At 45.7% G+C, this 55,403-nt stretch carries 68 protein-coding genes and 1 pseudogene (2 of these 69 running past the window's edge); 13 read left to right on the forward strand and 56 right to left on the reverse strand.

Translation table 11 applies throughout. The features are described from left to right. From M3221_RS07110 to M3221_RS07155, 10 genes are all read right to left on the reverse strand, one after another. Nucleotides 1-347, reverse strand: partial view of an NADH-dependent flavin oxidoreductase gene (locus M3221_RS07110; protein WP_251270813.1) — the start only. It extends 757 nt beyond the left edge of the window; the window shows 347 of its 1,104 coding nt (coding positions 1-347); its start codon is at nt 345-347; its stop codon lies beyond the left edge, outside the window. A 55-nt stretch (nt 348-402) separates the two neighbouring features. After that, a complete protein-coding gene (locus tag M3221_RS07115) occupies nt 403-720 on the reverse strand; it encodes a hypothetical protein (RefSeq protein ID WP_251270814.1) in 318 nt (105 codons plus the stop codon). 28 nt (nt 721-748) lie between these two features. Beyond that, the gene (locus tag M3221_RS07120; protein WP_251270815.1) at nt 749-1,165 is read right to left on the reverse strand and encodes an Rrf2 family transcriptional regulator; all 417 of its coding nucleotides are present in this window, start codon (nt 1,163-1,165) and stop codon (nt 749-751) included. 143 nt (nt 1,166-1,308) lie between these two features. After that, a complete protein-coding gene (locus M3221_RS07125; protein ID WP_251270816.1) occupies nt 1,309-2,502 on the reverse strand; it encodes an MFS transporter in 1,194 nt (397 codons plus the stop codon). Between the two features lie 146 nt (nt 2,503-2,648). Beyond that, nucleotides 2,649-4,133: an alanine/glycine:cation symporter family protein gene (locus tag M3221_RS07130; RefSeq protein ID WP_251270817.1), complete on the reverse strand. Its 1,485-nt coding sequence runs from the start codon at nt 4,131-4,133 to the stop codon at nt 2,649-2,651. Nucleotides 4,134-4,260: 127 nt separating this feature from the next. After that, nucleotides 4,261-5,136: an SDR family oxidoreductase gene (locus tag M3221_RS07135; protein ID WP_251270818.1), complete on the reverse strand. Its 876-nt coding sequence runs from the start codon at nt 5,134-5,136 to the stop codon at nt 4,261-4,263. Nucleotides 5,137-5,272: 136 nt separating this feature from the next. Beyond that, nucleotides 5,273-5,836: a TVP38/TMEM64 family protein gene (locus M3221_RS07140; RefSeq protein ID WP_251270819.1), complete on the reverse strand. Its 564-nt coding sequence runs from the start codon at nt 5,834-5,836 to the stop codon at nt 5,273-5,275. Between the two features lie 77 nt (nt 5,837-5,913). Continuing rightward, nucleotides 5,914-6,642: a ZIP family metal transporter gene (locus M3221_RS07145; protein WP_251270820.1), complete on the reverse strand. Its 729-nt coding sequence runs from the start codon at nt 6,640-6,642 to the stop codon at nt 5,914-5,916. A gap of 127 nt (nt 6,643-6,769) precedes the next feature. Beyond that, nucleotides 6,770-8,191, reverse strand: a complete 1,422-nt coding sequence (locus M3221_RS07150; RefSeq protein ID WP_251271119.1) for an S-layer homology domain-containing protein — start codon at nt 8,189-8,191, stop codon at nt 6,770-6,772. Between the two features lie 159 nt (nt 8,192-8,350). Continuing rightward, entirely contained in the window at nt 8,351-8,746 is a 396-nt protein-coding gene (locus M3221_RS07155; protein ID WP_251270821.1) for a hypothetical protein, read from the reverse strand. A 228-nt stretch (nt 8,747-8,974) separates the two neighbouring features. Between M3221_RS07155 and M3221_RS07160 the strand changes: the two genes are divergently transcribed. Both M3221_RS07160 and M3221_RS07165 read left to right on the forward strand, forming a co-directional pair. Beyond that, nucleotides 8,975-11,128, forward strand: a complete 2,154-nt coding sequence (locus M3221_RS07160; RefSeq protein ID WP_251270822.1) for an EAL domain-containing protein — start codon at nt 8,975-8,977, stop codon at nt 11,126-11,128. A gap of 247 nt (nt 11,129-11,375) precedes the next feature. Further along, nucleotides 11,376-11,855, forward strand: a complete 480-nt coding sequence (locus M3221_RS07165) for a hypothetical protein (protein WP_251270823.1) — start codon at nt 11,376-11,378, stop codon at nt 11,853-11,855. A gap of 146 nt (nt 11,856-12,001) precedes the next feature. Here M3221_RS07165 and M3221_RS07170 read toward each other — a convergent pair whose 3' ends face one another. The 9 genes from M3221_RS07170 to M3221_RS07210 all read right to left on the reverse strand — a co-directional run bounded on the left by M3221_RS07170 (nt 12,002) and on the right by M3221_RS07210 (nt 21,729). Beyond that, entirely contained in the window at nt 12,002-13,876 is a 1,875-nt protein-coding gene (locus M3221_RS07170) for a putative bifunctional diguanylate cyclase/phosphodiesterase (protein ID WP_251270824.1), read from the reverse strand. Between the two features lie 403 nt (nt 13,877-14,279). After that, on the reverse strand, nt 14,280-14,582 hold the full coding sequence (locus M3221_RS07175; protein ID WP_251270825.1) for a hypothetical protein: 303 nt from the start codon (nt 14,580-14,582) through the stop codon (nt 14,280-14,282). After that, entirely contained in the window at nt 14,554-15,807 is a 1,254-nt protein-coding gene (locus M3221_RS07180; RefSeq protein ID WP_251270826.1) for a replicative DNA helicase, read from the reverse strand. Before M3221_RS07180 ends, M3221_RS07175 begins: the two co-directional genes overlap by 29 nt. Beyond that, on the reverse strand, nt 15,804-16,577 hold the full coding sequence (locus M3221_RS07185) for a DnaD domain protein (RefSeq protein ID WP_251270827.1): 774 nt from the start codon (nt 16,575-16,577) through the stop codon (nt 15,804-15,806). The genes M3221_RS07180 and M3221_RS07185 overlap by 4 nt, the downstream gene beginning before the upstream one ends. Next, entirely contained in the window at nt 16,578-16,748 is a 171-nt protein-coding gene (locus M3221_RS07190) for a helix-turn-helix domain-containing protein (protein WP_251270828.1), read from the reverse strand. Between the two features lie 158 nt (nt 16,749-16,906). Beyond that, the gene (locus tag M3221_RS07195) at nt 16,907-17,875 is read right to left on the reverse strand and encodes an NAD(P)-dependent alcohol dehydrogenase (RefSeq protein WP_251271121.1); all 969 of its coding nucleotides are present in this window, start codon (nt 17,873-17,875) and stop codon (nt 16,907-16,909) included. Between the two features lie 187 nt (nt 17,876-18,062). Continuing rightward, nucleotides 18,063-18,545, reverse strand: coding sequence for a sigma-70 family RNA polymerase sigma factor (locus M3221_RS07200; protein WP_251270829.1), 483 nt, complete (start codon nt 18,543-18,545; stop codon nt 18,063-18,065). Nucleotides 18,546-19,010: 465 nt separating this feature from the next. Beyond that, nucleotides 19,011-21,410 (reverse strand): DEAD/DEAH box helicase family protein, encoded by a 2,400-nt coding sequence (locus M3221_RS07205; RefSeq protein WP_251270830.1) that lies wholly within the window; start codon nt 21,408-21,410, stop codon nt 19,011-19,013. Beyond that, nucleotides 21,403-21,729, reverse strand: coding sequence for a nucleoside triphosphate pyrophosphohydrolase (locus M3221_RS07210; RefSeq protein WP_251270831.1), 327 nt, complete (start codon nt 21,727-21,729; stop codon nt 21,403-21,405). Before M3221_RS07210 ends, M3221_RS07205 begins: the two co-directional genes overlap by 8 nt. Nucleotides 21,730-21,923: 194 nt before the next feature. On the opposite strand from M3221_RS07210, the gene M3221_RS07215 reads away from it, so the two are divergent. After that, complete coding sequence (locus tag M3221_RS07215; protein WP_251270832.1) at nt 21,924-22,232, forward strand: hypothetical protein; 309 nt, start codon at nt 21,924-21,926, stop codon at nt 22,230-22,232. Between the two features lie 55 nt (nt 22,233-22,287). Here the strand turns inward: M3221_RS07215 and M3221_RS26260 are convergent, their stop codons facing one another. The 3 genes from M3221_RS26260 to M3221_RS07225 all read right to left on the reverse strand — a co-directional run bounded on the left by M3221_RS26260 (nt 22,288) and on the right by M3221_RS07225 (nt 23,708). Next, complete coding sequence (locus tag M3221_RS26260) at nt 22,288-22,413, reverse strand: hypothetical protein (RefSeq protein WP_285879475.1); 126 nt, start codon at nt 22,411-22,413, stop codon at nt 22,288-22,290. A 101-nt stretch (nt 22,414-22,514) separates the two neighbouring features. Further along, on the reverse strand, nt 22,515-23,147 hold the full coding sequence (locus M3221_RS07220; RefSeq protein WP_251270833.1) for a class D sortase: 633 nt from the start codon (nt 23,145-23,147) through the stop codon (nt 22,515-22,517). Between the two features lie 84 nt (nt 23,148-23,231). Next, complete coding sequence (locus tag M3221_RS07225) at nt 23,232-23,708, reverse strand: excalibur calcium-binding domain-containing protein (RefSeq protein WP_251270834.1); 477 nt, start codon at nt 23,706-23,708, stop codon at nt 23,232-23,234. Between the two features lie 384 nt (nt 23,709-24,092). Here M3221_RS07225 and M3221_RS26785 point away from each other — a divergent pair, with 384 nt between their 5' ends. Then, nucleotides 24,093-24,173, forward strand: a complete 81-nt coding sequence (locus M3221_RS26785) for an excalibur calcium-binding domain-containing protein (RefSeq protein WP_396120263.1) — start codon at nt 24,093-24,095, stop codon at nt 24,171-24,173. A 137-nt stretch (nt 24,174-24,310) separates the two neighbouring features. Beyond that, nucleotides 24,311-25,084: a thermonuclease family protein gene (locus tag M3221_RS07230; RefSeq protein WP_251270835.1), complete on the forward strand. Its 774-nt coding sequence runs from the start codon at nt 24,311-24,313 to the stop codon at nt 25,082-25,084. An 86-nt stretch (nt 25,085-25,170) separates the two neighbouring features. Here M3221_RS07230 and M3221_RS07235 read toward each other — a convergent pair whose 3' ends face one another. Next, on the reverse strand, nt 25,171-25,356 hold the full coding sequence (locus tag M3221_RS07235; RefSeq protein WP_251270836.1) for a hypothetical protein: 186 nt from the start codon (nt 25,354-25,356) through the stop codon (nt 25,171-25,173). 457 nt (nt 25,357-25,813) lie between these two features. On the opposite strand from M3221_RS07235, the gene M3221_RS07240 reads away from it, so the two are divergent. The 4 genes from M3221_RS07240 (at nt 25,814) to M3221_RS07255 (ending at nt 28,444) form a co-directional block, all read left to right on the forward strand. Further along, entirely contained in the window at nt 25,814-26,500 is a 687-nt protein-coding gene (locus tag M3221_RS07240; RefSeq protein ID WP_251270837.1) for a toxin regulator, read from the forward strand. A 144-nt stretch (nt 26,501-26,644) separates the two neighbouring features. After that, a complete protein-coding gene (locus M3221_RS07245) occupies nt 26,645-27,121 on the forward strand; it encodes a PH domain-containing protein (protein WP_251270838.1) in 477 nt (158 codons plus the stop codon). A gap of 242 nt (nt 27,122-27,363) precedes the next feature. Then, nucleotides 27,364-27,882 carry a tellurite resistance TerB family protein gene (locus M3221_RS07250; RefSeq protein ID WP_251270839.1) on the forward strand — a complete coding sequence of 173 codons (519 nt, stop codon included), beginning with the start codon at nt 27,364-27,366 and terminating at the stop codon, nt 27,880-27,882. Between the two features lie 82 nt (nt 27,883-27,964). Beyond that, on the forward strand, nt 27,965-28,444 hold the full coding sequence (locus M3221_RS07255; RefSeq protein WP_251270840.1) for an excalibur calcium-binding domain-containing protein: 480 nt from the start codon (nt 27,965-27,967) through the stop codon (nt 28,442-28,444). A gap of 92 nt (nt 28,445-28,536) precedes the next feature. On the opposite strand, the gene M3221_RS07260 is transcribed toward M3221_RS07255, so the two are convergent. The 3 genes from M3221_RS07260 to M3221_RS07270 form a co-directional block, all read right to left on the reverse strand. Next, the gene (locus M3221_RS07260) at nt 28,537-28,776 is read right to left on the reverse strand and encodes a hypothetical protein (RefSeq protein WP_251270841.1); all 240 of its coding nucleotides are present in this window, start codon (nt 28,774-28,776) and stop codon (nt 28,537-28,539) included. Nucleotides 28,777-28,906: 130 nt separating this feature from the next. Then, nucleotides 28,907-29,179, reverse strand: a complete 273-nt coding sequence (locus M3221_RS07265; protein ID WP_251270842.1) for a lamin tail domain-containing protein — start codon at nt 29,177-29,179, stop codon at nt 28,907-28,909. A 60-nt stretch (nt 29,180-29,239) separates the two neighbouring features. Beyond that, nucleotides 29,240-29,470: a ComEC/Rec2 family competence protein gene (locus M3221_RS07270; protein WP_251270843.1), complete on the reverse strand. Its 231-nt coding sequence runs from the start codon at nt 29,468-29,470 to the stop codon at nt 29,240-29,242. A 196-nt stretch (nt 29,471-29,666) separates the two neighbouring features. Here M3221_RS07270 and M3221_RS07275 point away from each other — a divergent pair, with 196 nt between their 5' ends. Next, nucleotides 29,667-31,025, forward strand: coding sequence for an MATE family efflux transporter (locus tag M3221_RS07275; RefSeq protein WP_251270844.1), 1,359 nt, complete (start codon nt 29,667-29,669; stop codon nt 31,023-31,025). Between the two features lie 59 nt (nt 31,026-31,084). Here M3221_RS07275 and M3221_RS07280 read toward each other — a convergent pair whose 3' ends face one another. The 12 genes from M3221_RS07280 to M3221_RS07335 form a co-directional block, all read right to left on the reverse strand. Next, a complete protein-coding gene (locus M3221_RS07280) occupies nt 31,085-31,849 on the reverse strand; it encodes an SDR family oxidoreductase (RefSeq protein WP_251270845.1) in 765 nt (254 codons plus the stop codon). An 86-nt stretch (nt 31,850-31,935) separates the two neighbouring features. After that, on the reverse strand, nt 31,936-32,277 hold the full coding sequence (locus tag M3221_RS07285) for a hypothetical protein (RefSeq protein WP_251270846.1): 342 nt from the start codon (nt 32,275-32,277) through the stop codon (nt 31,936-31,938). Between the two features lie 55 nt (nt 32,278-32,332). Continuing rightward, nucleotides 32,333-32,575 carry a hypothetical protein gene (locus M3221_RS07290; RefSeq protein WP_251270847.1) on the reverse strand — a complete coding sequence of 81 codons (243 nt, stop codon included), beginning with the start codon at nt 32,573-32,575 and terminating at the stop codon, nt 32,333-32,335. 126 nt (nt 32,576-32,701) lie between these two features. Then, nucleotides 32,702-34,144, reverse strand: coding sequence for a lmo1851 family serine protease (locus M3221_RS07295; protein WP_251270848.1), 1,443 nt, complete (start codon nt 34,142-34,144; stop codon nt 32,702-32,704). Nucleotides 34,145-34,302: 158 nt separating this feature from the next. Next, the gene (locus M3221_RS07300; RefSeq protein WP_251270849.1) at nt 34,303-35,079 is read right to left on the reverse strand and encodes a M15 family metallopeptidase; all 777 of its coding nucleotides are present in this window, start codon (nt 35,077-35,079) and stop codon (nt 34,303-34,305) included. Next, the gene (gene deoD / locus M3221_RS07305; protein WP_242233691.1) at nt 35,076-35,783 is read right to left on the reverse strand and encodes a purine-nucleoside phosphorylase; all 708 of its coding nucleotides are present in this window, start codon (nt 35,781-35,783) and stop codon (nt 35,076-35,078) included. The genes M3221_RS07300 and deoD overlap by 4 nt, the downstream gene beginning before the upstream one ends. Nucleotides 35,784-35,997: 214 nt before the next feature. Continuing rightward, complete coding sequence (locus M3221_RS07310; RefSeq protein WP_251270850.1) at nt 35,998-36,759, reverse strand: sporulation protein; 762 nt, start codon at nt 36,757-36,759, stop codon at nt 35,998-36,000. 58 nt (nt 36,760-36,817) lie between these two features. Continuing rightward, nucleotides 36,818-37,045 carry a YozE family protein gene (locus tag M3221_RS07315; RefSeq protein ID WP_251270851.1) on the reverse strand — a complete coding sequence of 76 codons (228 nt, stop codon included), beginning with the start codon at nt 37,043-37,045 and terminating at the stop codon, nt 36,818-36,820. A 197-nt stretch (nt 37,046-37,242) separates the two neighbouring features. Continuing rightward, a complete protein-coding gene (gene msrB / locus M3221_RS07320; protein ID WP_251270852.1) occupies nt 37,243-37,668 on the reverse strand; it encodes a peptide-methionine (R)-S-oxide reductase MsrB in 426 nt (141 codons plus the stop codon). Continuing rightward, nucleotides 37,665-38,189, reverse strand: coding sequence for a peptide-methionine (S)-S-oxide reductase MsrA (gene msrA, locus M3221_RS07325; RefSeq protein WP_251270853.1), 525 nt, complete (start codon nt 38,187-38,189; stop codon nt 37,665-37,667). Before msrA ends, msrB begins: the two co-directional genes overlap by 4 nt. An 11-nt stretch (nt 38,190-38,200) precedes the next feature. Next, nucleotides 38,201-38,779 carry a YpmS family protein gene (locus tag M3221_RS07330; RefSeq protein WP_251270854.1) on the reverse strand — a complete coding sequence of 193 codons (579 nt, stop codon included), beginning with the start codon at nt 38,777-38,779 and terminating at the stop codon, nt 38,201-38,203. Beyond that, entirely contained in the window at nt 38,776-39,555 is a 780-nt protein-coding gene (locus M3221_RS07335; RefSeq protein ID WP_251270855.1) for a GDSL-type esterase/lipase family protein, read from the reverse strand. The genes M3221_RS07330 and M3221_RS07335 overlap by 4 nt, the downstream gene beginning before the upstream one ends. 127 nt (nt 39,556-39,682) lie before the next feature. On the opposite strand from M3221_RS07335, the gene M3221_RS07340 reads away from it, so the two are divergent. Then, complete coding sequence (locus M3221_RS07340; protein ID WP_251270856.1) at nt 39,683-40,171, forward strand: PCYCGC domain-containing protein; 489 nt, start codon at nt 39,683-39,685, stop codon at nt 40,169-40,171. A gap of 540 nt (nt 40,172-40,711) precedes the next feature. Then, a complete protein-coding gene (locus M3221_RS07345) occupies nt 40,712-41,080 on the forward strand; it encodes a cyclic-phosphate processing receiver domain-containing protein (RefSeq protein WP_251270857.1) in 369 nt (122 codons plus the stop codon). 18 nt (nt 41,081-41,098) lie between these two features. On the opposite strand, the gene M3221_RS07350 is transcribed toward M3221_RS07345, so the two are convergent. The 16 genes and pseudogenes from M3221_RS07350 to M3221_RS07425 form a co-directional block, all read right to left on the reverse strand. After that, nucleotides 41,099-41,956, reverse strand: coding sequence for a DegV family protein (locus M3221_RS07350; protein WP_251270858.1), 858 nt, complete (start codon nt 41,954-41,956; stop codon nt 41,099-41,101). A 126-nt stretch (nt 41,957-42,082) separates the two neighbouring features. Then, the gene (locus M3221_RS07355) at nt 42,083-42,877 is read right to left on the reverse strand and encodes an ABC transporter ATP-binding protein (RefSeq protein WP_251270859.1); all 795 of its coding nucleotides are present in this window, start codon (nt 42,875-42,877) and stop codon (nt 42,083-42,085) included. After that, nucleotides 42,870-43,787 (reverse strand): ABC transporter permease, encoded by a 918-nt coding sequence (locus tag M3221_RS07360; protein WP_251270860.1) that lies wholly within the window; start codon nt 43,785-43,787, stop codon nt 42,870-42,872. The genes M3221_RS07355 and M3221_RS07360 overlap by 8 nt, the downstream gene beginning before the upstream one ends. A 55-nt stretch (nt 43,788-43,842) precedes the next feature. After that, entirely contained in the window at nt 43,843-44,835 is a 993-nt protein-coding gene (locus M3221_RS07365) for an ABC transporter substrate-binding protein (protein ID WP_251270861.1), read from the reverse strand. 145 nt (nt 44,836-44,980) lie between these two features. After that, nucleotides 44,981-45,469 carry a dihydrofolate reductase gene (locus tag M3221_RS07370; RefSeq protein WP_251270862.1) on the reverse strand — a complete coding sequence of 163 codons (489 nt, stop codon included), beginning with the start codon at nt 45,467-45,469 and terminating at the stop codon, nt 44,981-44,983. A gap of 94 nt (nt 45,470-45,563) precedes the next feature. Further along, on the reverse strand, nt 45,564-45,773 hold the full coding sequence (locus M3221_RS07375; protein WP_251270863.1) for a hypothetical protein: 210 nt from the start codon (nt 45,771-45,773) through the stop codon (nt 45,564-45,566). Between the two features lie 257 nt (nt 45,774-46,030). After that, the gene (locus tag M3221_RS07380; protein ID WP_251270864.1) at nt 46,031-46,984 is read right to left on the reverse strand and encodes a thymidylate synthase; all 954 of its coding nucleotides are present in this window, start codon (nt 46,982-46,984) and stop codon (nt 46,031-46,033) included. 468 nt (nt 46,985-47,452) lie between these two features. Continuing rightward, nucleotides 47,453-48,163, reverse strand: coding sequence for a phosphoadenylyl-sulfate reductase (locus M3221_RS07385; protein ID WP_251270865.1), 711 nt, complete (start codon nt 48,161-48,163; stop codon nt 47,453-47,455). 189 nt (nt 48,164-48,352) lie between these two features. Further along, a complete protein-coding gene (locus tag M3221_RS07390) occupies nt 48,353-48,988 on the reverse strand; it encodes a nitroreductase family protein (protein WP_251270866.1) in 636 nt (211 codons plus the stop codon). A 297-nt stretch (nt 48,989-49,285) separates the two neighbouring features. Then, nucleotides 49,286-49,583: pseudogene (locus tag M3221_RS07395) on the reverse strand (MarR family winged helix-turn-helix transcriptional regulator); the annotation flags it as partial. A 599-nt stretch (nt 49,584-50,182) separates the two neighbouring features. Beyond that, the gene (locus M3221_RS07400) at nt 50,183-50,950 is read right to left on the reverse strand and encodes a class I SAM-dependent methyltransferase (RefSeq protein ID WP_251270868.1); all 768 of its coding nucleotides are present in this window, start codon (nt 50,948-50,950) and stop codon (nt 50,183-50,185) included. After that, a complete protein-coding gene (locus M3221_RS07405) occupies nt 50,947-51,378 on the reverse strand; it encodes a BrxA/BrxB family bacilliredoxin (RefSeq protein ID WP_251270869.1) in 432 nt (143 codons plus the stop codon). Before M3221_RS07405 ends, M3221_RS07400 begins: the two co-directional genes overlap by 4 nt. A 12-nt stretch (nt 51,379-51,390) precedes the next feature. Further along, entirely contained in the window at nt 51,391-52,515 is a 1,125-nt protein-coding gene (locus M3221_RS07410) for a conserved virulence factor C family protein (protein ID WP_251270870.1), read from the reverse strand. 57 nt (nt 52,516-52,572) lie between these two features. After that, nucleotides 52,573-52,992 carry a transcriptional regulator MntR gene (mntR, locus tag M3221_RS07415; RefSeq protein ID WP_242233668.1) on the reverse strand — a complete coding sequence of 140 codons (420 nt, stop codon included), beginning with the start codon at nt 52,990-52,992 and terminating at the stop codon, nt 52,573-52,575. 86 nt (nt 52,993-53,078) lie between these two features. Then, the gene (locus M3221_RS07420; RefSeq protein WP_242233667.1) at nt 53,079-53,255 is read right to left on the reverse strand and encodes a zinc-finger domain-containing protein; all 177 of its coding nucleotides are present in this window, start codon (nt 53,253-53,255) and stop codon (nt 53,079-53,081) included. Between the two features lie 22 nt (nt 53,256-53,277). Next, on the reverse strand, nt 53,278-53,934 hold the full coding sequence (locus tag M3221_RS07425; RefSeq protein ID WP_251270871.1) for a reverse transcriptase-like protein: 657 nt from the start codon (nt 53,932-53,934) through the stop codon (nt 53,278-53,280). A 52-nt stretch (nt 53,935-53,986) separates the two neighbouring features. Between M3221_RS07425 and M3221_RS07430 the strand changes: the two genes are divergently transcribed. Continuing rightward, the gene (locus M3221_RS07430; protein ID WP_251270872.1) at nt 53,987-54,373 is read left to right on the forward strand and encodes a ribonuclease HI family protein; all 387 of its coding nucleotides are present in this window, start codon (nt 53,987-53,989) and stop codon (nt 54,371-54,373) included. A 69-nt stretch (nt 54,374-54,442) separates the two neighbouring features. Here M3221_RS07430 and M3221_RS07435 read toward each other — a convergent pair whose 3' ends face one another. Together M3221_RS07435 and M3221_RS07440 are read right to left on the reverse strand one after the other, a co-directional pair. Next, complete coding sequence (locus M3221_RS07435; RefSeq protein WP_251270873.1) at nt 54,443-55,345, reverse strand: 5'-3' exonuclease; 903 nt, start codon at nt 55,343-55,345, stop codon at nt 54,443-54,445. A 1-nt stretch (nt 55,346) separates the two neighbouring features. Beyond that, nucleotides 55,347-55,403 carry the 3' end of a sulfurtransferase gene (locus M3221_RS07440; protein ID WP_251270874.1) on the reverse strand. The gene runs 771 nt beyond the window's last position, so only the last 57 of its 828 coding nucleotides appear in the window; its start codon lies off the right edge, out of view; it ends in the stop codon at nt 55,347-55,349.

Below are 55,403 nucleotides of genomic sequence, written 5' to 3' on the forward strand. Positions count from 1 at the left end.
AAATGAGGCGGCGCCTGGCGGCCTCCGTGGAAAATTTGTAAAATGGCTTTAGCGCCTTCGGCTTTGATCGCAGAGGCAAGACGCGCAAGGCTTGGAATCATTTCATCCCGGTCAGCAGCAAACTCTCCCTCGAAGCCTTTTCCGTTTGGTGTTACATATGTACAAGCTGTAATAACTGCTGACACTCCTTTTGAGCGGCGTGCGTAATACGCAATTTCCGCATCTGTAACGGTGCCGTCTTCGTTCGACGAGAAGTTCGTCATTGGAGCCATGACAATTTTATTTTTTAACTGGAGACCGCTGCGCAATGTCACTGTTTCGAATAAAGATGCATATTTTGATTTCATTTTAAAAGCTCCTTTGATAAAATTAGCTCTCTGCTAAAGCAGAGAGCTGATTCTGTTATGAATATTGTGTTCGCAGTTCCTTCAGCTGTTTCAGCAGCTGCCCAAACCATTCTTCATCTTTTGTTAAAAGCGCTATATCAATCAGCTGTTCAAGTGCTGCTTCCGCTGGTTCCTGTTCTGGCACGAGCTGAAGCGACTTGGACAGAACACGAATCATTCGTCCTTCTAATTCTTTGTTAACGGATTCCACAATATACACTTTTGTAATGTCTTCCGGGTTTTCTATTTTTATGACATATCCGTAGATTCTCTGTTTGTCCCACGTTTCGCCTTGTACCCAGTCACCGACATGAAATTGTACTTTGTTCCCCATTTTTCCACTTCCCTGTTTCAACCGGTCATTAATCTGCTTTGATTTGAAGCAAAACAGACGCAACCGTAAATTGGTGCAGAAAGGATGCGTATGAATCTTCCGCTTCTTTGAAAATAAGGTCCATTACACTTTGCGTATTAGAGGAAACCGGACATTCACATTTTGGATCACCTGTTTGCCACTCTGGCTGCAGAGCTCCGCGCGAGATCGCCTCATAAACGTGCCCCAATGTAATATTCCCTGGATCTTCTCCGAGCATGTATCCTCCCCGGACACCTTCTTTTGTTTTCACGAGCCCTTCATGGCGCAGCGCACTCATCACTTTACGAATGCGCACGGGATTCGTCGCTACGTTATGAGCGATTGCCTCGCTTGAAGCCATATGCCCTGGCAAATAAGCCAGATACACGAGACTGTGAACCGCGATGGTGAAATTACTATTCAACCGTGCGTTCCCCTTTCTGAAAACATACTGTAATTTTATTTGTTACAGTTCTGAAAGTCAATGGAAGTGATTTTACAACAGGAATGATGGATTGTCAATCCATGTTTCATCGCCTTTTTTCGACAAAAAATGCTGCCTTCTCATTAAGAAGACAGCACCTTTTGTTTCACAGACCGCTTTTGCCAGATGATTGTAATGATGAGCGTCAGTCCAAGTAGCACCAAACCGAGCATAAACGGGAAGAAGATATTCACATCATATAAAAGTCCAGCGCAGGTTGGGCCGAGCACATTTCCAATCGACATATACATGTTATTCATGCCCATCGCAAATCCCTGCTCCGAGCCTGCCATTTTGGAAATAAGCGTATTGAGCACCGGGCGCAAAATCGATGTGGCACAAAATATAAGAAGCGAAATGCCGAAAAACAGCCAGTAATTTCCCGCAAACAAGGAAATGAAGAAGCCAAGAGCGGCAATGGCCAAAAACAGATTCAACACTTTACCTTCCCCATACTTGGTTACAATACGGTCGACCACAAACAGCTGGACAAGTACGCTGACAATGCCGGTAGACGTCACCATGAGGGCAATATCCTGCGGTGTAGCGCCAAATTCATCGTCGACAAACAAGCCAAGCACCGACTCATATGCCATTAAGCCAAAGCTCATCACAAGGGTAATGACAAGCGGAATAAAATATGGCAGGGTCACCGAGCGGGCCAGCTTTTTCATCATCGGCTCCTCAGCCGGATGGTCTGCTGAGGCCGGATGTTCTGGCCGCTCCGGTTCTTTTAGGAGCGCAATAGAGAACAAAACCGCGAACAAAGCAACAATTGCAGAAATCAAAAACGGGGCTTTTAAGCCGAAATCCGCGAGAAAGCCGCCAATACCAGGGCCGACTACGATCCCGAATGACATGGCGGCTGAAATCAAGCTGTTGCCTTTCGCCCGCTGGTCAAACGACGTAATATCCGCCACATAAGCGAAAATAGCCGGCACCAATAGGGCGGCTCCGATTCCGCCGATCACACGCGAAGCGTACAGCATCCAAATCGAATCAAAGAAATAAAACACAAACATGGAAAGCGCGAGTCCGAACAAACCATATATGATCATTTTCCGCCGGCCGTAATCATCTGCCCATTTACCGGCAATCGGTGAAAAAACAAGCTGCGCACCTGCAAAAATCGCAATCATCAGCCCGGCAGCCATTCCTCCTTCGTTAATGGAGTCCAAATACGCAGGCAAAATAGGAATAATGATACCGAAGCTGCCAATGGCTATAAACATATTAATCATCAAAATGACTAACTTTTTCCTCTGGTCACCAGTCATGTAAAAAACCTCCTTTTGTTCATCCTTGCTCATTTTAGCAAATTGCTCCCCAAACGGAAATACATTTAAACAAAAGGAATCAAACTTTCATTGCATCGCTTCCAAACGCATCATTTCTTCCATCTATACACAAAAAAGCAGCCCTTTTAGGGGCCGCTTGTTTTTTGAACAGGTGGTATATTCAAGTCTCCGTCATTCTGGTTATATTCATTTTCCCAGAAGTCTGCGTTTTTAATCCCAAGTGGTCTCGGATCAAATACCGGGTCTTTGCCCTGCTTTTTCTGGGCTTCGTAATCTTTCAATGCAAGAAGCGCCGGTTTAGCCAGGATCACGATGGCGATCACATTCAGCCATACCATGATACCAAGTCCCGCATCGCCAAATGCCCAGGCAAGCGTTGATTCATTTGTGGCGCCGTAGAATGTTGTAAGAAGTAAAACGATACGTAAAATGTTGATCGCCGTCATGCTTGTCCGGCCGCGCATCAAGTAAAAAATATTGGTTTCGGCAATATAATAATACGCCATAATCGTCGTAAAAGCGAAAAAGAATAAAGCCACTGCTACAAATCCAGATCCAAATCCAGGAAACACGGTGTCAATGGCTGCCTGTGTAAATCCAGGTCCGATTTCCTGGGCCGGCAGGTTTTGAGCTAAAAACGAACCATCTTCTGCCTGCGTGTTATACATGCCTGTCATGAGAATCATAAACGCTGTTGCAGAACAAACTAAAAGCGTATCAACATAAACAGAAAATGCCTGCACAAGCCCCTGTTTGGCTGGATGAGATACTTCTGCTGCTGCTGCCGGATGAGCCCCGGTACCCTGCCCTGCTTCATTTGAATAAACGCCGCGTTTTACTCCCCATGAAATTGCCATTCCGAGCAATCCGCCGAACACTTGATCCGCGCCGAATGCACTCCGGAAAATAAGGGAAAGAACCGCGGGCAGTTCCGTAATGTTGATAACCACAATGATAAGAGCTAATAAAATGTAGCCAAGTGCCATAAACGGTACGATGATTTGTGCAGCATTCGCAATACGCTTCACGCCGCCGAAAATAATAAAAGCAAGAAGAAGAACAATAATAAGACCTGTAACCGCTGGACTCATATTAAAAGCATTTGTCATACCGCCAGCAATCGCGTTGGATTGAACACCCGGCATTAAAATCGCCATGGCGATCAAGGCCGCAATGGCAAATAACACAGCGAACCATTTTACACCCATGCCTTTTTCAATATAATAAGCAGGACCCCCGCGATACTGCCCATCTTGTTTTGTTTTGTAAATTTGAGCCAGCGTAGACTCTACGAATGCGCTTGCCGCGCCGATAAAGGCAATAGCCCACATCCAAAAAACAGCACCCGGACCGCCGTAGAAAATCGCGGATGCCACTCCGGCAATGTTTCCCGTTCCGACACGGCCGCTCAGCGCGATAGACATGGCTTGAAAAGACGAAACCCCCGCATCAGAGCTTTTTCCGCTAAACATTAAAGTAATCATTTCCTTGAAATGACGAACTTGCAAGAATCTTGTTAAAATTGAAAAAATTAGACCGACAGCTAAAAGTCCGTAGATCACCGGATTGCTCCACAAAATGCCATTTAATGAGGTCACGAATGCTTCCAAATATCATCTCTCCATTTCTATATTTAAAATAGATTACTTTTTTAGAATAAAGGCTTTCACCCAAAATCACAATATAAATGTGAACTTTTCTCACACAAAACCCCTGCTAAAAGCAGGGGCTTTATCATTAAGAAGTAATATAGTCGCCACCATTGACGTGGATCGTTTGTCCTGTGACGTATGAGGAATCATTTGAAGCGAGATATACATAAGCCGGCGCATTCTCAGACGGCTGTCCCATGCGCTTCATCGGCGTGCTGTCTCCGTGCTTTCCTACTTTCTTTGCATCAAATGTAGCCGGGATGAGCGGCGTCCAAATCGGACCTGGCGCAACGGAGTTTACACGGATTCCTTTTTCCACCAAATTCGCTGACAGCGACCGGGTAAACGTTGTGATCGCTCCTTTAGTTGATGAATAGTCGATCAACTCTGGTGAGCCTCGGTACGCCGTTACGGATGATGTATTAATGATGGCATCTCCTTCTGTTAAATGCGGAAGGGCTGCCTGTGACATGTAAAACATCGAGAAAATGTTCGTCTGGAACGTTTCCTGCAGCTGCTCTGGTGAAATCTCTAAAAAGTTCTTTGTCGGAAATTGCTTGGCCGCGTTGTTTACGAGAATGTTTAAGCCGCCAAACTCTGCCACAACATCTTCCACAAGCTGTCTGCAGTTTTCCACCTTGCTGACGTCAGTTGCTTTATGCATCGCTTTTACGCCATACGATTCAACGATGTCGACTGTTTTTTTCGCATCACTTTCTTCATTTAAGTAGGCAATCGCGACATTGGCTCCTTCTTTTGCAAAAGCAACCGCTACCGCACGGCCGATTCCAGAGTCACCGCCTGTGATCAAAGCGACTTTTCCGGCGAGTTTTCCAGATCCTTTATAATTCGGGTCATCATACAGCGGCTCAGGCGTCATTTCTGATTCGATACCTGGCTGTTCACTTTGTGTTTGCGGAGGTGTTTGTTCATCCATTTTTTCAAATTTATCTTGCGTCATGGTATCCACTCCATCCGTTTTATTTTACAGAAAAAGTATTCCCCCGCTCACAAAGAATAAACATTGCCTGGATACGGCTCGTTTTTGTTTTTTATTGAATTTTGCACATAATGAATTCAAAAATTAGTTAAATGTGTTAAGACTTCTTATCCCGATCCTGCTGCCTGCGTTTTTTCCTTTTTTCAAGCAGGGCATAAAGCAAAAGCAGCACCGTTAAAAACGTAAGCGATTCATACCAGGGCATTCTTTCAATCACATCGCCAAAACCGGTATATAAAAGAGCCGGTGTAATCACGCCGAGCATAGAATAGTGCATGTATTCGCGGTACGATTTGGTCATATCCATTAAATAAACGGACAGCAGGTGAAAATGAACAAACGGCATCACCCGCAGCAACATAACCTGCCCGATCGTCATTTTCCGCTCCCCGGCTACTTTCCGTTTTACTTTTAACATTCGTTCGCGCACACGCGGAAAGTGGTCAATCAGTTTATAAAAAACGGCACTCATCAGTGACAGGCCAATAATAGAATATAAAGATCCCCAGACAAACCCGAATGCATATCCTCCTGCCATACAAACAATCACGACCGGCAGAAATAAAAATGGGCGGATAAGATGTAAAAACACAAATAAAATTGGTCCAAGCCATCCCGCCTGCTCGATCGTATTTTCGATCCACTGTTCTGCCTCTATCATAAAGCGTCCACCTCTTATTAACAGTGTAGCAGCTTTCCATAAATTGAAGACAAGAAAAAAAGAGGGAGACCCCTCTTTTACAGCTCATTTAGCAGCAGCGATACAAAAAGCCCAAGTGCTGCCATAAAGCCGACGACTGGGCCGCCCTCTTCGAATGCTTCAGGCATCATAGTCGACCCGACCATCGCAATAATCCCGCCGCCCGCAAAAGCCGCGATGGCCGCCATAATGGCCGGGCTTGCATCTTCCAGGAAGAAATAGCCGCCCCATGCGCAAAGAGCAGAAATGATCAGAACAGTCAGCCATAAAAGGAATATTTTTTTCTTTGAATAGCCGCCTTTTAAAAGACCCGTCGTACTTGAAAGCCCCTCCGGCACGTTACTGATAAAAATAGCAATGACAAGTAAAAAGCTGACCCCTTTTCCCGCTAAAAGGCTCGCACCGATCATAATGGATTCCGGAATGGCGTCCATAACCGTTCCAATGAAAATCGCAAGTCCCGATCCGCCGCTCGAATCCTGCTCGTGCGAGCGTTTCCGTTTAGCGGCCCCTTTTCGTGAAATGTAAATATCTAAAAGCGTAAAAACAAGCGCTCCAGCCATAAAGCCGGCTCCGGTCGCTAAAAAGCCGCCTTCTTCAACGGATTCACCGAGCAGCTCATAAGTGGCTGCTCCGATCAGCACCCCTGTTCCAAAAGCCATAATGCAGCCGATCAGCCGCTTTTGAATAGGTACAAACAACGCCGCTAACGCACCAAGCAATACGGCTGAGCCGGATACACCGCCCCACATTAATGCCTGCCACATACGCAGTCCCCCTTTTTTCTATTCTCTTTACCGTTCCCTTGCTTGTCCTTTTAAAAACACTTTCTTAGTTTGAATTTTGCACATTTGGCAATAAAAAATAGACCTGCTGATGGGCAGGTCTATTGGATTATCGCTGCAATGCGCGATTTAAAAACGCTGAAAGTTCGCCGCGTGTAACAGGCGTATCTGGTTTAAACTGATTGTTCTCCGTTCCGTAGGCAATTTCTGCCGCAACAACACGGCGGATTGAATCATACGAGCGCATCGCTGAACTCACATCAGTAAACGAAATGGATGTGGTTTCTTTTAGCTTGAAAGCATTCGTCAGCACAATGGCCGTTTCCGCTCGTGTAATAGGGTTCTTTTCTCCAAAGCTACCATCCGGATACCCGCCCATAATACCGTTTTTAAGGACAACGTTAATATAGTTTGAACCGGTGACCGGCAAATCAAGCGCCCGTACGACCATAATAGCCGTTTCACCGCGCGTCACTTGATTACCGGGCTTAAAGGTCCCATCATCATATCCATTAATAATTCCCTGGCTGCTAAGCGCGGCAATATCGTTATAAAAACGATGATTAGCTGACACATCTTTAAACAACGGCGCAGCAGGCTTGTCCGATTTTTCAAGGTAAGCAGACGAAACAAAACCTGTTGTGCCAGCTGTGGTTCTCACTGGGTACCAGACAAACTGCCGGCTAGTGTTATTTGGATTTTCGTCAAATTGAAACGGGCCAGTAATCGTTAAAGCGGTATCTGCAGGCAGGATCTCCTTATAATCATTTGTTCCGCCGCCTGGAATGCTTCTTAACTTCGAATCTGCTATTATTACGGCCTGATCACCTTTTTGCAGGTTATAAGCAGTCTGATTCGTTTTGCCCGTCGGCGTATAGCTCATTTTCTTGAATACAATATTGTCCGTCCGATCCGGATCATATTGAAAATCCTCCGGCTTAAAGCCAAAGTCCGCAAATGACCGTTCTTCATCTAAAAAGCTGTCATTTTTTATCATCGCAAATACCTGCTCTTGATAAGCAGCCGTATTTCTTTCACCGGTTGCTTGTTTAACCGGGCTGTTAACAGGCTTGATGCCATTGTAGGCCATCACAGGAAAATACCAGTTTTCGATCACATCACGGCCTGCACCGGAAATTTTAGGAACATCGCTCTCAAACATCTGGTCAAGCACGGTTACACCCGCTTTAATGTTATAAACCAGGTCTGTTTTTAAAAGTTCCGTTTCGAATTGGGACTGATTGGTCAGCTGCATAAGACCAATGCCGCCGTCTGCCGAAACAATCGGATTTCCGTTTTCATCAAACTGTTTCCATGCATTTTCCTTCATTGCGACCGCTTTAACAACCTCAGGCGGAACCTCCTGCTTCAGCGCTTCCTCTGTCAGCAGGCAGTTAATGTGCTGAAAGGACGGATTCACGCCCGGCTGTACGCTTCCATATGCAGCGCATGCAGAAGTATCGGCGGAGGCTTGTCCACTAAAAGACAGGCCGGCTGCCAGCACGGACAGCACTCCGGCTGCTTTAACCATTTTTCTCACTTTTCCACTCTCCCTTTTTTCTTTCATTCTATCACAACTGAAGACCAGATAAAGGAAGAATTGTGTCGTTTTAGCTTTTTTACAGACGAAAACGGCCTGTCCTAATCGACAGACCGCTCTTGTATGATTTATTCAGCCCAAAATAAGCTTTTAGAAAAGCCGGGCAAACGCTGATTTCAAATAGGAATCAAACGCTTTTTCTTCGCCCTGCTGCCAGTATAAGCTGTCCGCATATGATGCCTGGTCCGCATAAATATTGTCGAGAATATCCGGCTCTTCTTCCGTTGTTTTACCCGCACTTACTTGAATAAACGGCTCTGTTTCATCAAATACAACGTCAAAGCGGAGAAAACGATCTTCGATTCGGAGCGCTGCTGCGTTTTCTGCTGCTTCAAATGCTGCGTCCAAGCCGACCGCTGCATATTTTTCCAAAGAATCGTCAAAGGCTTCTAACTTTCCATATAAATCGAGAAACAAATCTGCTAAAAATAATTCATCTTTATAACGAGCGTCTAAAAACGTCCGCATTTGATCTTGAAACGCCATGACATCTGCTCCTTTGCTATTTAACTATTCATAATTTACAGTATAAACAATTTATTCCTTCATGAAAACTATTGTTTGCCTGCTCTTTAAGCAAAAAACAGGGTAAAGAGAAAAAGAACGGGCTTTCATTTTCTTTTTAAACTACCGTTTTCCCCCGTTTTTACATAGCTCATTCGACAAATTTCTAGTAAGATTAAAAAAATGCTTGCGGAAAAAGGAGCAGAGGTTATGGAAAATTTGTTTTGGTCTTCATCACTGCTCGATGTATACCAATCTTTATTTGAACAAGGCGACGAAATTTCGTTTGCCATGGATGCGAAAGGAAATGTTCAGCTGATGAACGAAGCAGCAGTTCGCATACTGGGCTATACGTCAGCTGAATTTAACCAGATCGATTATAAACAAGTAATCCCAACAGAACATGTGGCAGAGGTAGAAGCTCATTTCTGCCGTGTCCTTCAAGGAAATAAAGCATCTTTTCGTATGATGTTTCAGCATAAAGATGGATATATCGTTCACTTATCTGTCAATGCCGTTCCTATTTACGAGAATGGCGTTGTTCAAGGCGCTTTTGGCATCGGCCGCGTGCGGACGGATGAACAATATACAAGCGAGCTTTTAAACGGGCAAAACCGTGTTTTGCAGATGATTGCCAAAGGCGCTCCCTTTGATGAAGTTCTTCATCATATTGCAGCCATGGCAGAGGGCATTTCACCGGGCCATCCGTGTGCGATTATGCTGCTTGACCATGAAAAGAGGGCTCTTTTTCACGCTGCAGCGCCTCATCTGCCTGATGAATATATTGAATATATTGATGGGGTTCCCATCGCTGAAAACCAGGGATCGTGCGGCACAGCTGCTTTTTTAGGGGCGCCTGTTATTGCAGCGGACGTTTCAAAAGACCGCCGCTGGCCTGGATATCGGGATGTCGCGCTTAAACACCAGTTAAACGCCTGCTGGTCTACCCCTGTTTTCAATGACGATCGGCAGGTGATTGCCACGTTTGCGATGTATGCCCGCCAGCCGTCTGTACCGACCGAAGCGGATAAACGGCTGATCCGTGAAGCGACCCGGTTAACGAGCCTGGCCATTCAGCATTACCGGGCGAAAGAACAAATTCACCAATTAGCTTATCATGACCACTTGACCGGCCTGCCGAACCGCCGGCAGTTCCGACGGGCGCTCGAGGATACGATTGCTCGTTATCCGCATGATACACACGCACTTTTTTTCCTGGACTTGGATCGTTTTAAATTTATTAATGATTCATTCGGCCATAAAACCGGCGATGATCTGCTTAAGATGGTTGTTGACCGCATTCAAACGCGTCTCGGTCATTCTATTCTTTTTTCCCGTGAAGGCGGCGATGAATTTACCGCTTGGATTGAGCGGACAAGCCCCCAGGATACGGCTGATATGGCGGCAGCGATGTTAGAGACGTTTCGCGACCCTTTTTCTCTCGAAGGAAATGAGCTGTTTATAACAGCAAGCATTGGGATCAGCTTGTATCCGCACGACGGTCTGCAAGAGCAAGACCTGTTCCGCAAAGCCGACATGGCGATGTATGAAGCCAAAAAGAAAAAACGAAATTCCTTTCAATTTTACACCAGTATGCTGGACCGGCAGTCACTCAAAAAATTAAAAATGGAAAGCGAGCTTCGCTCAGCGCTTGAACGGGATGAACTAAGCCTTGTTTATCAGCCGATTCAAAACTTGTGCACCGGTGACATTTACGGGGCAGAAGCCCTGATTCGCTGGAACAGCCGGCATTTCGGCTTGGTTTCACCAGGCGAGTTTATCCCGATTGCGGAAGAAACGGGCTTGATTATTCCTATCGGCGAGTGGGTCATCCGCACCGCCTGCTGTCAGCTGAAGGCGTGGCAGGAAGAAGGCCGTGCTCTTACCTGTATGTCTGTCAATTTGTCTATTTCACAGTTTTACCAGTCCAATCTGGCGGAAACGATTCAAGCGATCATCAAAGAAACCGGCATTGAACCGTCTCAGTTAACGTGCGAAATTACCGAAAGCATGACGATGGACACGGATAATGCCGCTGCTGTTTTGCAGCAGCTGCAGCGCATCGGTGTTTTTATCTCTATTGATGATTTTGGGACAGGCTACAGCTCGCTCAGTTATTTGCAGAAGCTGCCGCTTGACACATTAAAAATTGATCAGTCTTTTGTCCGTGACATTGCCGTCAACGAAAGCGCCGAAAAAATCGCGACAACCATTATTTTAATGGCCCATCATCTCGGTCTTCACGTTGTGGCCGAAGGAGTCGAAACGGAAGAACAGCTTTCCATTTTAAAAGAATATCAATGCGACGCCGCCCAGGGCTACCTGCTCGGACGGCCGGCGCCGCCCGACGAATTTTTTGCTTAACCAAACAGCAGCCGGCTTCGGGAGCCGGCTGCTGTTTGGTTTCTTCTCTTTTATAAGCTCTTTTCGAAAAAAAACGGATTTTTCTACCGGTTAACAGCAAGCGGCACATTTTATGGCGTGCAAATGTTTAAACTACTGTCAAGAAAGGTTAAAGATGTAGATAAGTTCATTAATTTACATACACGTTCCTGCACAAAACGGCAGATGTCCCATGCATGCAATGGAACGAGTCGAAAGGAGACTTCTTATGCCCGTTAGAAAAAGCCCAGGGTATTATGAACGCAAACTTATTGCCGGTGCCCTGGCCGGTACACTTTTTTTCCTGCTGCTGGTTTTTATTCAGCCGCTGCCGATTGATACGCCGGCATCCAGCTGGTCCAATTCCCTTCAGCGATTTACAAACGCCATTCCGGTTTACATGATGTACATTACGCCGATGGCCATTATTTATTTTGTGCTGACATCATTGATCAGTGACAGAGCGGCACGTTATTTGACCCGCCGGAAAAACGGCCACAATGAATGGCTGTTTTCCCTGATCTTTCATTTGATCTTCGGTCTTATTTTATTTTGGTACACAGTGGCCGCTGCGCTGTTTTTCTTTGTGATCGACCGAATGTTAAAAAAATGGCGCGACCGGTATTCCTATAAACATGTGCTTCTGGCGATGGTGGTTCCGTTTTTCACCTGGTTCATTTTTATGATGATCGCATTCTTAAAGGGATAAGAAAAACCCGCCGGATTCCGGCAGGTTTTTTTGTTTTGTGGAGCCGCTCAGCGCTTCTTTCAGGCAAACAGCCGCATGCCAATTTTAAAATGGCGGCTTACGCCCGCTTTACTTCAGTATAAAGCCCACACGTCATATAAACAGTTTTACGCATCCATTTTCATTTTTTTCTGCTCCCGCATAAGCAGCTCTTCTGCTTCCTGGTGAAGAAGCGGCTTACTGAACAAATAGCCCTGCGCGGTCTGGCAGCCCAGCTTCTTTAACATGCACAGCTGGCCTTCTGTTTCAACACCTTCTGCCACCACGTTCAACTCAAGATTGTGCGCCAGGTCGATAATATTTTTGACAATCGCTGCTTCTTTTTTGGATGTCGTCACATCCCTTATAAAAGACTGGTCAATTTTCAAGCAGTCGAGCGGCAGTTCCTTTAACACGCTGAGGGAGGAATAGCCGGTACCGAAATCATCAATCGAGACTTTCACCCCGATTTCTTTTAATTGGTCTAAAATATGCTTTGTTTCCTGCGTATTCTGCATGATGCTTTCGGTAATTTCAATTTGCAAAAGACTTGGGTCCATATCGGTTTCCCGAATCAGCGCTTTAAAGGTATCTGCGAAATGCCGGTTTTGAAATTGCTGAACGGAAATATTGACACTCATGCTAAACCGCCCGTATCCCTGCTGCTCCCACCGCTTGTTTTGCAGGCACGCTTCTTTCAGCACCCACTCGCCAATTGAGGTGATCAAGCCGGACTCTTCGGCGATCGGAATAAATTCGGACGGAGACACAGAGCCAAATCTTTCATTTTCCCACCTAATGAGCGCTTCAAACCCTGTAATTTGGCTTGTGGCCAGATCGACCTGAGGCTGATAGTGCAGAAAAAGTTCCCCTTTCCATATGGCTCGTCTCAGCTCTTTTTCAAGCGCCGCTTTGCGCTGCAGCTTATTGTATAAACTCGAATCGAAAAACTGATAATTGTTTCGTCCTTTTTCTTTGGCTATACGCATAGCGGAATCTGCGTACACAAGCAATGTATCCATGCTGTTCGCATCGGAAGGAAACGTGCTGATCCCAATCGACGGTGTAATGACAATCTCATGATCCTGTATCATAAAGGGTGAAGTTAAGGTTTGCAGCATCTTTTCCGCTAAAAGAGTGAGCTGCACTTTGTTCGTCTCATGGCAGACAAACCAGAACTCATCGCCGCCAAACCGGTAAATGGAACCGCTTTCTTTCGGCAAAGCACTTTTAAACCGCGCGGCTGCCTCTTTAAGCAGTGTATCTCCTGCCAGGTGGCCAAAAGAATCATTTACTGTTTTAAAACGATCAAGATCAATGATGAACAGCGCTGTTTCTTTTCCTTCCTGCAGCCGCTTATTCAAATCAATAAATAATGACGTCCGGTTTGGCAGCCCCGTAAGCAAATCCGTATACGCTAACTGCTTAATCTGCTCTTCCGATTTTTTTCTTTCAGTGATGTCTAGAACGACACCGTTTGTTTTTACAAGCTCGCCTTTTTCATTCCGAATCGGGGATAGTTTTACCTCGACCCACTTGATTTGCCCATTACTCACGATCCGAAATTCAGCCGTTTTAACGGCCCCTTCTTCTTTGTCGTTTTTATAAGACCGAAGAAAATGTAACGCCTTATGGTAATCTTCATGATAAAGATATTTGCGCCAAAGTGTGCTCTCTGTGTAAGCATCTTGAAGCGAAACATCGAGAATTTTTTCAAATCCTTTCGACAGTGACATACGGTTCGTTCTATGATCGATGGACCAAATGGCCGCATCCACGTTATCTAACAGGCTTTGCAGCTCATTCTTTTTTTCCTTTAATTTTTCGTTTAAATTGCGGTTATAATCATAGTGCCTGCCCATCCACCAGGCAATGATAGAAAAAAAGAACAGCGATAAAAGATGGTATCCATTGTAAAGCTGCGCAAAATCAAGCTTCATTGCCCAAAAGAAATAAGCAAAATCGGCAAACAACGGCGTTCCTATCCTACCGATGCATCTCATACTTTATTCCCCTTTATTGTCGAAATAGGCATTTTATAATTCCTTAGACCTATAAATTGATCATAGCAGAAGAAACTAGCAATTACACGTTAAATTTGTCGTTTTCTCGTAAGAAAAGTAGAAAATATTCGTTTTTGGATCTTTTTTCCATAGTTTTAAGAAGCGGAACCGTTCTGCTCTTTTACATATTTATAACGAAAACAGCCTGTACGAAGTGTACAGGCTGTTTGACAAATTTTATTTCTTACAGTTTGGTTTAGAGAATGTGGATGATTGCTGCTTGTTCACATCTACTACACCGACAAGCGCGGGAAACGACTCACATTCAGCAATCATGTCTCCCATCGTCACCGCCCGCCCGTTTCGCTCAACAACATAATCAGAGCGGCAGCACGCAACGGCACTAGGGAGGCTCGCCAAGGTCGCATGCTTTTTGTATGGCTTTTTCTCTGGACTCCGCCGCTATGAGCAGCCACAGCGTCCGATTGGCTGTGGCTGCGTACACGCGAACCGGGATAAAGCCGAGTTCATTTCGTTTTTTCATCTCCCGAATGGTCTCGTTATCCATCGCTTCAAACGGAATTTTGTTTTCGCTCGTTTCTGCATCGACCACCCCGCGCCGCAATAAATCAAGCAGCCCATAAACAAGCGTATCTTCCTGACGCTTAAACGCTTCCTTAAACAGAGATCGAATCGTCACGGTCAACCAGAATGCCCGTTTCTTTTATGTAGGTAACAGTCACAAACCCCGTCTGACCGTTTCGGTTTTTCGCCACAATGATCTCCATTCGTTTATCACCTGCTTGTTTGGAATAATAAGCGTCCCGGTATAAAAACAGCACCACATCCGCATCCTGCTCCACCGACCCGGAGTCCCGCACATCCGAAAGCATCGGCCGCTTGTCCGCACGTGCTTCCACGGCCCGTGAAAGCTGCGTGAGACAAATCACCGGGCAGTCAAAATCTTTTGCCATCGCTTTTAAACCTCTCGAAACCGCCGCTATTTGCGCGGTCACATTCCCATCAAAAAAATGCGGGGGCGTAATCAGCCCTAAATAATCGATAAATACAACCGGGCGCGCTTCAGGGTGGTCGATTAACAGTCTTCTGACCGCCGAGCGCATATCGGACACCGTGACGGCAGGCTGATCGACGACATACATGCCGAGCCCGGCTACTTTTTGAACCATCTCCGGCCACTTTTCTTTTTGTGCTGCGGTGAACAGCTCATACGGATTACGCATTTTCGTTCGATTAAACCGGCCTTCCATCGCTAAAAGCCGCTTTACAAGCGACAATGCTGACATTTCAATAGAAAACACAACCGGCATGTATCCCCCCTTTGCGGCCATCCGTGCCAGATGAAGCATTACATCGGTTTTTCCCATCGAAGGACGGGCGCCAATGACCGTCAGCTCGCCTGCCTGAAAGCCGCCCAGCGTCTCATCCAGCCTTCGGATTCCTGTCATGGCGCGCGGCTCCTGTTTCTCTTTTTCAAATGGCGCTTTTCGGAGCGGCTCTACCAAACGGGACGTCGACTGTGCCCTTTGTATACGGACGCTTTCTATGCGTGCCGCCGCTTCCATAATCCGGTCTGCCGGCCACTCCTCCGACGATGCCTGAATGCACATCGAACGGACCGCCCTCTTCTGCCATTCCTCAATCAAAAGCGTTTCATAATGGGAAAACCGGTCAATATTCGCATGGGCGATCAAATCATTCATATACGGCGCACCGCCAAACGACTCAATCAGCCCGCTGACCGACAGCGTAACAACATCGACTATTCTGCCGGCTTGCACCTCGGTTTGAATGTGGGAAAACAGCTCCCGGTGCAGGGCAGATTCGAAATAAGCCGGGACAATGTGTGTATCAAGCGCCACCCGGCTGTCATGCAGGCAGGTGCCTAAAACCGCCATTTCCGCTTTCATCCGATTTCCTCCCCTGCTTCTATGTCGGGTACAAGTGGCTCATATAATGGATCAGCTGCCGCTCTTTCCGTTTTATTCCAGACATCCTGCAGCGATGTCCGGCCTTCCGCCTGCCAGCTCGTTAAAATTTTCTGTGCATATGCATATGGCTTGTCCGCCTCCTGTGACCGCTTCAGTGCTTCGATGACCAGCTCTTCACTGAGTGCCGAGCACCATTCCAGCAGACCCTGCTCAATGGCCAGGGACGCCCGGCCAAATGATGATTCCCAAAACTGCAAGGCCGCCGGACGGCTTTCCGTTCGGTTTCGTTCCGTTTTCTTTTCCTTTTGTTCAGTTCCGTTTTGTTTTTGCCGGCGTATCGTCCACGTATCGTACAAAGCCCGAATGCGGCCAGGCGGAATATGCGCTGCGATAAAAGCAGCGAGCGATGTATCTTTCACGAGCGACAATTCCTTTTCCACGCAATCCTCGACCGGCTTGCCGCCCCGGGTGAAATTGTAGCGGCCCCAATGCCGAATCGCCATTTCGCCTGTTTCTTCACTCAAGCGGATGATTCCTTTTTCCTGAAGCACCCGAAAACATTCCTCTACCTTGGGCGTTGCCATTCCCATTTTAAACGCCGCCTTGCGCACATTCAGCGGGTAAATGCCAATCTGCGTCGTCTGGCTGTTTGTCAGCACATATAAAAAACAAAGCTTCTCCGCCGCCGACATGTCCATTACTTTATTGTCACTCCAGAAATTCGCATACACAAACCGGTACTTCGCCATTTACATCCCCTCCTGACGCTCGATCCACTCAGACAGTGTTTCCTGCGAGAAAAAAATCCGCCGCCCCACCCGGTAATGAGGCACCGAGCCGTCCTGCACATACCGGTACAGCGTTCCCGGGTATACACCTAAAAACAGCGCGGCTTCCTTGATTGTCATCTTCGTTTTCATCCTTTTTCCTCCCCTTTCGTTTTTTATGTACAGAGAGGAAGGAAAAATCGATACCCGGAGAGGAAAAAAAAGAAAAAGAAGACAGCTTTTGGCTGCCTTCCTCTCGTACTCTATTCTTATCCTCTTTCCGGTGCTTCTTCGATTCTATTCAATGTGTGTTAAACGGTGATGACCACTTTCCCCTGCGCATGTCCTTCTGCAAAATACCGGAAAGCTTCGGGCACTTCACTCAATGTGTAGCTTCTATCAATAACCGGCTTTACGTTGCCCGCTTCGAGCAGCTCCTTTATAAAAACTAAATCGCTTTGGTTTTGCCGCTGCAGCATGCTGCTCATTTTCCGATTTCCGATTAAAGAAATCCAGGGCCCGCGAACCATCGTTTCGGTTAACTGGGCACCCGACCCTCCGACGTGAACGAAAATGCCGCCGGGACGCAGGGCGCGCTTATAAGCAGAAAGCGGCTGGTGCCCGTTCACCGCCAGAATCAAATCGTACTGCTGCGTTTTTTCCTTAAAATCCTCTTTTTTATAGTCGATGACATAGTCTGCACCCAGCGATCGCAGCGTATCAACATTTCTCGTGCTGCACACACCCGTTACCTCTGCCCCGAATGCTTTCGCAATTTGGACGGCGAATGTGCCAACCCCGCCAGAAGCACCGTGAATGAGCACCTTTTGCCCCGGCCGGATGTTCCCTTTATTCCGCAGGCCCTGCAGCGCTGTCACACCCGCCATCGGGACCGCCGCTGCTTCCTCAAACGAAAGCTGGGCTGGTTTTAGCGCCAGTGCCCTTTCGGGGACCGCCGCATATTCAGCGAAGCCGCCCCAGCCGCAGCCGGACAAGTCGCCAAACACCTCATCACCTGGCCCAAACTGCTTCACCTCCCTGCCCACTGCCTCTACCCGGCCTGCAATATCTCCTCCAGGTATCGGGTGCTTTGGCTTCAAAAGGCCAAACGCAAAGCGGGCGAGGAACGGTTCTCCTTTCAACAAAACAAGATTTCCATAATTGACCGATGCGGCACGAATGTTTACGAGCACTTCATCGTCCTTCGGAACAGGCTTCTCCACCTCGGTGAATTGCAGAACATCCGGCGTCCCGTATTTGGAACAGACAATCGCTTTTATATGGATTCCTCCTTGTTTCCTGCCATTTTTCGACCTTGCTCCTGACAAACGGTTAAAAGGCCACCGTATGAAATATATTCCGGTCATCCAAGATTCAAGACTCAAATCTGTAAAAAAAGAAATGTGTAAAATCTGTCCCGCCTTTCACCTATCGTTCCGGGCAGCCCCACTGCATAAACGGGTCTATTTACTCACTGTCGCTGAACTCGTCCTGCAATTGCTTGATTGCGGCTTGCTGCCATTTCCGGACAGCAGCCGGCGTCACACCGCATTTTCTGGCAATGTCCGGATTCGATAAGCCTTTGATCACAGACAGGTGAAACCATTCCCCCGCCCGGCCATCGAGCCCTTCCCCACATAACTGAACAAGCGCCGCGGACTCCGGTGTTGGCTCCGGATCCACGCCTTCAAACAAATCCGATTGGCCGGTCAAGACCGTTCCGTCACTGAATGTGGCATCTTTTGTTAGAGCATTTTTCAGGCGTCCCTGAATGTACGAATACGCATACGGCGCAAAATCGCCTTTTGACGCATCGAATCGTGTATGTGCTTCCCACAGGGCGATCAGCCCCACCTGATGAAAATCCTCTTTGTTTTTGTAAATATGCAGCTTGTTCATGATGCGGTGAATCATCGGGTTGTATTGCTGCGCAAGTTGTTCAAATAACATGGAAACATCCAATCCAAGCTAGCGCCAGCCCTGGGTACTCCTTAAGGGCATGACTATCGTAGCGTGTGGATGAATGAGTGTAAATACCTACAAAAAGTGCCAATTGTAAAGGCAAAGACGACAAATTTCAGCTTAAATTTGCCCGTTCCGGCACCCTTTGTTATACTCCTCGCTGACGAAAGGGAAAAGATGGGTTTTCTCTGTTTTTATCCATCAAATTACCTGTTTTGTAAAAGAAGTGTAAAGCAAGTATTATTTTTTGCAGGGGTCAAAAGAACTGATTTACTTTATGGATATAATATTCCATTTCTGTAAATTATATTCCTTATTTTAACAATTTATAAATCATCTAGTCTAAACGAATTTAGCTGTATCATGCCTTGAAACAATCCTCATACAATAAAAAAGAGCCTGCTTAAAAAAGCTGGCTCAGAATCTGTTTTGTAAATCGCTTTATTTCTTATTTCACGACTGTTTCATTTCTTTCCGCTCAAAATACCCATGCAGCCTAAACTCACAGATCTCCTTTGTCCACTCATAAACGAGTGGATTGCCTGCCGCTTCGATGTGAATATGAAAAACATTGTTTTCAAAGGTAATAAGCCCTTTGCTGCTTCCACTCCATTTAGACATGGGCATGCTGGCAATCAAATCAGCCACTGCTTTTTCATTATACTGCTCCAGCTTTTTCCCCTGCCGGTCGGAGAAATCGATTCTTTTCCGGTACTCTTTGGAGGTGAGGTAGCGGTGGAAATAAGGCGCTGCTTCTGCCGGCGTAACCGAGTCCAGCCAGTGTTCCAAACCTTTTGACAGCATGTAGCGGAGCACGACCATTTTGTAGCTTTTGTTCATACCGGTTTTTTCGACTTCTGCAAACCAGTGTCCAAACTGCTCGAACACGGCTCTTTCCGCTTGATTTAATTCGCCCGCCGCATATAAAAAGCCTGGGTAGGATTGGTGAAATTCCTTGACCATTTTGCTGTCGAAAGCCCCATGCAAATGAAGCTCTAAATAAGATGGACGCCGGCCCAGCTCTTTCTTTAACTCTTCATAAGCCATATGCAGCTGTTCTTTTCGCGGGTTACGCTTTCGATTCATTTCTTGGAGCAGTTCAACCGCTTTTAATTCAAAGTCTATTATGCAGGATGCCGGTACAGCCGGAATTACATCCCTTGTTTTGCGATCTGGCTCAGTATCAAACACGCGCATTTTCACATCGGCATTGCGGTAATTGCCAATCAGGTCAATCAGTACGCAGTGTGTTTTTCCTGGTGCTGTCCGCAGGCCGCGGCCGATCTGCTGGGTGAACACTGTTAACGATTCAGTTGGGCGCACAAATAAAATCGTATCAACAGAAGGGATATCCGTCCCTTCATTGAATAAATCAACGGTAAAAATCACATCCAGCTCCCCTTTATCCAGCATCGATATCGCGGCTGGGCGAGAGATCGTTTTCGTACCGGAATGAAGAGCAATCGTACGAAAGCCATTTTCATTGAAATACCGGCTTAAAAATTCCGCCTGCCGAATAGAGGAGCAGAATGCAATGGTTCTTGTCTGCTTGTATGTGCGCCAGGCGTTGATTATTTTTTCTGCCATATCGGTGCGCAGCTGCACCGCTAATAATTCTTCTTCGTCGTAGCGGGTGCCAAGCCATGTCAGCGCCGAATAGTCGGTGTCATCATACACACCGTAATAATGGAACGGCGCGAGCCATTGCTTTTGGATCGCTTCCATAAAATGAATCCGGTAGGCGACGTTTCCGTCACACATGCCGTATACATCCTTGTTGTCCATCCGGTCGGGTGTGGCTGTGATCCCAAGAAAAAACGATGGTGTAAAGTAATCACGCACTTTTTGATACGACTGACTTGCAGCATGGTGAAATTCATCAATGACAACTAAATCAAAAGCATCCCGTTCAAACGTATGCAGATGATGCTTGGAGCCAATCGTAAAGACGGAGGCAAAAATCATATCCGCTTCTTTTTCTTTCGTGGTACCATTTAAAATTCCCGCTGTTCGGTCCGGATGTACATGCAGGAAGGATTTTTTTGCTTGCTCTAATATTTCAATGCGGTGAGCGACAAACAGCACCCGTTTAAAGTGCCTGGCAAAAAAAGCGGCAAGATACGTTTTGCCAAGCCCGGTCGCCATCACAACCAGCGCTCGTTCATATTCTTCTTCCATCGTCTGCTCTAGTGCCGCAAGGGCCGCTTTCTGGGCAGGCCGGGGCGATAAAACCGTATAGGTTTCTCCTTGTTCTGCCACTATCGATTCCTGTCCGGCCGGCTCAGAAAACATTGCATCGACTTCTTCTGCTTCCGTCCACTCTGCACGAAGCACGTTTTTTTCATGAAACTTCGTGTAGCGGCTGCGGTAGTCACGAACTGTTTCCTGGTTCACCGGGACAGTCTGTTCGTGATAAAAGACTGCTTCGAACGCACCAAGCGCCTCGTCAAACAAATGGTCATTTTCAGCCGCCACATTCCACTCGACGCCGCCGGTTAAAGCAGATGCCGACATATTAGAGGACCCGATAATCACATGCCCCTTCTCGCCGAGGCGGAACAAATATGCTTTCGGATGAAACGAACGGCCGCCGCTTTTATATAAGCGAATCTCCGCTTCTGGCACTTCTTCAACCAGCATTTGCAGCGCATCCGGCTGGGTAATATGCAAATAGTCACCCGTTCCAATGCGAATTTCCGCTCCCCGCGCAGCTGCCCTTTGCAAAGCGGGAACCAATTTCTTCACGCCAGACTTCATGACAAAGGAGGTTAAAATATCAATTTCCGTTGCTTCATCAGCAAGACGGTTGATAACGTCAAGTAACTGCGAGGTGATCAGCTGCAGCTTAGTCATCCTCTACCTCTATTAAATAAATGCGGTCCTGAAACCCGCCCCGTTTTTCTGCTTTTTCACGGCGTACTTCCTCTAGTTCTTCAGCTGTCACTCCGTGGATCGCTGCCGCTGCATGGATAAGCTCCAATAAATCAGCCAGCTCCTCTACCGCATCCTGATCGTTCTCAGTACCTTCATATTCGGCTAATTCCTCGTGCATTTTTCTTTTCACTTCTTGTATGTATTCTTTTTCATCCAAAATACGCGATGTATACGTTTTTCCCGCTTTTTCAATCACTTCTAAAATGCGGTCACGGACTAGCTTGTTATGGACAGGCATTTTTTAGACACTTCCTTTATTTATTTCCTATGATTTTACCAAATGCCTGTGAAAATTTGTTGATTTCCGGCTAAAAACCTCAAATGATAGAATCGAGTAAAGTGAAGCTTTTTCCTTGAAACGGGTGTGGTGCTTGAGTGCGGAAGATGATCCCGATACAATGAAGCAAAGCAATCTGTGTGAGGAGAGATGAAATGTCAAAGGAAATGGAAGAGTTTATTGTACAGAGCTACCAGAAAGAAGAGAATATGATGATTCTGGTGTTTGCCCAGTGGTGTATCAATCACGACCTGGACCCGAAAGCCGTGTACATGAAAGCCTATCCGGATCAAGCTGAGAATCAAGCCTTAAAAGACGCGCTGGCTTTAACAGTGCCAAAAGAAGAAGCCGGCGAGGTGCCGGATGGAACGTTACTCGGTGTGCTGTCCCTGTTTGGCAATGACGATCTCGCTTTTATCGTTACAGAGGAGATTGCTCGGCGGGATGGAAAGAAAAAGCTATAGTCACTAAAAAGGGCTGCCAGCGGATTATCCGGTGTGCAGCCCTTTTCTTATTCTTTTAGGAAGTGTGCGCTGAAATCGCGTGAATGATCGTCTGCCAGTCATCTGCATGCATTTCGTGGCCTATTCTCTCTAAGTTGGGGAGCTTAACGTTCGGGATTTCATCAAACCAGGTCAACTCCATGCTCGCACTCCCAGGGATGTACTTGTGTGCGGAAGATAAACCCGCTTTTCAACCCAAAAACGAGCCACACCGGTTTCAAAGTGATGTGACTTTTTGATTTATCATTCTGGATTTGATAGAGCTGCTTGAATGATATACCGGTCAGGAGCATTTCCTACATAGGAAAAAGGATAACACGTTGTGAGCGTTAAAGTAGAGGTTGCTTTATCCACTATTACGGAGCGATCATCTTTATCTGTAATCCATATCTTTTGAATAATATAATGGTAGGTTTGGTTGCTATATTCCACCATCAAAGAATCACCTATTTCCAATTCACCTAACCGAACAAAAACTGTATCGCGGTGACCGCTTAACACTGTATGTTTTTCCCCGGGAGGTGTCGTTCTTTTGCTGTCAAACATCCCTACTCCTTTTTTCAATACCTTTTCATCGGTTCCCCAAAATATCTGATATTTTTGTTGGATTTTTGGGATTACAAGCATACCTACTTTTTCACCTAGTTCATGCTGATTGTTTATCATAACCTTTTCTTTACTCGGTGATTGTGGAGAAGGTGTAACTTTTTGATTATCCGTTGTCTTCTCAGGAGTTGTTTTAATCTGTTCATAGTGGGCTACTTCTTCTGTTGTCATATTTTCGGCGGATGAACGGCCTTCCTGCCAGCTTACAAAATTGGAGACCCCAAGAACCAGACCGGCTATCAACAAGAAAATGCCTATTATTTTTCTCAAAATAACACCTCCATTAACCGTATGTAATTATCTTTTTTACCTCCTACTATAAAAAAACGACAGGTTGCCCTGTCGCTCTTGTCGTTACTCTTTCACTTTTTTGCGACGAATAAGAAGGGCACCGCCAGCTGCGGCCATAACAGCGGCCATTCCTATCATCCCGACATCATTGGTAGCCGTATCAGGCATTTTTTCACCTGATGCGTTTGATTGTTGAGTGTTAGCAGTGCTTTGTTCCTCAGAAGTACTATCAGATGATGAATTAGTATTTTCTGATGTAGAATCATTGCTGTCAGATGTAGAGTCATTGCTTTCCTGAGAAGCAACAAAGTCGTTGTACTCCGATGAGCTCACTTCACAAGGGGCTCCGTCGTTGTCACGGTCTAAATCATGCGGATCATTAGAAGCGCTATATCCATTATCATACCAAAATTGCATAACTTCCTGATTGCTCGCGAAATTTCCACAATCTCTGTCATCCGAAGGTGCTGCTAAGGAACCGCTGCCAAATGCCATTAACAAAAATGAAATCACTGCAAATCCTGAAAACCATTTCTTCATCTTTTGCCCTCTTTTCACTATATTTTTTAAAACATTACTACTGATAAGTAAAGTGTCAATTATGTAGTAATGCATTAAAACCTTCATTTTTTAAACTCAACATTTTTAAAGTTTCGATATACTATCTTTTTAGCAATGAACCATAAAGATTATGAAAATAACATTTCACGTCAAAAGAGCCTTCAACTAATTAAAATAATAGATGATTAATATTCTTTATTGGGTTACCCGGTTTTTACCTTTATAATCCTCATTTTCATTTTTTTATTACTTTTTGATAATTTTTTATTTTTTTAAAGATTATCACGTTGGTTCTATTAGTTAAGAAGGAAGAACAAGAGTTAGAAAGTATTTCAGGAAAATTGGCCGCGGTAAGAACTACCGGTGCTGCGTCGATTTGTACAGGGGGATTCTGGGTTTGGGAATCACTTAGATCATGATGGCGACGAGGTAGCTTGCGAATAAAGTATGTATATCACTCTCTCCTAATCAGAGAGAGTTTTTTTATTTATCACTGTCTATATTTGTCGAACGAAAATGATAGCCACCAACCCTTTTTCATAGGAAAATAGATTTAGTTAATTTATTGAAAGAGGAGAAAAATGTTGCTTAAAAAGAAATTATTTAAACCTGTCGCTGCGTCCCTTCTGTCTGTTTCACTACTCGCTGGATCCTTTACACCGGCATTTAACGATCTATCGTCTCAAACTGCTGAAGCTGCGCTGCCAAAGACAGCTACAAAGGTAACCGTTAATGAGGTTGTAGACGGAGATACAATTAAAGTTACATACAAAGGAAGAGCTGAAACAGTTCGAATGATTTTAATTGATACCCCAGAAACGAAGGATCCTAAGAAATGTGTACAGCTATACGGACCCGAAGCAACTGCCTATACAAAGAAATACCTGCTAGATAAAACAAAGACAGTAAGTATCGAATTTGATAAAGATACTCGAGATCAATACGGCCGTCTTCTTGCTTACGTATATGTGAATGAAACTATGTTTAATGAGCTGCTAATTCAAAACGGATTAGCCAGAATTGCTGTTTTCGAACCAAACACAAAATACCTAAAGAAACTGCAGGAAAGTGAAAATAAAGCAAAATCAGCCAAAAAAGGAATCTGGTCAAATTCCAATGCAATTAAAGGTGGCTGCGCCCCAAAGCCAGCTCCGGCTCCTGTTAAGCCGGCTCCAAAGCCGACACCAGCTCCTGCACCGAAGCCAGTTCCAAAACCAGCTCCGGCTCCAAAGAAAGAAACATTTAAGAACTGCACAGAGCTTCGCAAGAAGTATCCGAACGGCGTAAAGAAAGGCCACCCTGCCTACGATACTAAACATGATCGTGATAAAGACGGATGGGCTTGTGAAAGATAAAATCCGAAATAGATAAAGGTAAGAGCCGCAACAGAATTAAATGTTGCGGTTTTACTTTAAAATATAACCTATTCTCTAGTATTTTCTTATTGGAATTCACTGTGTGTAATTCCCGGTTTCCAACTACGCGTTTTGGCTATCCATACTATTTGCCTGCTATTACTTAATCCACCAATTCCTCTAGGATCTCTTCCATGTCTCTTCATAAGCCTTTTTAATTCCTCTTCTGAAACTACTTTACGACTAATAACTTCTTCAACTACAGGGTGCATTATAGTACCTCCTTAATCCTTATAATTCAATAATATCGGGAAATTTCAATTAATTAACTCACTAGAAAAATAAAATTTAGATTTTTAAGCAAGCTGTTAATATATTCTATATATTTTTGTAGTTCCACTCTTGGGTTAGGGCGTTTCTTTCTCCTGGCACGCCTAACTATATATGGTTAAAAGCCGCATCAGCGCGATAACTGATACAGCTTTTCTCAATCGATTCATCTACAGGTACATACTCATGTGTAAATCTATTTTGTAAATGGTAATAATTATGTTTAAATACATTATTTTCAGTGTTTTGTCAAGAAAAATCATGTAGAAACTCCTAGTTTTTTATAGCATAATAAAGAAGTTGTTTTTTCAGTTATAAATTTACTACTTTGGAATTTAGAATTGAAAATGTCGTTGATTTAGTCTGGGGGAACTATTTTAAATGGAGGTACATACATAAGTGGATTGGAAAAACAAAAAGGTAATGGTTTTGCTCGGTGCTTTTATCTTGGTGACTATTTTACTGTTTACCAATTTAAGTTCTGTATCTGAAAAAGAAGATCAGGTAGCTGCTCTACAACTTAAACTTGATGAAAGTGAAAAAACCATTAAGGATCAGAGCTCAAAAATTACTACTTTAGAACAAAAAGTCGAAGAAGCAAAGCCTTGGTTTGAGTTAACAGAAAAAGAAAAGCAACAAAAGATTGAAGAACAAAAAGCTAAAGATGCTGCCGCTGCTAAGAAAAAAGCTGAGGAAGCCGCTGCTAAAAAAGCTGCTGAGGAAGCTGCTGCTGCAGAAGCTCAAAGAAAAGCTGAAGAAGAAGAAAAAAGAGGCTACGAGACAGGTATTACATATGACCAGTTAGCTAGAACCCCTGATGATTATATCGGTGAGAAAGTTAAATTTTATGGCAAGGTTGTTCAGGTAATGGAAGGTGATGGAGAAGTTCAAGTAAGGATTGCTGTTAACGAAGATTACGACACCATACTTTTTGGTGCTTACGACTCCTATATTACCGATTCTAGAATACTGGAAGATGATCTAATTACTGTGATGGGGACATCAAATGGTCTGTTAACTTATGAGTCTACAATGGGTGGAGATATTACTATCCCTAGTATATTTATTGATAAAATTGAGCAGTAAGCACTTATAAAGAAAAGCCACATCAGCGTGCTAACTGATATGGCTTTTCTCATACGTTTTCTTTGATCTGAATAATCCTGTTGCGCTCTGTATTATTTCTAAATGCAATTATAAAATTTTTTATTATATGGAGGCCTACATAATATGGCTAAATTCACTAAATTTAATAGCCGTTTTGGTGAAATTGAATATCCGATCACACTTAGTGAGATGGAAGAAATATCTCTAGAATTTCCAAAAAGTGAAAGAAAATTTTACGAAATGGCAATTAAAGCATTAAAAAAAGTTATGAAGCCTGATGAAAAGATTTATTCTTTTTCATCTGCTGATCCTAAACTTACTAAAACAGGTTTTATGATTATCGGCGAGCAAAATCTATACTTTACCACTCTAAAAGGTGGGCTCATGGGTGGAGCAGACGCTGAAGTCGTAAAATATAAAGATATTAAAAGTGTAGATTTCGACATTGTACCAAATCCTTTTGGAATGGCACAGATGGAGCTTGGAATGGTTATTCTTGAAATGAAAGGAATGTTTAGTTCCAAAAAACGAACTATAAGAAACATTCCAGAATCCAATTTAGATGCAATAGTAGAAAGATTAAGAACTCGTTTATCCTAATGAGGCGCTACCTTCTTTCTTAGGATTTATTCCAAGGGAAGCTGCGTCTACTCCCTATTCTTTGTAATGAAAATAAAAGTAAGACTCATGATAAAGATGGAATTACTTGTGAAAAACAATAGTCTTTCCTATAATCAAGATAAAGAGGAAGTTCTTAGAAGAACTTTGCCTAATAAAAAGTTTTTTGGATGAAATCTCATTTGAGATTATTCATATAATCAAATTTTAAGGAGGATTTAATTTTGGGTTTATTTGATATGTTTAAAGGTGATTCTACTAAAAACGATAATGGCATGAATCCGCACTTCGCTTTCGCTACTTCCCTGCTTTACATGATGGGTTCAGACGGCGAATTTGACAACGAAGAAATTGGCCAATTGCTTGCTGTTTTAGGAGGAAAAAACAAAGGTGGCAAGGTTATCGTTGGTGGAAATAATGACGATTTAATGGAAAAAGCAATTAAATACGTACAACGCAACTCAATTGATCAATTTTTAAAAGAAGCTGCCCCAGTTTTATCAGATGCACAAAAAATGTGTATCTTAGTTAATCTAGTAGATTCTTCTTTATCAGATGGCGAAGCAGAACGTGAAGAACAAGAAATGTTCGGAAAGTTCCTTTCCGCATTTGAAATTTCTGAAGAACGTTTCACACCTTTCTTTGAAGTTATTATGTTAAAGAACGATCGTGCGGTCTTCCTTGATCAAAATCACGCGAAAAACAAGCCTGGTTTTGAAGTAGAATTGACTATGCCAAAATAAATTTCTATTAGACCGCGTCTGTTTTTATAGGCGCGGTATTTTCTTGTGATCGATATATAAATCAATAAAAGAAGGTATACAAATGTTTAACACCAATAATGGAAACAATAAAAAACGTGGCGGCTGTTTTGGTTGCCTCGGCTGTCTAGGCCTCATATTAATTTTCGGGTTATTATTTGGAGCATGTTCAGCAATTTTCGGGGACAATACGGAAACAGATGTTGACACTGAAAATACTGAGACAGCCCCTGTTACAGAAGAACAAGAAGAACCAACGGTAACCGAAGAGGAACCTGCCGTTGAGGAAGAACAAGAGTTTGAACCTGTTGAAGAAGAAGCTCCTGAACCAGTAGAACCTGTGGAAGAAGAGCCTGCTGTAAAAGAACCAGTAGTTGAAGAAGAAACAGAACCGGTAATTGAAGAGGAAGAACCAGCAGTAGAAAGTGTGTTTTATGAAAATTGCTCGGCAGTAAGAGCTGCTGGCGCTGCTCCTATTCGTACAGGCGATCCTGGCTTTGGCGATCACTTAGACCGTGATGGTGACGGTATTGCTTGCGAATAATCATCCAATTAATCCCTTCCTTTAAGTAAAAACAGCTTTTGGTTACTAAAATTCAAAAAAGTGGTATCAGTAAATAACTGATACCGCTTTTTTTATTCCTTTTCTTCAGTTTGCTTGAGCAACTGCTCTTTAATTGCTCTAGCTGTTTCCTCTTCTAAAAGATCAATCTGGAGACCTCCCGGAAGAGATATGATTTTGATCAAGTCTCCTTTCTTCACATTAGCTCCAAGCTTTTCAACCTCTACCAGCTCTTTAATCGATTCATCTTCACTCCATAACAGATTCGCTTGGCCTTTTTCAATGGAGTCAATCATATAAATACCGTTTCTCATCAATCCACCACACTCACTAGCTCACCAGTCGAATCATATAACTGTGCTGGATCTCCGATATTCGCTCACATGTTAGAGGTTGTCCATTTCAGATACGTTGGCAGCTGCTCTTTTGCATGAGAACTGGAGGTCACATAACGGTTCTCCCAGCCCTTAAAATGAATCCATCAGGGAAGGCGTATGTTTGATTTCCTTTAAAGCTGACGAGTGTCCATCCTATCACATCTATGTTTTTAGAACCGCTATTTTTCATACCAACAGTTTCCCCGCTTAAATCCTTACAGGCAATCACAATGTTGTCGTTGCTTGTCATTGGTTCGTCCTGTGTTGGTTCTTCATCGATTCCTTGTGTAAAATGAATGTCCTTGCCATCTGTCCATGTTTCTACGTCACCTTCTGGCATTTCCCATACTTCAACATCATAATCGAGCAGACGATTTAGCACCTCGGAATGAGGATGTCCCTATGTGTTTCCTTCCCCATAGGACAAAATCGCGTCACTTGGATCAACTGCGGCCAAAAATGATGCTGAGGTTCCTGTAGAAGATCCATGATGTGAGACTTTATATACTTCTACGTCCAGATCGTATTTGGCCATCATTTCATTTTCTACTTCAATCCCTGTCTTCTTTGCCAATAAAAAGTAAAGGAACAGATGAATGAACAGCGCGGCGGCAAAAAGAAAGACCAGCACCGGATAACTCATTGCAGCATGGCTTGTTTTGCGGGCTGGTATGATGCCAATGGAGTGCTACATTAAAAAAGCTCTCCAAAACCAGGTTAACCTGACTAACACCCCCGTTTTCTTTATATCCCAACTTAAATAAATCCAGTAATCTCAACCTGTTCCTTTTGTGCTATACTATCTTTCGGTAAAGGAGTTGAACGGCTTGATTGAAACAGCCACAACGCGTGCAAAAGTACGCCAATTTTTATTTATTTTAATCCCTATTCTTGTGACGCAGATTGCCATGTTTGCGATGACATTTTTCGATACGATTATGTCCGGGCATTACAGTGCCGATGATTTAGCCGGCGTAGCGGTCGGCTCCTCTCTTTGGATGCCCGTTTATACAGGACTCAGCGGTATTTTATTATCGATTACGCCAATTGTCGGCCATTTAACGGGAAGCGGACGCCGCGGTGAGGTGTCTTTTTCTGTCATGCAGGCGATTTATGTGGCGCTTGTGATTTCCGCCATTACCTATCTGCTTGGATGGGTCCTGCTTGAACCCGTGCTCGGAATCATGAATTTAACGGATAACGTGCGCCGCATCGCTTATGAGTACGTGATCGGACTGTCATTCGGCATTTTGCCGCTTTTTTTAACGGCGGTTGTCCGCGGATTTATCGATGCGCTCGGCATGACTCGCACGTCGATGATCATTACGGTGATGACGCTGCCCGTCAATGTCGCTTTTAACTACTTGCTCATTTATGGGAAATTCGGTTTTCCGGAACTTGGCGGTGTCGGCTCTGGTTATGCGTCCGCGATCAGCTACTGGCTTATTTTCCTGCTCGCTGTCTGGATTGTCTGGCGGAAGGAGCCGTTTTCGGCTTACCGGCTGTTTGGACGCCTGCCGCGTGCGTCCTTTGCAAAATGGAAAGAAATTTTGCTGCTAGGCCTGCCGATTGGGCTGTCGATCTTTTTTGAAACGAGTATTTTTTCCGCGGTAACGCTTTTGATGAGTGAGTACAGCACAAACGTCATTGCGGCTCATCAGGCTGCCATCAATTTCGCTTCACTTACGTACATGATCCCGCTCAGCGTATCGATGGCGCTGACGATTGTGGTTGGTTTTGAAGCCGGGGCTGGACGGTTTCAAGATGCCCGGCAGTACAGCCGAATCGGCATTGCGATGGCGGTTGGCATTGCGGTAGTCGGCACGGTTGTGATTTTCGGGTTCCGTGATGCGATCGCTCATTTGTATTCGACTGATGCGGAAGTTCTCGGGCTGACTGCCTCGTTTTTAATCTACGCGGCGATTTTCCAGCTTTCGGATGCGGTACAGGCACCGGTGCAGGGCGCACTCCGCGGATACAAAGATGTCAATGTCACATTTATGATGACCATGATCAGCTATTGGGTCATCGGGCTGCCGCTCGGCTGGGCGCTCGCCCGCTGGACTGACTGGGGCCCATACGGCTACTGGATCGGCTTAATTACCGGTTTAACGTGCGGGGCCATCACGCTGTCTGTACGCCTGCGTATAGTGCAGCACAAAAAAACATCACGCCTGGCAGCGTGATGTTTTTTCTTTATATGACTGGTATGTGAATGAGAGAATTAGGATGAAAAACGTTTTTTTCAATTTCTATTTCGAAAATGCTTGCAAAGCACATCCTGGCCGCCCGTTACCGGAATAATCGCACCAGTGATAAAAGCGGAGGCCTCGGAAGCAAGAAATGCAGCTACCCGTGCAATGTCCCCGCCGGTTCCCGGCCGACCGACCGGCACAAGCGGAGCTGGTTTTCCCTCAGCAGCTGTTATATCTTCTTCTTTCCACCTGCCTGCAATATCCCCCGGACAAATCATATTCGCAGTGATGCCGGATGATGCTTCTTCCAGGGCAATCGTTTTGATCAGCGAGGCAAGCCCCGTTTTGGCAGCTGCAAAAGCGGAACGGTCGACCCAGGCCGGCGCTGTTTCCACACGGTCGAAGCCAAAGGCAATCAGCCGGCCCCACCCCCGCTCCTTCATTCCCGGCAGGAGAAGCTTCGATAAGTAAAACACAGAGGTTAAATTACCGCTGATCAGCTGGTGCCACTCGTCCCAGGAATAGTCGGCCATTGGTTTTCGTTCTTGTATGTAGGGTCCTGCATTGTGTATTAAAATATCAATCTCTCCAGAGAAGGAAGCAATTTTCTCACAATCTTCTTTTCGTGATACATCTCCTTGTACAGCTGACGCCTGTACGCCAAACCGGTTTGACAGCTCTGTTGCAAATACTTCTGCACTTGCCGCATCTGAACGGTAGTTAATGACGACCGAACATCCTGCGGCTGCTAAGTATTCCGCCGTTTTTCGCCCTATCCCTTTTGAACCGCCTGTGATTAATGCGCGTTTTGCCATGAAGCGTCCCCCCCATTCTCTACTTCCATCCTAAAGGATTCGATACGGGGCTGGCAAATTTAAAAAGCCGATGCAAAAGCACCGGCTTAAAGAGAGCCATCCATGCAAATAAACCCTTTTACATGAATGTTGTATTTTTTCAACAGCCGGACGGAAAAGTTCCGTTCAACCGCTGAAGCAGCAGCGATATACACTTCCTGCCCGCCAAATTTGCCCGCATTCCGCGGAATGTAACCGCATGGAATAAGCTCTGCTCCTTCAAGCGGCAGTCGGTTTGCTTCCTGCCAGTCACGCACATCAATTACCGGATGCCCAGCCGCTTCTTCGAGAGATATGCGCTTTACGTTAACCGGCCAATAACGTTTATAGCCAATAAGCAGCGCTGCTGCGATTACCAGCACTGCGGCGGCCATGATCACCACCGTCATTTTTGCTTCCCTCCATCCGTTTCCTGCTTTATTTTATACGCGAAGGGGTATAAAATCAATGCTTTTGTTTGATTTCTTCAAAATGATCCAAATAAACAGAAATTAGCGTTACTTTTTCTGTATCCGTTAAGGACGACGCGCAAACACGACGTACCGCTTCAACCAGCTTTTGTTCCGGCTTTCGGCGCAGGCGCGGATGATTCAGTTTATCCTCAAGCTCGTTTTGGATCGCTTCTTCTATATCGGTAAACGTGCGTCCTTTCCACAGTGCTTGATACAATGCATGCCAATCTGCCAAAAAGAACCCTCCTTTATTTCCGAATTTTATTTTATGCTTCTTTTTGTCGTTTGGCTAGGGACAAACGTCTATTCTCCCATAAAATGTGCTCATAAAAAAACCTCTCCACGCCGGGAGAGGTTTTTTTTATTTGATTTTTGCCTGCACGGACTGGATCGCCCGGTTTAGCTGTGTATCGTTTTGTTCAAGCTTTAAGCGAAGGTTCTCCATCAGTTTCGTCGTAGAAGCACCGGTTAGGATACCCGTTTCCTCAAGCTTTGCCGCTTTTTGGAATTCTTTTACGGCGCTTTCCGTTGATTCATCGAAGTAGCCGTCCGCTTTGCCCGGATCGTAACCAAGGGCAGACAGCATTTTTTCAGCTGTTTTCACTTCATCTGTCATCGATTCAAGCTGCAGCTTTGATTCCGGATTAATATACGTCAAGTTTGCATAATCAGGAAGCGCTACAACCGCATCCGGCTTAATGCCTTTTTTATGAATCCATGTTCCGTTCGGCGTCAGCCATTTTGCTGTCGTCAGCTTTAAATTAGAATTATCGCTGAAGTCCTCAGCCGATTGAACGGTGCCTTTTCCGAAGGATTTTTCACCAATAAGCGGAATGCCGGCCGATTCATTGAGGGCTGCCGCCATAATTTCTGCCGCACTCGCACTGCCGCTGTCAATTAACACAACGGTCGGCAGCTCAATTTTCTCGCCGCCTTCAGCTTTATACGCCTCGGTTTTGCCGGCAGATTCGATTTGTAAAATGTTTTTGCCTTCCGGTACAAAAAGGCTGGACATTTCGATGGCCTGATCAAGCAGGCCGCCTGGATTTTGACGAAGATCCAGGACGATGCCTTTCATGCCTTCTTTTTCCATATCAGCAAGGGCTGTTTCAAGCTCCTCGGCTGTATGCTCGGAAAAGCTTGTGATTTGAATATGGGCGATGCCGTTTTTCTGCATTTCAGCATACACCGTTTCAATCGGAATATCATCGCGGACAATTGTCATTTTCTGTGCTTTTTCCGTTCCGGCTTTTCGCACTTCTAATGTCACTTTCGTTCCTTTTTCGCCGCGGATCAGCAGAACAGCTTCGGAAGCGCTCATGCCTTGAATGCTTTTTCCATCTACGGAAAGAATCATATCATTCGGCTTTAAGCCCGCTTTTTCGGCAGGAGATCCTTTAATCGGCGATACGACGACAATGTAACCTTCCTGCTCTTGTACTTCAGCTCCAATTCCCTGGAACGAGCTGGATACTTCTTCATGGAACTGAGAAGCTTCTTTTTCATCCATATAATCTGAGTATGGATCCTCAAGTGAATCAATCATCCCGTTGATCGCACCGTTGACGAGCTTGTCCTGATCCACATCTTCATAGTACGTGCTTTGAATTTTGTCGTATGCTTCATATAATTTGCTGAACTCTGAACGGTCCGGCGCTCCAACTTCAACTGCTTTCTCGTCACCGAAAGCAAGCGTAAGTGTCGTTACCGCCGCCGTAATAAACACGAGCGCAAAAATCATTATAATAAACGGAAATCGTTTTATTTTGACATAATGGCCCTGTTCCGGCTTTTCTTCTTCCATTTTGTTCCCCGCTTTCATCATCTATGTACACTGATCTTCTCATTTTAGCAGTTTTCGTTTATTTTTGAAAACAAAAACCTGCTAAAAAGCCGGCAGATTACTCTGCCGGTTCCAGTCAGCCTGCTTTCTAACGCTGTCTACACGCTGAAATCACCAGATTACTCTGCTGGTTTCATCTGCTCGAAATACTCCTCGAGTGTCCAGCCGTTTTTGTAAATCACAGCCGCTGCTTCCTTGCCGATATAGCGAAAATGCCACGGTTCATATATATACTGGGTAATATCTTCCTTGCCTTTCGGATAACGAAGAATAAAACCGTATTCATGGGCGTGATCTTTGAGCCAGCGCCCTTCCTCTGTCGCTTCAAACTCTTCATTGAGTTCATATTGATTGCCTTCGGAGGAAATATCCATGGCAAGACCCGACTGATGCTCACTCATGCCTGGCGGAGCGATCGATTTTAAGGCTTGTTCTTTGCTGCTTGCTGCCGCCCCGGCCGCTAAAATTTCTTCCTGGCGGCTGTAGGAACGATAACCTGACACGGCAAACAAGTAAATCCCGTCTTCTTCCGCCCCTTTAAACATTGTTTCAAGCGCGGTGGCCGCTTCTTTTCTCATATAGCTTTTCTCAATGTCCTGATTGCCGAAGGAAAACTGCACATTCGGGCGAACCAAATCCGGCGGGCTATAATCAGAAGGCAGCGCAAACTCTTTGTTCACAAGCACCATCATATTTTCCGGATTTTGAATTTCCTGCACACCGTTCACCTCTTTCAATTGATTGAAATGCGATGCGTCAATGACAGGTCCTGTTTCTTTTTTCACGGCTTCTTTTGCAGGTGCTGTTTGTTCACTTTCTTTTACGGGTTCTTCTTTTGCTGACGTACATCCGGCAAGCATCAAAGCCGCTGCCAGGGTTAAAGCTGTTTTTTTCATTTGGATAGAACCGCCGCTTCAAGCGCCACTTCAATCATTTCATTGAACGTTGTCTGACGTTCTTCGGCTGTTGTTTCTTCGCCTGTAATAATATGGTCACTTACCGTCAGCACCGACAGGGCACGGCGGCCGAATTTTGCTGCCAGCGTGTAAAGAGCGGTTGTTTCCATTTCAATGGCTAAAATGCCGTACTGCGCCCATTTTTTATGGTCGGCGTTATCATTGTAAAACTGATCCGCTGTAAACACGCCGCCCACTTTCAGTTGGAGCCCTTTTTCCGTACCGGCATCAAAAGCCGCTTTCAGCAGGGACCAATCGGCTGCCGGCGCATAGTCGATTCCCGGAAACGTCACCCGGTTCATGCTGGAATCTGTTGATGATGTCATCGCTAAAATCACGTCACGTACCTTTACGTCCTGCTGAATCGCTCCGCAAGTACCGACCCGAATCAAGTTTTTGACGTCATAGCTTTGAATCAGCTCATTCACATAAATCGAAATCGACGGCACACCCATGCCGGTACCTTGAACAGATACCTTCTTTCCTTTATATGTACCGGTAAAGCCCAGCATGCCACGAACTTCGTTATAGCAGACCGGATTTTCCAAAAACGTCTCCGCAATATATTTTGCCCGCAGTGGGTCGCCCGGAAGCAAGACTGTTTCGGCGATATCGCCCTGTTTTGCACCAATGTGTACACTCATTTATAATTCCTCCATCAAATAAAATAAGCCAATCAACTCGAGACTTTTCCCATTGGCTCTTCTATCGTACATATGTTAAAACGCACGAATCTGCCCGGACGAATGCCCGGGTTCTATCCCATTCTATCCCACCTTTGCGGGCAGTACAAGAATGACACCACAAAAGAACCGCCGGCATGTATCATGCCAGCGGTCAAAGTGAGTTCGCTGATTCTTAAGCAAAGCGGCGGATCGTTTCATCCAGCATCTTCCGCAATCCTGAAAGCTGCTGGCGGGAAATGCGCAGGCGGATATTTGTTTCATCGGTGCCCATTGCTTCAGACAGAAATCCGCCCAGGCCGCGTGCCCGTCTATCCACCTGCAGCAGCACCTCTACTTCCTCTTTGGACTGCTGCAGGAACGAGACCTCCAGTTCGTCCAGCTTGCCGGCATATTCGCCTGTTACCGGCACAAATTCAAACTCCTGCACAAATGGATATTTTGTCAGGCGGGCGTGCTCACATTCCACTTCGCGAAGACGGAATCCAAGCGCGCGGACACCCTCGAGCACTTCTTCTGCCATGACAGTAGGATGGACATCAATATAATCTTTATCGGCCGGGTCCACTGCCTGCTTAATGTCAAGGCCTGTGGCCACCCAAACCCGCGTTTTCCCCTGTGTAACCGGCGTTTCATATGGAAGCGTCAATTGAAGCGGAAACTCCCGTACTTCACCAGGATTAATGGTAAAGGGTTCATTTAATTTTTCCTTTACTACCGCTGCTTCCTCGACTACTTTGCGGTCATCTGTTTCCCGCACATATGTCGTCATCACCGATACATAGATGGAATCCACCTGCTGGGCGACGTTTCCGCCTTTTACCTCTACCACACCTCGCATCACATCGCCGGCTGTGTATTTGGTTCTTTCCAGCTTCGTATCCACCTTTGCGTTTCCGATTCCAATGCTTGCCAATGCTTTGTTAAACAATGCCATCCAGCTTCACTCCATTTCTTTGTCGTTGTCTTATTTACGACCCATCATTCAAAAAGTTTCACCGGTTTAATTCATCCTGCTCATATTTTTCCCACGCTTCATCAAATACGCTCATCGTCGGCAAATAATCCACATCCATTTCCAAATAACGGCTTAATACATCATAAGAATCCGCCATCTTTGGAAAAGAATGATCCGCAAATGCTTCATTCGCAAACAGAGCCAGATTATCGCGCGGCGGCTCCTCCCGGTACCTCATTAAATAATGATAAAATGACTTATGCATCCTATTTCCCTCCAAAAAAAAGACCTTAAAAAAGGTCTTTCAGGCTGCCAGCAAACGCCCGCTTTCGGCGTCACTTGCCGGCTGTGAATGCTCATGACCCCAAAAAGGTCACTCCGCTTCCCAGCTGGCGGCGTTCCTGGAAAGACAGGCGTTTTCACTCAGCCTGTCTTCTTATTTTGTCTACCCTCTCAAAAACTTTAGAAAAGGTCTTTGTATTCTCCATATCCTTCTGCTTCTAAATCCTCTTTACGGATAAAGCGGAGCGCAGCCGAGTTAATGCAGTAGCGCAGACCGCCGGCTTCCATCGGGCCATCCGGAAATACGTGGCCAAGGTGCGAATCAGCGGTTTTACTGCGCACTTCTGTTCGAATCATTCCGTGTGACAAATCGCGTTTTTCCAGTACCTCTACGGCTTCAATCGGCTTCGTAAAACTTGGCCAGCCGCAGCCCGCATCATATTTATCTTTAGAAGAAAACAGCGGCTTGCCTGAAACGATGTCCACGTAAATGCCTTCTGCCGTTTCATTCCAGTATTCATTATGAAAAGGCGGCTCCGTTCCGTTTTGCTGCGTGACGTTATATTGCATCGGCGTTAATTTCTCTTTTAAGTTTTCTTTGTTCATTGCATGTCCCTCCAATGTGATTGAATAAAAGCAGCCCGGCCTGAACCGGTCTGGTACGCATTATAGTGAGCGGGGTTTTTCTTGTAGTAGTCCTGGTGGTACGCTTCGGCCGGATAAAACGGCTGTGCCGGCAGGATTTCTACCACAATCGGCTTTTTGAACCGTCCGCTTGCATCAAGCCGCTGCTTCGATTCTTCCGCGAGCTGTTTTTGCTCTTCAGTCGTGTAAAAAATGGCCGGCATATAAGAGCGCCCCCGGTCATAAAATTGACCGCCTGCATCGGTCGGATCGATCTGCATCCAAAATACATCGAGCAGTTTTTCATATGAAAAAACATCCGGATTAAAAGTGATTTCAACCGCTTCAATATGACCGGTTGCTCCGCTGCATACTTCTTCATACGTTGGATTTTCCGTGTGTCCTCCTGTATAGCCGCTTACAACCGACTCAATGCCCGGCTGTTCATGAAACGGCTTTACCATGCACCAAAAGCATCCTCCTGCAAAAATTGCTTTTTCCATCCTGCTGCCTCCTATTCTGCGGCTCCTTCCGGCAGAAGCACCGCAAATTGAATATCGTCTTTCGCTAAATTAAATGATTCGGCTTTTACCCGCATTCCATTATCGAGCCGCATTTCGGCAAGTGATACATAAATCCGCTCCTCATCGGGCACAACGTGCACCCAGTCGGGAAACGCATAGGCGCTGTCAGCTGTTTTCAGTACGTATGAAGCCGGAATATCAAGCAGGCCGACGCGCAGGCCTTTTTGACGAAGGACAATATTGCCGTTTTCCATCGCTTCCGGCTCGAATGTCATATAGTAGTCAATGTCTGTTCCAAGCACCGGGAAAGAGCCATACAGCTCTACATCATTGCCAATATATACATCATAATCGATCGGCGCATCGCCGGCTTCCTGTGCTAAATAATAGTTTACGAGCTGATTCAGCTCCGCTTTTGTGGAGGTTACGTGAAAAGCCGTTTCCCCTTCTGCTTCCAGCATGGCCGGTTTTTCCGCGCCAGACGGAAGAAAAATAAAAATCAAAATCATTCCCATGAAGGCAATAATACCGCCTAACAGTAGAAAAAAGGCCACTTTCCATTTCGTCAATTTGATCCCTCATTTGGCATAACAATTTTTTGGCTGGTCAGTTCTTCAAGCGGATCTCCATTGATCGTATCAAAAATGCGGCCTGCCATTTGTTCATACCCCATATCATTTGGATGAAACTGATCTTCAAAAAACAGCCCGTCACTGCCTTCGCCAAAAACCGTTTCGACATTTACAAATACAGTTCGATCAAATGAGGCGGCCACCTCCTCTGCCCGCTTGTTCCATGCTTGAACAATCGCTTCGTCGTCATCCGTATCAACAAAAACACGGCCAAACGGATTATAAATGCCGATCAGCACAATGCCTGCTTCCTCGTTAATTGTCCTAATGTCCTGCAGTACAGTGCGGATGCGCTCTCCATAGCCTTCTTCTTCTTTTTCGAATGTATCCACTGTTAAATCCGACCAATTTTCTTTTACTACTTTTACGACATCATTGCCGCCAATCGTAACCATGACGATATCGGCCTGTTGAATGTCCGCTTCCATTTTTTCCTCTTTCAGCCGTTTAATCAGCTGGTCTGTACGGTTGCCGCGCTTTCCGTAATTCACAAACGATGCGTCTTTTATTTCATCGAGCGATTCCAGCTGATCTTCCAGGTATGGAACATAGCCGCCGGAGTTTGTACTATCTCCGACTCCTTCTGTCAGGGAATCCCCGATTGACACAATCTTTATATTTTGCGGGACGCGTGTTTCTACTGTTTCCTGTGCGTTGTTCTCACACCCGGCCAGCAGCACTGTTAATATGATGCCCGCTGCTCCCCACTTCAACGCCGTCACCTCTTCTTTTTCAAAATCGTATCATGTTCCAAGCACGGTTGAAAGTGATTGGGTTTCAATGTATGATTATATCAGTTTTTCCGGTATTCTTCTAATTTGAAAGGAGCCCCAAAACACGTTGAAAAAGAAACTATCAATCATCATTTTAACGATGTCTATTCCTTTTGCAGCCGCATGTGGACATGATGACGCCGCTGAGTCACATACCTCTCATACACATACAGCCGCGAATGGCGACCTGCAGGAAGTGACAGCTTCAGCCGATACACTGCCAGCTTTTTTAGATGACAAAGAGGAAAACGTACGGGCTGTTTATGCAGCCGCTGCCAAACATGCGGCTGTGCTCGATCAAATACCCTGCTACTGTGGATGCGGAGAGTCTGCCGGCCATAAAAGCAGCTTGAATTGTTTTATTGCGGAACAAAACAATAATGAAATCACCTGGGATGACCACGGTACTCGCTGCGGAGTCTGCCTGGACATTGCCGCCACAGCTGCAGCCATGACAGAAGAAGGCAAATCGCCGCAAGAAATCCGTACTTATATTGATCATACGTATAGTGAAGGCTATGCAGAACCAACTCCTACTCCGCTGCCAGGCGCTTAAACAAAGCGCCTCATGTGTAGACAAAACCTTTCGCTTTTAAAAAAGAGCCGATAAGTGAAGCCTGCCGGACTTCGCGTTCCGCGGGCAGTGCGGAAGCCTCCTCGGCTGCGCCTGCGGGGTCTCCCGACTCACTGTACTTCCCGCAGGAGTCTTCGTCCGGCAGGCTTCACTAAGTGGTGTGGAAGATCAACAAGCAAGGACCGAATAGACATTTTCTCTTTTTTAAACAAAAAAATACGACCTTATTAGCTTTATACAATCTTGTCGCAAGCCACTTGGCGGCGGGAGGGCAGCGCAGACTCCTATGGGACTAGCGGGCAGCTGAAACCGGTGGAGCCGCCAGGCGAAGTCGGGTTCAGCGCCTGCCCCATGGAAAGCGGAGCTGCCTGGACGCCGCCGATCCATCCCATTCATGTGCACATTCATCAATATGATTTGTCTACAGTCTGAGGCGCTTAAATAAAGCGCCTGTTTTTCTTTTTCTCGTTTAAATGTCCAAAACGTGGTATAATTTGGTTACGTCAAACGTGAGGACTGATAATGATGAGTATCAATGTTTTTCTTGACGACTACCGCACTTGTCCTCCTGACCACACACTTGTCGAAACAATCGACGAATGTTTTGATTTATTAAAAAGTCATGCCATCGGCCATTTGTCGCTGGATCATGATTTAGTCAGTAAAAGCAGGAATGGATTTCTTCTCGTCCAGCTGATGGTTGAGCACCAGCTGTTCGCAGAACGGATTACCATTCATTCAGCCAATTCAACAGGCGGAAAAGCCATGTACCGCTTCTTAAAGGAAGCCCAGTCCAATCACCAAATGCCGCGGGCCATTCAAGTGACACTTCGTCCTTTGCCGCTTCATCCGCCTATAGATGCATATAAGAAAAACAGGAACGGCTTATGAAAGCTCGTTCCTGTTTTTTTATCCTTCTTTTTTAGCCTGATACATAATGCCGACGGCGCCCGGTCCTGCATGAGCGGAAATAATAGGCGCTGTGATGCCAATTTCAACATGCTGAAAACCGGTGATCCGTTCCACTTCTTCTTTCAGCTTTTCTGAAAAAGCGGCACTGTTCCGGCCGGCATGCATAATGGAAAAATGAACAAGTTTTTTTCCTTCCAGTTCTTTGCCCAGCTGCTCTGCAAAAAAACGCAGCGCTTTTGTATGTGATCTTACTTTCGTAACAGGAGATAATGCCCCGATATCTAGGTCTGCAATCGGCTTAATATTTAAAAGAGAGCCGATAAAACCTTTTGCACGGCCAATCCGGCCGCCTTTAACCAAGTTTTCAAGCGTATCGACCATAATATACAGCTTTGTTTCGGCCCTTATTTCATCAAGGCGTGCGATAATGTCTTCGACGCTGCGGCCGGACGACGCCATCTGGGCCGCTTCTAGCACCTGATAAGAAAGCGCCTTTGAAATATAGCGTGAATCGACGACGGTTACATCGGATGAAGACATTTCAGCAGCCTGTCGTGCCGCTTGATATGTTCCGCTCATCTCCCCGGTCATATGAATGGAAATGATCTGGCTGCCGTCTGCACCGAGATCGTTATAAACATCCAAAAATCGGCCGACTGGCGGCTGTGAGGTTTTCGGAAGCTCCCCGGCCGCGGCCATTTTATCCAAAAACGCTTCCGCTGAAATATCAACCGTATCCAAATACGTTTTCCCGTCAATCAGGACGGTCAGCGGCACCATCGTAATGCCGAGCTTTTGGAGTTCATCGCTCGTCATATCCAGTGCCGAGTCCGTTACAATTTTAATGCTGCCCATTTATATCCCTTCTTTCCTGCCATTCAACGTGGTGATACCTTCATTTTACTTTTCTTTATCCATTCTTCCCATCCTCTTAACGCTCTTTTCACAAAAAAGAAGAAGACACATGGTCTTCTTCCCATTTTACGACAGAAGCGAGCGGTCGCTTAAGCCTCCGCCGCCTTTTATTTTTTGGAATTCTGCCAGCAGCTTTTCCACGGTCAGCCTTCTTTTTTCTGCTTCGTTAGCCGTAAAAATGATTTGCCCTTTGTCCATCATGATCAGCCGGTTGCCAAGATCCAGTGCCTGCTGCATGTTATGGGTGACCATCAGTGTGGTCAAGCCGAGCTTGTCTACGATTTCTTTCGTTAAATTCGTAATCAGCTCCGCCCGTGACGGATCAAGGGCTGCCGTATGCTCGTCCAAAAGCAAAATTTTCGGGTCAGTGAATGTCGCCATCAAAAGAGAAAGCGCCTGCCGCTCTCCGCCTGAAAGAAGGCCGACTTTTGCCTGCAGCCGGTTTTCCAAGCCCAGATGCAGCATTTCAAGCTTTTCCCGGTAAAAATCACGCCGTTTTTTCGTTACACCGAATGCGAGCGTACGTGTTTTCGTCCGGTTGTAAGCAAGAGCCAAATTTTCTTCGATTGTCATGGTCGGGGCTGTCCCAGCCATTGGATCCTGAAACACGCGGCCTATTTTGGATGCCCGCTTGTGCTCGGCAAGCGACGTCATGTTCGTCCCGTCAATCGTGACCGTTCCCATATCCGGTGTAAGCTTGCCGGAAATCACGTTCATCAACGTCGATTTCCCTGCCCCGTTTGAGCCGATCACGGTTACAAAATCACCCGGCTTCATCGACAGGTTTACCCGGTTCAAAGCGATCTTTTCATCGGGCGTTCCTTCGTAAAACACTTTAAAAATTTGGTTCATTTCAAGCATGGCTGCTGCCTCCTAACTGCTGAAGCCGTTTTTTCTTTCGTGCAGCCGCTTTTTGCCGGTCGAGCATTTTTGGCAGAACAAGCGCGATAATGACAATAACGGCTGTAATCAGCTTCATATCCCCTGTATCTAAAAATTCAATCCGAAGCGCAAGCGTCACAATCATCCGGTATAAAATCGCCCCGACCACAACCGCCAACGTCGCCCGGGCAATAGAAGAATGCCCGATAACCGCTTCACCGATAATAACGGAAGCAAGACCAATCACAATCATCCCAATCCCCATGCCGACGTCGTTAAATCCATTATACTGGGCAACGAGGGCGCCCGAGAACGCCACGAGGGCATTGGAAAGGCCCAGACCGAGTACTTTCATCCAGCCTGTATTGGCCGAAAAGCTCCGCACCATTCCTTCGTTGTCTCCGACCGCGCGCAGACTCAGTCCTACTTCTGTTTTCAAGAATAGATCTGTGACAAATTTAATGATCAGCGTTAACACGAGCATAAACAAAAGAACGCTCCACTCAGAAGCAAACCAGGCATTTATTTTTGTCATCACCGTTTCTTCCGCTAACAGCGGCACATTCGGCTTGTCCATAATCCGCAGATTAATAGAGTACAAGGCAATCATCATCAAAATGCCGGACAAAAGCGGGTTGATGCCGCCTTTTGTGTGCAACATTCCGGTTGCACATCCAGCCAGAAAGCCGGCAAACAGCGCGGCGATCGTCGCTGTAAATGGATCGCTTCCATTTACAATCATAATCGAGGCAACGGCTCCGCCTGTTACAAAGCTTCCGTCTACCGTTAAGTCTGGAAAATCAAGCACCCGGAATGACAAGTAAACACCGAGTGCCATAATTGCATAAATGACGCCCGATTCCGCGGCGCCAAACATGGCTGTCATCATAAAAAATCCCCCTATATACAAGAAAAAGCGCCCGGTGAAGGCGCGCCTTTTCCACTCATTTTACAATCTCTGCATCCTGTTTCCACTCATCTTTAATCTCGATATTCATTTCAGCTGCTGCTTTTTCATTGATTACAAGTTTTAAATCCTGCGGCGGCAAAACAGGAAGATCGCCTGCTTTTGCTTCACCTTTTAAAATTTGTGCAGCCATTTTGCCGGCTTCTTTTCCGATTTCTTCATAATCGAATCCGTATGCCGCAAAGCCGCCCCGTACAACTGAATCTTTTTCTCCGACAAACAGCGGAATATCTTTATCGTTTGCTACTTGAATAACGGATTCAAGTGCAGAAACAACCGTGTTGTCTGTAAAGATATAAAACATATCGACTTTGCCGACTAAGCTTTCTGCTGCCTGCTTTACTTCAGAAGAGGCTGAAACCGTTACCGGTACCATCTTCAAGCCGTTTTCTTTTAAAATGGATTCAATTTGCTCTGCCTGCGCAACAGAGTTTTGCTCGCCCGCGTTGTAAATCACGCCGACATTTTTGCCTTTCACTGCTTCGGTCATAAATTTCACCGTATTGGAAATGGCGTCTGGATGCAAATCAAGTGTCCCCGTTACATTACCTCCTGGTGCTTCGGTGTCTTTAACCAATCCAGCAGAGACCGCATCTGTTACCGATGTGAATACAATCGGAATATCTTTTGTGGCATTCAGCGCTGCTGTAGCGCTTGGTGTCGAGTTAGCGAAAATCAAATCGACGTCATCCGCTACAAAGTTTTGCGCAATCGTCTGGTTATTATTTTGGTCACCCTGTGCATTTTGTTCATCAAGCTCTACGGAAACGCCTTCTTCTTTCAATCCTTCTTGAAATCCTTTGTATGCATTATCAAGCGATGGGTGCTCTACAAATTGTGTAACACCCACTTTATATGTATCTCCTTCTGATGACCCACCGGATTCGGTTTTGGCTTCTTCCTCTCCGCCGCATGCTGCCAGCATCATAGCCGCCGCACCTGTCGTCATCATCCATTTCCATTTACTCATCCCTAAACTGCCCCCTCTTTTTTGCGTAACCGCTTTTATGTAGTAAATTAATGTTTATTATCTTCGAATAATAACAGAAAAGCAAGAATTTTTTTAATATACTGTACAACGAATGACCTATAAACAGAAAAAACGACAAGGCTTCTTACCTTGTCGTTCGATCGTACACACAAAAAAAGTAGTCATACGGATTTTCTTCATTTTTTTCTCCTTTTGTACAGGAGGTTTCTTGAAACTCATCCCATGGAATAAAGTCGATAACCGTATCTCCTTCAAATTCCGCCTCGATTTTCGTGACGTATAGACGGTCTGCTTCCGGCAAAAACTGCTTGAACACATTCGCACCGCCAATCACAAAAATATCCTCATTTTTTGCTCTTTGAAGCACCTCTTCTTTTGAGTGAACAACCGTCACACCGTCCTGATGAAAGTCACGGTCTGTCGTTAAAATAATGTTCTCCCGCTTTGGCAGCGGCTTGCTTCCAAAGGACGCAAATGTTTTTCTCCCCATAACAATTGGGTACCCAAGCGTTGTTCTTTTAAAAAAGCGTAAATCCTCCGGCAGGCGCCACGGCAGGTCGTTATCGCGGCCAATCACGCCGCCTTTCGCCTCTGCCCAAATAAATGAAATCATGGCTCTCTTCCTTTCTTTCGTTCTTCGTTCACATCGTACCATATTTCCATCCATCACATGAAAAAAGCATCCGCCCGGATGCTTTTTCCTTACACTAGCCGACAATGGTTGCTGTGTTTCCGTCCGGCTGCATGTTCAGCCCTTTATTGCATTCAATATCTATATCACCGTTTGCAACCGTAATTTTCACCACTGTTCCATCATCATATTCAATCGTTGAAACGGTCCGGTCTGTTCCAAATTCGTCTACCTCTTTTTTAAGAACTTTGCGTCCTTCTCCTAAAATTTGCAGTTTTTGGTTCATGAAAAATGCCTCCCTATATAAAGTTTGGTCAGATTTCTTTTCCTTACCCGGACGCTATTCGCTTTAAACAAACAAAAAACCAGCCAAAGGCTGGTTTGAGAGTATAGACAAAGTAAGAAAACAGGCTGATTGAAAACGTCTGTCTTTCCAGGAACGCCGCCAGCTGGGAAGCGGAGTGACCTTTTCGGGGTCATGAGCATTTACAGCTGGCAAGTGACGCCGAAAGCGGGCGTTTGCAGGCAGCCTGAGGCTGGTTTTCAAACTGCAACAGGAGCTTTGATGGCTGGATGGGGATCATAGCCCGTCAGCTGAAGGTCATCAAGCTCAATATCAAACAATGATTTTCCCTTTGTTATTTCGAGGGTCGGCAGCGCTTTTGGCTCACGTGAAAGCTGCGTCTCTACCTGCTCGATATGATTTGTGTAAATATGCGCATCGCCAATTGTATGGACAAATTCGCCCACCTCTAAGCCGCATTCATTCGCAATTAAATGCGTCAGCAGCGAATAACCGGCAATGTTAAATGGAATTCCGAGGAAAGTATCACCCGATCTTTGGTAAAGCTGGCAGGAAAGTTTGCCATCCGCTACGTAAAATTGAAACATCGTATGGCATGGCGGCAGCGCCATAGACGGCACATCTTCTGGGTTCCAGGCGGATACAATCAAGCGTCTGGAGTCCGGTGTTTTTTTGATCATCTCAATCACATCACCGATTTGGTCAATGGTTTCGCCCTGTGAGGTTTTCCATGCGCGCCATTGGCGTCCATATACGTCGCCGAGTTCGCCAAACTTTTCCGCAAAGTCCGCGTCTTCAAGCACACGCTGTTTAAAGAGTGCCATCTGCTCATCATACTGCACCGCAAATGCTTCATCAGCCAAAGCACGCCGGCCGAAGTCAGTCATATCCGGTCCCTCGTATTCCGCGCTTTCCACCCAGCGTTTAAATGCCCATTCATTCCAAATATTATTGTTGTGCTCAAGCAAATAACGGATATTGGTGTCTCCTTTTAAAAACCAAAGCATTTCGGAGGCTACCAGTTTAAAAGACACCCGCTTCGTCGTTAAAAGAGGAAATCCTTCCGCTAAGTTAAACCGCATCTGCCGGCCAAATACAGAAATGGTTCCCGTACCGGTCCGGTCTTCTTTTCTGTTGCCGTTCGCTAAAATATCACGGCTTAAGTCAAGGTATTGTTGTTCACTCCTGCTCACCTGTTTCCTCCTACTGATCCGTGCGGACCGTTCATTTCTTTGTACCCTCCGCATCATACCAAGAGAACTTTTTCGATTCAAGCCCTGACCCGGCCTTTTGATGGAACGCAAAAGGAATTTCACTTTTATACGGTAATCCATTGCCTGCACAGATCGAGCGCGTTCTAGAAGTTGATCAGCTCCCTCCATCACAATGGAAACAGCCAAGCTCAGTAATCGGGATCAAATAAGCCAAAAAGCGACCTTTCCTGTGATGAAAGATCGCTTTTTTTGCCTGTACGTATATAAAATATGTCCGTAACCGTCCATTCATATCGAGCAGCTGTGTGTGCAGAAAAAGATGAGTTTTTGAGCATCATTCGAATAAAATCTACCTGATTCTGTTAAAATGACGCTTTCTTACTTTACTGACAGTACAGTTTTCCATCTTCTCTATCCGATTTTCCCTTTCAAACCACTCTTTGAGACCTATACCTTATGAAGACCACATTCTGTTTTCTCAAGGGAAGCCCATCGGCCTGCACGTGAATTTTGTCCTGCCTCAACCGCAATGGTGCAATATTCGCAGCCAATACTCGGGTAGCCTTTGTCGTGAAGAGTATTATACGGAAGTCCAAATGCTTTGACATAGTTCCATACATCTTCTTCCGTCCAATGAATTAACGGGCAAATTTTAATCGATTCAAATTTATTGTCAAAGTTGATAAATTCAACATGGCGCCGTGTTTCAGATTGTTCTCTTCTTAAGCCGGATATCCAGGCTTTTGGTCCCGTCAATACTTTCTTTAAAGGCTCCACTTTGCGAATACTGCAGCAAAGATCGGGCTGGCTTTTCCAGAGCTCCTCCCCGTACTGCGCAGCCTGCTCTTCTGGCGTTAATTCTGGTTTTTGCATTTCAATGCGAAGTGTCGGATACTTTTTCTTTACTTTTTCAATTAATTCATACGTTTCTTGAAAGTGAAAGTCTGTATCAAGAAACGCAATCTTCGCGTTTGGATTTACTTTTGAGATAAGGTCGATTAAGACGATGCCTTCTATTCCAAAGCTGCACGCATACACAATCTCTTCTCCATATTCTTCAAAAGCCCACTTCAATACATCGCGGCTGCCTTTTAAAGAATTGTCTATTGGAAAATCGATCTGCACGCCATCCCAGTTTTCATATGTTAAAGCTGCCATTTTTCCTGATCCTCCAATCTTAAGTTTACATATAATCGCTTTTTATTCATCGCGGCAAACTGTAACGATTTTTATTACATTTAAAGCAGGTGAAACCATTATTCCGCTTTCACCTGTGTAATCACCTTTTCTAAGGAACCATGAAGAATGATCATCAGAAGTCATTCTTCATGAAGCGTTTTGTACAACTTACTTCCATTGCGCCACTCGGTCGATTGGAAGGCGGACAGATGTGTGCCCTGTATCTGCAGCTTTCCCGATAGAAATCAGCATAACTGGCACATACCGTTCCTTGTCTAAACCAAATGCTTCGGCAATTTGGTCCTTTTCATAACCGCCGATCGGATTTGTATCATACCCATATGCACGGGCAGCAAGCATGATCTGCATGGATACAAGGCCGCCATCTACTAGGACGACATCTTCCATCTCTGCACGGGAAATGGTTTCGAAGTAGCCGGCAAAAGACTTGTGAATGCCTTCTTTTACTTCCAGCGGCATATGCCCTTCTTCTACTGCTTTGCCATAAATTTCTTCAAACTTTTCAAAGTTGTTGATATCGCCGAACACTGCAATCACGGCAGCAGAAGTTTCTACCTGGTTTTGATTAAAGCGTGCCAGAGGAGCAAGCTTTGCTTTTGCTTCGGGACTCTCGATCACGAGAAATCTCCATGGCTGCATATTAACGGAAGAAGGTGCAGTAGTCGCGAGTGTAAGAATCTCTTCCATTTCCTGCTTGCTGATTTTCACCGCTGGATCGTAATTTTTAATGGACCGGCGTCCTTTTACAATTTCATTAAAGTCGTTTATTTTTTGTGTAATCATAGCTGTAAAACTCCTTCTATTAAATCGTTATGTTTTCGAAATTACATTTTGTACATGAGTGTTTTTAAATCCGTGTCTACTATGCTGCCAGAAGAAGCTGCTCGTTCGTTACGGCCTGCCGCTTCTGCATTTGTTGTGTAGCCTACTTTTATTTTATATTCCTTGTTTCTTTTTGTAGGTTTCCTAAAATGTGTTTCATTTGCGCCAGTAAATCCACATACTGCTCTTGTGTAATACCGTAATGAGGGGAACACATTTGCGATACACAGACCGCTTCTTTCCTCATTTCATTTGCTTTCTCTGTTACCTCAATCCATACCTTCCGCTCATCATCCATTGACCTTACACGCTTGACTAAGTCCATCGCTTCCATTCGCTTTAGCATGGGCGTTAATGTACCGCTGTCAAGATGAAGCAATTCTCCAATTTCCTTTACCGTGAGCCTGTTGTGCTCCCAAAGTACGAGTAACGTTAAATACTGGGGGTACGTGATGTTAAATTGCTCAAGGACAGGACGGTATAACCGGGTGATTTCACGGGAACAAGCATAGATCGCAAAACAAAGCTGATTCTCAAGCTTTAAGTTCTCATTCACAGTTCCATCATTCCTTCACCTATATAAATTGTCCAAAATTATATTTTTTAAAATTAAATTGTGTACAATTAAATATTACACAATTCAGGTGAGAGTGTCAACAATCTTTTACAGTTCCTCCCTTTTCTACAGACCCTTTTTTTAGTATGCCTATTCCCATCCTGTTCTTTACTCTTTTTTCGCAAAGAGAAGATTGGCCTGGCATTGGCGGAGTGATCTGCTTGCCCAGAACGAGCAGCGAACGGCTTTTGAAAGTGGAACATGCAGCAATCTTTTCTCCATTAATGAAAAAAACCATGCCTCGATACCAGGCATGTTTTTTTCATTTTAAAACAATATTTTAATAAAAAAAGCCGACAAATTTCATTTATCGGCCTGAGAGTGTAGACAAAGTAAGAAAGCAGGCTGATTGAAAACGTCTGACTTTCCAGGAACGCCGCCGGCTGGGAAGCGGAGTGACCTTTTTGGGGTCATGGGCATTCCCAGCCGGCAAGTGACGCCGAAAGCGGGCGTTTGTCACCAGCCTGAGGCCGATAAAGTTCATTTATCGGCCCTATGGCATCTTTTCTTGATTTTATTTTTTAAATGATACGGCAAATTTATTTTTCAATCGTGCCGAAATGAAACTTCGATGTTTTCCGGATGTGCTGGGTAAAACCGAATTCTGCAAAACGCTGAGAACGAAAATGGTCTTTCAGCACCACGCGGTGTCTGGCAATCCGCTTTGCTTCCCCGACAGCTTCCATGGTCAAATCATGATAAGCAGCAAATGACCGAAGCGGAGCAATTCCGCTTGAATCGACCGCGGTTTCAAACATCGGATCAAAATAAACCACATCAAATGATTCATCGGGCACTTCTTTTAAATACGTATGATACTCGGCCGGCCGAACCTGGATTCTTTTCATGGCCGCAAGCAGCGGCTCCGGCCCATCCGTCCATAACCCAAGCCCTTCCCCGACAATATGGGCAATAAACGGATTTGCTTCTATCGATTGCACACGTCCTGCCTCTCCTACAGCCGCAGAAGCGGTAATACTGTCGGCCGCCGGTCCCATTGTGCAGTCTAAAAATGACATGCCGCTCTTCAAACCGCACACGTTTACCAGTTCATCTTCTCCGCCCGCGAGCAGCCGCTTGACGCGAAACATCGCAGACCCGGGATGGAAAAAGAAAGGTGTCCCGCTGCCATCATGCAGTTCAAGCCGCTCTTTTGATACCAAAAGAACCGGACATTCATAAAAAGCAGCCAGCTTGTTCACCGGCTGCTTTTTCCGTTCTATAAAGGGCACTCCGAACTGCTCAGCAAGCGCCGCCGCCCTCGCTCTTACACGGGCATCAGCCCGCTGAGATGTGGTGACAATCACTGGCAGTGCTGATCAAAAGCCGTTGTTAAGTTCGAGATAATCGCACCGAGATCGTGGCCTTCGATTTCCTCACGCGGCACAAAATGTACGACTTTATTTCCTTTTAAAAGCGCCATCGATGGAGAAGACGGTTCAAATTCCGGCATCCATGCACGCATCGCAGCTGTTGCTTCCCGGTCCTGTCCGGCAAAAACCGTCACGAGGCGGTCTGGTGCATGCTCATTCATAGACGCTTGAACCGCTGCCGGGCGGGCAAGGCCTGCCGCACAGCCGCACACTGAGTTAATCACGACAAGTGTTGTGCCTTGGGCTGATTCCATAAAGCTATTCACTTCTTCTTCTGTTGTCAGTTCTGTGAACCCGGCGTTTGTTAATTCTGCACGCATTGGGATCACCATTTGTTTCATGTATTCTTCATAAGCATTCATTTTTATTCCTCCTTATTGGTTTCGGGCTTCTGTCATTTGCTTCCACACCGAGCCTTTTGCTTCTTCTCCGCCTTCGATCCGTTCAATGGCCATCAAAACCTGCATTTTCACTTCAAATTCCGGATCATCCGCTGCCTCGCGCAGGGCCGGAAGCGCCGATTCATTGCCTGCTTCATATAAAAACATCGCTGCGCGCCAGCGGACAATTTTACTTTTATCCTTCAGCGCTTCAATCATTGCATCCGCTGCTTCCGGAAAACCAAGATCACTCATACAGTCACCGGCTGTACGGCGCACCGTAACAGCTGGATCTTCGAGTGCTTTACGCAGTACAGGCAAAATACGCTTGTCTTCAATCATTCCCGCATACACAACGGCCAAACGCCGGATGGCGGCTTTTTCATCCTGAAGCGCGGCTTCTAACAGCGGCATATCCGCAAGATCCGGATCTGGCATTTGCTCCAGCTGCTGGTATCGTTTACGCCAGTCCGCCTCCTTGAGCCACGCTTCTTTAGCCGGCTTTACGCCGTGCTCTTTATGCTGCACAAGCGGGCCGCCTGCCTGTGCTGCTTCCACGAGGCGCTCCACCCGTTCTTTCGGATAAGCGGCCATCACTTCTTCCAGCAGTTCAGGGGCAATCGCATCCAGCTCTCCGTAGCGGATACCGAACTCCTGCCACTTACGCTCTAAAATGTAATTGTCACCGCCGCTTTCGGTCAGCTGCCGGAACGCGTCCTGGCAGTAGTCCGGGAGCGCCAGCCGTTTTTCTTCGTCTGCTGATACAAGCTTTAGCTGCAGGGGAATACCTTTGTACACTTGAATAAAGGTTTCCACTTCGCCAAAATGCTCAAGCGGTTTGGTTTCTCTTTCTTCTGTGCTGCTTTCGCCAAAGGCGGCGCGGACGTTCGGCAAAATATCCTGCCAGTCGTAACGGCCGTTTCGCTCAAGCGCGATAAAGTCTGCCACATGGTAGACACCGCGGACGCCTTCAATTTTCAAGATTGCTTGAATGACTTCAGGCGCCCCTTCTGCTGTCTCCGGCTTGTAATTCGTACTTTTACCAGCCGCAAGCTCTTCGTCCAAAATTACTTTCATCGTATTCGGGCTCGGTGTCGGCTCGATTTTTAAAATCTTCATGCTGGACTCCTCCTCCTCCTTGTTTGGAAAAAAATCCGCCCTAAATAAGGGACGGATTCATTCCTTGTTTCGGTCATTTACTTTTTTCAGCGCTTCGATGCGCGCCGGGTCTTCTTCAAAGTATTCGATCAAGTCCGCGATCCGGTTGATGGAATCGGAACTTAAGTGGTGTTCAATACCTTCCACATCTTCGTAAATATGTGCTTCATCCACCCCGATCACCGACAGAAACCGTTCAAGCAAATCGTGCCGCTCCACTAAACGCCGGCCGATTTTTTGCCCTTTTGCTGTTAATATAAGGCCCCGGTATCGCTCGTACACAAGATATTCATCTTTATCAAGCTTTTGCACCATTTTCGTTACGCTGGACGGGTGAACCGACAGGGCACCGGCGATGTCCGAAACACGTGCATACCCTTTTGTATCAATCAGCAAATAAATCTGTTCTATGTAATCCTCCATACTCGGTGTCGGCATAAGGACGTTCCCCCTGACATTGTCATCAATAAAAGTGTACTATAACTATTCCTTTCAAACAAGGAAAAAGCCGGGCATAGGCCGGCTTAAGAAAGCTTATCTCCGTACTGTTTTAATTTTTCTCCGATTGTGCATTGAGTAATACAAAATTTATGAGCAGCGGTTTTGCCTCTTTCTTTACGCAGTGTATTTTTCACGAGGCAGTCTTTGCAGTACGTATTCAGTAACTCTTCTACTTCAAGCAAAAGTTCTGTTCGGTTCAACACGTGGCACCTGCCTTTCCCATTAACTCCCAATCTCGGCATGACTTGAGATGGGTGTGCCTTCGAGTGCTTGCCTCGCAAGCTGGTCAGCTTCTTTATTGTGCCTTCTATCCACTGGTTTGTAAAGCGGCTTGAGTCGCATGGATGCAATTTTTTCTTCGATCCGCGCCAGAAACCGGGCATGGCTTTCCTCAAAGCACGGCCAGTCCCCGCCAAGCTGGTTCAACACGGTGAGCGAGTCACCTGTGATGGTCACCGGCTGGCTGTTTACCCCTAGTTCCTCGAGCTTTTGCATGGCAAAGTAAAGAGCTGCATATTCTGCTTCATTGTTTGAATCAAGCCCTTCAAGCCGGGCATTTTCACGCAGCCGGTAGCGGCGGCCGCCTTTTGTGTAGTAAATCGCCGTACCCACCCCTGTACTGGCCGATTCGACGTCAAAGCCGCCATCAAACAGCACCGTAATATTTTCCGGCTCTTCGTCCAGTTTTTCATTCAGCTTTTTAAATTCCTTCAATGTCCATTCCTGGCCAAGCTCATCCATGATCTCTACTTCTTTCACGCGGCCGGTTTTCAGCAGGTCATCGGCGGTTTTCTGCACAAGGTGCCGGTCAATCGGTTGGGACGTAAACGTCGTTTTCACACCTTTAAAATCATACATAAAGCGGATTGTCATTTGCATTTCGCTGCCTCCATTCTTTAAAATAAAAAAGAAAAGATCGGGGGGAATCAATATGTTTGAAGTATATACAGATGGAGCCTCAACCGGCGATCCCGGCCGGGCAGGCGCAGGTGTCGTGATTCGCTGGGATGGCAAGACAGAACGATTTTCCATTCCGCTTGGGGAAATGGATACGCATGCAGCCGAGTTTACTGCTGTCATTAAAGCACTTGAGCTGTGCAGGGAGCGGGGCGCCCAGACCATCTCACTCCGGAGCGATTCTCAAACGGTTGTAGCGGCTATTGAAAAAGAATATATCCATAAGCCGGATTATAAACCGCTACTGCAGACCATTTTAACGATGGCAGATGAATTCCCATTATTTTTTGTTAAATGGATTCCATCGAAGCAAAATAAAGCAGACCAGGAAGCCAAAAACGCCATTCGGGCAAACCCTTAAACGGTGTTTTGGAGACTTTCTCCTGATCAGTTTCTTCAAAAAAAGAAATGATTATGTACACGTCCTGCCTCAATCAAAGCCAAACGGATCTACTTCTATATAGCCTGTATGGCGGGCGAGGCGGGACAGTCCCTTCATTCCATTTTCTTCAATAAAGCGGACGGCCTCTTCTGTTGCACCTGTAAAAGCGGCCTGCTCCCACGTCCACTCAAGCGGTACATCGCAATGGATTTCTGCCAGTTTTTCCGACATGCGCAGCATATCTTCCCCTTCACGCAATTTTTTTTGAAGCGCAGGGGTCATACCGTCAAGTCCTGCTAATACACCTTCTGTCGTTCCATACTCGCGAATGAGCTTCAGGGCCGTTTTTTCTCCAATTCCTTTTACACCGGGATAGCCATCGGCTGCATCTCCCATCAGTGCTTTCACATAATGAAACTGCTCCGGCTCAATCCCATATTCCTCACGAAACAGCTCGGCATCATATGCCTTCCAATTTCCATAGCCCGTCTGCAGCAGCCACACGTAATTGTGGCCATTTAACAGCTGCAAAAGATCCCGGTCCCCGGTCAAGATGTAGGTTTCCTCTCCTTTTGTCCATTTGGAAATGGTGCCAATGCAGTCATCTGCTTCATAGTTTCTTACCCCGGCATTGTGAAGAGAAAACGCGGCCGATGCCTGCTGCGCTAAATCGAATTGCGGCGCAAGCTCTGCCGGCGGAGCCGGGCGATGTGCTTTATACGAATTGAACATATCGGTACGGAACGTGTCCTTTCCCATATCCCAGCAGACTGTAATGTGCGTTGGGCGAATACGGTCCGCCGCCGCAAACAAATGACGGATCATCCCCTGCACAGCGTTCGTTGGAATGCCTTTTTCATTAAACATAAAACGGCCGCTCGGCGCCGTTTGAAAAAAAGAACGGAATAGAAGAGCCATTCCGTCCACAAGCAGTAATTTCTTGGTTGTCATCTTATCGATCATGCCTTTCCGTTTCAATCGGGCGCGATTCGTCACTTGACCATTCGCT

The organism is Domibacillus indicus (assembly GCF_023715895.1).
GTDB classification, from domain to species: domain Bacteria; phylum Bacillota; class Bacilli; order Bacillales; family Domibacillaceae; genus Domibacillus; species Domibacillus indicus_A.

Bases quoted from the DNA above. Each gene is read 5' to 3' on its own strand.
- M3221_RS07115 (WP_251270814.1), bottom strand. From the start codon at position 720: ATGGGGAACAAAGTACAATTTCATGTCGGTGACTGGGTACAAGGCGAA.
- M3221_RS07125 (WP_251270816.1), bottom strand. From the start codon at position 2,502: ATGACTGGTGACCAGAGGAAAAAGTTAGTCATTTTGATGATTAATATG.
- M3221_RS07135 (WP_251270818.1), bottom strand. From the start codon at position 5,136: ATGACGCAAGATAAATTTGAAAAAATGGATGAACAAACACCTCCGCAA.
- M3221_RS07140 (WP_251270819.1), bottom strand. From the start codon at position 5,836: ATGATAGAGGCAGAACAGTGGATCGAAAATACGATCGAGCAGGCGGGA.
- M3221_RS07145 (WP_251270820.1), bottom strand. From the start codon at position 6,642: ATGTGGCAGGCATTAATGTGGGGCGGTGTATCCGGCTCAGCCGTATTG.
- M3221_RS07150 (WP_251271119.1), bottom strand. From the start codon at position 8,191: ATGGTTAAAGCAGCCGGAGTGCTGTCCGTGCTGGCAGCCGGCCTGTCT.
- M3221_RS07155 (WP_251270821.1), bottom strand. From the start codon at position 8,746: ATGGCGTTTCAAGATCAAATGCGGACGTTTTTAGACGCTCGTTATAAA.
- M3221_RS07160 (WP_251270822.1), top strand. From the start codon at position 8,975: ATGGAAAATTTGTTTTGGTCTTCATCACTGCTCGATGTATACCAATCT.
- M3221_RS07165 (WP_251270823.1), top strand. From the start codon at position 11,376: ATGCCCGTTAGAAAAAGCCCAGGGTATTATGAACGCAAACTTATTGCC.
- M3221_RS07170 (WP_251270824.1), bottom strand. From the start codon at position 13,876: ATGAGATGCATCGGTAGGATAGGAACGCCGTTGTTTGCCGATTTTGCT.
- M3221_RS07180 (WP_251270826.1), bottom strand. From the start codon at position 15,807: ATGAAAGCGGAAATGGCGGTTTTAGGCACCTGCCTGCATGACAGCCGG.
- M3221_RS07185 (WP_251270827.1), bottom strand. From the start codon at position 16,577: ATGGCGAAGTACCGGTTTGTGTATGCGAATTTCTGGAGTGACAATAAA.
- M3221_RS07190 (WP_251270828.1), bottom strand. From the start codon at position 16,748: ATGAAAACGAAGATGACAATCAAGGAAGCCGCGCTGTTTTTAGGTGTA.
- M3221_RS07200 (WP_251270829.1), bottom strand. From the start codon at position 18,545: ATGTTATTTGAACAACTTGCGCAGCAATACAACCCGATGATTCACCGC.
- M3221_RS07205 (WP_251270830.1), bottom strand. From the start codon at position 21,410: ATGACTAAGCTGCAGCTGATCACCTCGCAGTTACTTGACGTTATCAAC.
- M3221_RS07210 (WP_251270831.1), bottom strand. From the start codon at position 21,729: ATGCCTGTCCATAACAAGCTAGTCCGTGACCGCATTTTAGAAGTGATT.
- M3221_RS07215 (WP_251270832.1), top strand. From the start codon at position 21,924: ATGTCAAAGGAAATGGAAGAGTTTATTGTACAGAGCTACCAGAAAGAA.
- M3221_RS26260 (WP_285879475.1), bottom strand. From the start codon at position 22,413: ATGGAGTTGACCTGGTTTGATGAAATCCCGAACGTTAAGCTCCCCAAC.
- M3221_RS07225 (WP_251270834.1), bottom strand. From the start codon at position 23,708: ATGAAGAAATGGTTTTCAGGATTTGCAGTGATTTCATTTTTGTTAATG.
- M3221_RS07230 (WP_251270835.1), top strand. From the start codon at position 24,311: ATGTTGCTTAAAAAGAAATTATTTAAACCTGTCGCTGCGTCCCTTCTG.
- M3221_RS07235 (WP_251270836.1), bottom strand. From the start codon at position 25,356: ATGCACCCTGTAGTTGAAGAAGTTATTAGTCGTAAAGTAGTTTCAGAA.
- M3221_RS07245 (WP_251270838.1), top strand. From the start codon at position 26,645: ATGGCTAAATTCACTAAATTTAATAGCCGTTTTGGTGAAATTGAATAT.
- M3221_RS07255 (WP_251270840.1), top strand. From the start codon at position 27,965: ATGTTTAACACCAATAATGGAAACAATAAAAAACGTGGCGGCTGTTTT.
- M3221_RS07260 (WP_251270841.1), bottom strand. From the start codon at position 28,776: ATGAGAAACGGTATTTATATGATTGACTCCATTGAAAAAGGCCAAGCG.
- M3221_RS07265 (WP_251270842.1), bottom strand. From the start codon at position 29,179: ATGCCAGAAGGTGACGTAGAAACATGGACAGATGGCAAGGACATTCAT.
- M3221_RS07280 (WP_251270845.1), bottom strand. From the start codon at position 31,849: ATGGCAAAACGCGCATTAATCACAGGCGGTTCAAAAGGGATAGGGCGA.
- M3221_RS07285 (WP_251270846.1), bottom strand. From the start codon at position 32,277: ATGACGGTGGTGATCATGGCCGCCGCAGTGCTGGTAATCGCAGCAGCG.
- M3221_RS07295 (WP_251270848.1), bottom strand. From the start codon at position 34,144: ATGGAAGAAGAAAAGCCGGAACAGGGCCATTATGTCAAAATAAAACGA.
- M3221_RS07300 (WP_251270849.1), bottom strand. From the start codon at position 35,079: ATGAAAAAAACAGCTTTAACCCTGGCAGCGGCTTTGATGCTTGCCGGA.
- deoD (WP_242233691.1), bottom strand. From the start codon at position 35,783: ATGAGTGTACACATTGGTGCAAAACAGGGCGATATCGCCGAAACAGTC.
- M3221_RS07310 (WP_251270850.1), bottom strand. From the start codon at position 36,759: ATGGCATTGTTTAACAAAGCATTGGCAAGCATTGGAATCGGAAACGCA.
- M3221_RS07315 (WP_251270851.1), bottom strand. From the start codon at position 37,045: ATGCATAAGTCATTTTATCATTATTTAATGAGGTACCGGGAGGAGCCG.
- msrB (WP_251270852.1), bottom strand. From the start codon at position 37,668: ATGAACAAAGAAAACTTAAAAGAGAAATTAACGCCGATGCAATATAAC.
- msrA (WP_251270853.1), bottom strand. From the start codon at position 38,189: ATGGAAAAAGCAATTTTTGCAGGAGGATGCTTTTGGTGCATGGTAAAG.
- M3221_RS07345 (WP_251270857.1), top strand. From the start codon at position 40,712: ATGATGAGTATCAATGTTTTTCTTGACGACTACCGCACTTGTCCTCCT.
- M3221_RS07350 (WP_251270858.1), bottom strand. From the start codon at position 41,956: ATGGGCAGCATTAAAATTGTAACGGACTCGGCACTGGATATGACGAGC.
- M3221_RS07355 (WP_251270859.1), bottom strand. From the start codon at position 42,877: ATGCTTGAAATGAACCAAATTTTTAAAGTGTTTTACGAAGGAACGCCC.
- M3221_RS07360 (WP_251270860.1), bottom strand. From the start codon at position 43,787: ATGATGACAGCCATGTTTGGCGCCGCGGAATCGGGCGTCATTTATGCA.
- M3221_RS07365 (WP_251270861.1), bottom strand. From the start codon at position 44,835: ATGAGTAAATGGAAATGGATGATGACGACAGGTGCGGCGGCTATGATG.
- M3221_RS07370 (WP_251270862.1), bottom strand. From the start codon at position 45,469: ATGATTTCATTTATTTGGGCAGAGGCGAAAGGCGGCGTGATTGGCCGC.
- M3221_RS07375 (WP_251270863.1), bottom strand. From the start codon at position 45,773: ATGAACCAAAAACTGCAAATTTTAGGAGAAGGACGCAAAGTTCTTAAA.
- M3221_RS07385 (WP_251270865.1), bottom strand. From the start codon at position 48,163: ATGGCAGCTTTAACATATGAAAACTGGGATGGCGTGCAGATCGATTTT.
- M3221_RS07390 (WP_251270866.1), bottom strand. From the start codon at position 48,988: ATGATTACACAAAAAATAAACGACTTTAATGAAATTGTAAAAGGACGC.
- M3221_RS07405 (WP_251270869.1), bottom strand. From the start codon at position 51,378: ATGAATGCTTATGAAGAATACATGAAACAAATGGTGATCCCAATGCGT.
- M3221_RS07410 (WP_251270870.1), bottom strand. From the start codon at position 52,515: ATGAAGATTTTAAAAATCGAGCCGACACCGAGCCCGAATACGATGAAA.
- mntR (WP_242233668.1), bottom strand. From the start codon at position 52,992: ATGCCGACACCGAGTATGGAGGATTACATAGAACAGATTTATTTGCTG.
- M3221_RS07425 (WP_251270871.1), bottom strand. From the start codon at position 53,934: ATGCAAATGACAATCCGCTTTATGTATGATTTTAAAGGTGTGAAAACG.
- M3221_RS07430 (WP_251270872.1), top strand. From the start codon at position 53,987: ATGTTTGAAGTATATACAGATGGAGCCTCAACCGGCGATCCCGGCCGG.
- M3221_RS07435 (WP_251270873.1), bottom strand. From the start codon at position 55,345: ATGACAACCAAGAAATTACTGCTTGTGGACGGAATGGCTCTTCTATTC.